This window comes from Methylobacterium variabile, from assembly GCF_001043975.1.
Lineage (GTDB): Bacteria > Pseudomonadota > Alphaproteobacteria > Rhizobiales > Beijerinckiaceae > Methylobacterium > Methylobacterium variabile.
In genome coordinates this window covers 1-49361 of the sequence record NZ_LABY01000123.1, presented here as the reverse complement: position 1 = coordinate 49361, position 49361 = coordinate 1, and the positions used below count along the sequence as shown (strand labels likewise).

35 protein-coding genes and 7 pseudogenes are annotated in these 49361 nt (G+C 60.5%); 14 read left to right on the top strand and 28 right to left on the bottom strand.

Annotated features, from left to right (window positions below):
• Nucleotides 1-1125 (bottom strand): IS66 family transposase (tnpC, locus tag VQ02_RS17955; protein ID WP_048445564.1); only part of this gene is annotated, 1125 nt, incomplete at its 3' end.
• Nucleotides 1126-1319: 194 nt separating this feature from the next.
• Here tnpC and VQ02_RS39265 point away from each other — a divergent pair.
• Nucleotides 1320-1418: pseudogene (locus VQ02_RS39265) on the top strand (IS481 family transposase); the annotation flags it as partial.
• Nucleotides 1419-1662: 244 nt separating this feature from the next.
• On the opposite strand, the gene VQ02_RS17950 reads toward VQ02_RS39265, so the two are convergent.
• The 8 genes from VQ02_RS17950 to VQ02_RS17915 all read right to left on the bottom strand — a co-directional run bounded on the left by VQ02_RS17950 (nt 1663) and on the right by VQ02_RS17915 (nt 8666).
• Nucleotides 1663-2574: a TIR domain-containing protein gene (locus VQ02_RS17950; RefSeq protein WP_048445563.1), complete on the bottom strand. Its 912-nt coding sequence runs from the start codon at nt 2572-2574 to the stop codon at nt 1663-1665.
• A 59-nt stretch (nt 2575-2633) separates the two neighbouring features.
• Complete coding sequence (locus tag VQ02_RS17945; RefSeq protein ID WP_053080424.1) at nt 2634-3425, bottom strand: E2 domain-containing protein; 792 nt, start codon at nt 3423-3425, stop codon at nt 2634-2636.
• Complete coding sequence (locus VQ02_RS17940; protein ID WP_048445562.1) at nt 3422-4975, bottom strand: adenylate/guanylate cyclase domain-containing protein; 1554 nt, start codon at nt 4973-4975, stop codon at nt 3422-3424. The genes VQ02_RS17945 and VQ02_RS17940 overlap by 4 nt, the downstream gene beginning before the upstream one ends.
• Nucleotides 4976-5112: 137 nt before the next feature.
• Entirely contained in the window at nt 5113-6489 is a 1377-nt protein-coding gene (locus tag VQ02_RS17935; protein ID WP_048445571.1) for a metallophosphoesterase family protein, read from the bottom strand.
• A 5-nt stretch (nt 6490-6494) separates the two neighbouring features.
• The gene (locus VQ02_RS17930; protein ID WP_048445561.1) at nt 6495-6779 is read right to left on the bottom strand and encodes a hypothetical protein; all 285 of its coding nucleotides are present in this window, start codon (nt 6777-6779) and stop codon (nt 6495-6497) included.
• A gap of 16 nt (nt 6780-6795) precedes the next feature.
• Nucleotides 6796-7782 carry a caspase family protein gene (locus VQ02_RS17925; protein WP_425339910.1) on the bottom strand — a complete coding sequence of 329 codons (987 nt, stop codon included), beginning with the start codon at nt 7780-7782 and terminating at the stop codon, nt 6796-6798.
• A gap of 4 nt (nt 7783-7786) precedes the next feature.
• On the bottom strand, nt 7787-8158 hold the full coding sequence (locus VQ02_RS17920) for a TIR domain-containing protein (RefSeq protein WP_048445560.1): 372 nt from the start codon (nt 8156-8158) through the stop codon (nt 7787-7789).
• A gap of 25 nt (nt 8159-8183) precedes the next feature.
• A complete protein-coding gene (locus tag VQ02_RS17915; protein WP_048445559.1) occupies nt 8184-8666 on the bottom strand; it encodes a toll/interleukin-1 receptor domain-containing protein in 483 nt (160 codons plus the stop codon).
• 184 nt (nt 8667-8850) lie between these two features.
• Here VQ02_RS17915 and VQ02_RS17910 point away from each other — a divergent pair, with 184 nt between their 5' ends.
• Nucleotides 8851-9474, top strand: coding sequence for a recombinase family protein (locus VQ02_RS17910; protein WP_083469290.1), 624 nt, complete (start codon nt 8851-8853; stop codon nt 9472-9474).
• A 158-nt stretch (nt 9475-9632) separates the two neighbouring features.
• Here the strand turns inward: VQ02_RS17910 and VQ02_RS17905 are convergent, their stop codons facing one another.
• The 3 genes and pseudogenes from VQ02_RS17905 to VQ02_RS39260 form a co-directional block, all read right to left on the bottom strand.
• The gene (locus VQ02_RS17905) at nt 9633-9914 is read right to left on the bottom strand and encodes a toxin-antitoxin system HicB family antitoxin (RefSeq protein ID WP_048445558.1); all 282 of its coding nucleotides are present in this window, start codon (nt 9912-9914) and stop codon (nt 9633-9635) included.
• Nucleotides 9911-10270: pseudogene (locus VQ02_RS17900) on the bottom strand (putative toxin-antitoxin system toxin component, PIN family); the annotation flags it as partial. The pseudogene VQ02_RS17900 and the gene VQ02_RS17905, both read right to left, overlap by 4 nt.
• Nucleotides 10271-10482: 212 nt before the next feature.
• Nucleotides 10483-10947: pseudogene (locus VQ02_RS39260) on the bottom strand (hypothetical protein).
• 282 nt (nt 10948-11229) lie between these two features.
• Between VQ02_RS39260 and VQ02_RS37245 the strand changes: the two are divergent.
• The 4 genes and pseudogenes from VQ02_RS37245 to mobF all read left to right on the top strand — a co-directional run bounded on the left by VQ02_RS37245 (nt 11230) and on the right by mobF (nt 15653).
• Complete coding sequence (locus VQ02_RS37245) at nt 11230-11457, top strand: hypothetical protein (protein ID WP_157080682.1); 228 nt, start codon at nt 11230-11232, stop codon at nt 11455-11457.
• A 556-nt stretch (nt 11458-12013) separates the two neighbouring features.
• Nucleotides 12014-12421 (top strand): annotated as a pseudogene (locus VQ02_RS40055) (type IV secretory system conjugative DNA transfer family protein); the annotation flags it as partial.
• Nucleotides 12422-12627: 206 nt separating this feature from the next.
• Nucleotides 12628-12759, top strand: coding sequence for a hypothetical protein (locus VQ02_RS39780; RefSeq protein WP_280818951.1), 132 nt, complete (start codon nt 12628-12630; stop codon nt 12757-12759).
• Nucleotides 12756-15653, top strand: coding sequence for a MobF family relaxase (gene mobF, locus VQ02_RS17880; RefSeq protein WP_053080423.1), 2898 nt, complete (start codon nt 12756-12758; stop codon nt 15651-15653). Before VQ02_RS39780 ends, mobF begins: the two co-directional genes overlap by 4 nt.
• A 58-nt stretch (nt 15654-15711) precedes the next feature.
• On the opposite strand, the gene VQ02_RS37240 is transcribed toward mobF, so the two are convergent.
• The 6 genes from VQ02_RS37240 to VQ02_RS17870 form a co-directional block, all read right to left on the bottom strand.
• Entirely contained in the window at nt 15712-16131 is a 420-nt protein-coding gene (locus VQ02_RS37240) for a hypothetical protein (protein WP_157080681.1), read from the bottom strand.
• Between the two features lie 246 nt (nt 16132-16377).
• Nucleotides 16378-18081, bottom strand: a complete 1704-nt coding sequence (locus VQ02_RS35785) for a TadE/TadG family type IV pilus assembly protein (RefSeq protein WP_083469289.1) — start codon at nt 18079-18081, stop codon at nt 16378-16380.
• Entirely contained in the window at nt 18065-18454 is a 390-nt protein-coding gene (locus tag VQ02_RS17875; protein ID WP_245239773.1) for a hypothetical protein, read from the bottom strand. The genes VQ02_RS35785 and VQ02_RS17875 overlap by 17 nt, the downstream gene beginning before the upstream one ends.
• Nucleotides 18454-18672 (bottom strand): TadE/TadG family type IV pilus assembly protein, encoded by a 219-nt coding sequence (locus tag VQ02_RS39250; RefSeq protein ID WP_245239772.1) that lies wholly within the window; start codon nt 18670-18672, stop codon nt 18454-18456. Before VQ02_RS39250 ends, VQ02_RS17875 begins: the two co-directional genes overlap by 1 nt.
• Complete coding sequence (locus VQ02_RS35780; RefSeq protein WP_232389506.1) at nt 18666-19412, bottom strand: TadE/TadG family type IV pilus assembly protein; 747 nt, start codon at nt 19410-19412, stop codon at nt 18666-18668. The genes VQ02_RS39250 and VQ02_RS35780 overlap by 7 nt, the downstream gene beginning before the upstream one ends.
• Before the next feature lie 442 nt (nt 19413-19854).
• Complete coding sequence (locus tag VQ02_RS17870; RefSeq protein ID WP_048445556.1) at nt 19855-22515, bottom strand: MHYT domain-containing protein; 2661 nt, start codon at nt 22513-22515, stop codon at nt 19855-19857.
• Between the two features lie 1567 nt (nt 22516-24082).
• Here VQ02_RS17870 and VQ02_RS17860 point away from each other — a divergent pair.
• A complete protein-coding gene (locus tag VQ02_RS17860) occupies nt 24083-25555 on the top strand; it encodes a methyl-accepting chemotaxis protein (protein WP_048445554.1) in 1473 nt (490 codons plus the stop codon).
• A gap of 169 nt (nt 25556-25724) precedes the next feature.
• Nucleotides 25725-26513 carry an EAL domain-containing protein gene (locus tag VQ02_RS17855; RefSeq protein WP_048445553.1) on the top strand — a complete coding sequence of 263 codons (789 nt, stop codon included), beginning with the start codon at nt 25725-25727 and terminating at the stop codon, nt 26511-26513.
• 32 nt (nt 26514-26545) lie between these two features.
• Here VQ02_RS17855 and VQ02_RS17850 read toward each other — a convergent pair whose 3' ends face one another.
• The gene (locus VQ02_RS17850; protein ID WP_048445552.1) at nt 26546-27019 is read right to left on the bottom strand and encodes a PAS domain-containing protein; all 474 of its coding nucleotides are present in this window, start codon (nt 27017-27019) and stop codon (nt 26546-26548) included.
• Between the two features lie 227 nt (nt 27020-27246).
• Between VQ02_RS17850 and VQ02_RS17845 the strand changes: the two genes are divergently transcribed.
• Nucleotides 27247-27699: a BLUF domain-containing protein gene (locus VQ02_RS17845; RefSeq protein ID WP_048445551.1), complete on the top strand. Its 453-nt coding sequence runs from the start codon at nt 27247-27249 to the stop codon at nt 27697-27699.
• Between the two features lie 185 nt (nt 27700-27884).
• Here VQ02_RS17845 and VQ02_RS17840 read toward each other — a convergent pair.
• Nucleotides 27885-28985 (bottom strand): annotated as a pseudogene (locus tag VQ02_RS17840) (IS3 family transposase).
• Between the two features lie 406 nt (nt 28986-29391).
• On the opposite strand from VQ02_RS17840, the gene VQ02_RS17830 reads away from it, so the two are divergent.
• Complete coding sequence (locus tag VQ02_RS17830) at nt 29392-31089, top strand: methyl-accepting chemotaxis protein (RefSeq protein WP_048445550.1); 1698 nt, start codon at nt 29392-29394, stop codon at nt 31087-31089.
• A gap of 10 nt (nt 31090-31099) precedes the next feature.
• A complete protein-coding gene (locus VQ02_RS37235; protein ID WP_157080679.1) occupies nt 31100-31423 on the top strand; it encodes a hypothetical protein in 324 nt (107 codons plus the stop codon).
• A gap of 582 nt (nt 31424-32005) precedes the next feature.
• On the opposite strand, the gene VQ02_RS35770 is transcribed toward VQ02_RS37235, so the two are convergent.
• Nucleotides 32006-32512, bottom strand: a complete 507-nt coding sequence (locus VQ02_RS35770; protein ID WP_083469291.1) for a Ros/MucR family transcriptional regulator — start codon at nt 32510-32512, stop codon at nt 32006-32008.
• 562 nt (nt 32513-33074) lie between these two features.
• Between VQ02_RS35770 and VQ02_RS39775 the strand changes: the two genes are divergently transcribed.
• A complete protein-coding gene (locus VQ02_RS39775; RefSeq protein ID WP_048445549.1) occupies nt 33075-34160 on the top strand; it encodes a methyl-accepting chemotaxis protein in 1086 nt (361 codons plus the stop codon).
• Nucleotides 34161-34254: 94 nt separating this feature from the next.
• Nucleotides 34255-35283 (top strand): GGDEF domain-containing protein, encoded by a 1029-nt coding sequence (locus VQ02_RS17820; protein WP_053080422.1) that lies wholly within the window; start codon nt 34255-34257, stop codon nt 35281-35283.
• Nucleotides 35284-36940: 1657 nt separating this feature from the next.
• Here VQ02_RS17820 and VQ02_RS37230 read toward each other — a convergent pair.
• The 5 genes and pseudogenes from VQ02_RS37230 to VQ02_RS35750 form a co-directional block, all read right to left on the bottom strand.
• On the bottom strand, nt 36941-37213 hold the full coding sequence (locus VQ02_RS37230) for a hypothetical protein (RefSeq protein ID WP_157080678.1): 273 nt from the start codon (nt 37211-37213) through the stop codon (nt 36941-36943).
• A gap of 300 nt (nt 37214-37513) precedes the next feature.
• Nucleotides 37514-37837 (bottom strand): annotated as a pseudogene (locus VQ02_RS39240) (transposase); the annotation flags it as partial.
• Between the two features lie 110 nt (nt 37838-37947).
• Complete coding sequence (locus VQ02_RS17815) at nt 37948-39543, bottom strand: methyl-accepting chemotaxis protein (protein WP_425339909.1); 1596 nt, start codon at nt 39541-39543, stop codon at nt 37948-37950.
• 278 nt (nt 39544-39821) lie between these two features.
• Nucleotides 39822-41558, bottom strand: coding sequence for a methyl-accepting chemotaxis protein (locus VQ02_RS39770; RefSeq protein WP_083469286.1), 1737 nt, complete (start codon nt 41556-41558; stop codon nt 39822-39824).
• Nucleotides 41559-42031: 473 nt separating this feature from the next.
• Nucleotides 42032-45352 carry a PAS domain S-box protein gene (locus VQ02_RS35750; RefSeq protein ID WP_165088711.1) on the bottom strand — a complete coding sequence of 1107 codons (3321 nt, stop codon included), beginning with the start codon at nt 45350-45352 and terminating at the stop codon, nt 42032-42034.
• Nucleotides 45353-46022: 670 nt separating this feature from the next.
• Between VQ02_RS35750 and aqpZ the strand changes: the two genes are divergently transcribed.
• The gene (aqpZ, locus tag VQ02_RS35745) at nt 46023-46757 is read left to right on the top strand and encodes an aquaporin Z (protein ID WP_083469284.1); all 735 of its coding nucleotides are present in this window, start codon (nt 46023-46025) and stop codon (nt 46755-46757) included.
• A 1155-nt stretch (nt 46758-47912) separates the two neighbouring features.
• Here the strand turns inward: aqpZ and istB are convergent.
• Entirely contained in the window at nt 47913-48644 is a 732-nt protein-coding gene (gene istB / locus VQ02_RS17800; RefSeq protein ID WP_048445546.1) for an IS21-like element helper ATPase IstB, read from the bottom strand.
• 5 nt (nt 48645-48649) lie between these two features.
• Nucleotides 48650-49361, bottom strand: a pseudogene (locus VQ02_RS17795) (Mu transposase domain-containing protein); the annotation flags it as partial.

Genomic DNA, 49361 nt, shown 5'->3' with positions numbered 1-49361 from the left:
GCGCCAGTCGCCGACTCTACTCACGTCCACCTGCCCCAGGAAGGCCAGGAAGGTCAGGAGTTGATCGTGCGCCCGGCCCATCCGGGCTTGGAGCGCCTGGGTCAGATCGCACGTCGCCGGGGCCTTCAGGATGGCATCGAGGTCCTGCTCCAACTCGCGCCGCTTGCGCGCCAGGGTCGAGGCGGCCAACTCGGTCAGCCCTCGGGCGAGCCCGAAGGCCTTGTCGAGCCACCACGTGAGCCGCAAGGCGATCAGATCGTCGCCCGCCTCGACCGCGTAGGCCACGTCGCGGGCGAGATGCGCCAGGCAAGTCTGCTGGTGCTCGCCGTGGCCCTGCTGGGCCGAGTACCGGTCGGAGATCCACACCAAAGGCCGGTGCCCGGCCATCACCTCGCCGACCACGGCAGCAGACCGGCTCGGGGCGGCGTGATGCACGACCGCGTCCTGGCAGCGGAACACCCAGTGGTAGCTGTTGGCGCCCTCGATCCGCACCCCGGTCTCGTCCGAGGCGACCACCGGAGCCTGGCGCAGACGCGCCAGCGCGGCGTCCCGGCCTTCGGCAAAACAGCCTTGGGCGCGCCGCAGCAGGTTCATCAGCCCGCCCCGGCTCAGCCGCAGCCCGAACAGGTCCGACAGGGCCGCCTGCAACCGGTCGTAGGACAGCGCCTGAAAGGTCTTCGGGTACGTCGCCACCGCGTGCAGCCGTGGCCCGAACGGCGTCGCGTCGGCTCCCGCCGGCCGCGGGGCGGCGACCCGGGTCCGGCAGGCCGGGCAGGTCACGCACAAGCGCCGGTGCTGCTCGACCACCGGGCGAACGAGCGGCAGGTCGATGCGCTCGTGCACGCTGACGGTCTCGGCCGGAAGATCGGCCGGCAGCAGCTCGCCGCACGATGAGCAGGCGGAGGGCCGATGCTCCACCACCTGATTCGGATCCGGCGTCAGCGCCCGCTTGTGGCCCTCATGTCCAGGCTTGGCCCCACCCGGGCGGGACTTCTCGCGACGCTCCTTGCGGTCGCTCGCCGGCAGCTTGGACGAGGTGCGCGACGTCTTCTCGGGCCGGTGCAGCTTCAGCACCAACTCGATCAGTTCCTCCTTGCTCAGGCGCTCGAGGTCACTGCGGCTCATCCCGACAGGGAACCAGCCAAACAGCCGTCCGGCAAGGGGACGGTCCGACGCCCCCTCTCGCGACCGAGCTGCGCCGTCCCGACACCCCACTGGGTAATTAACCCTCCCGCCCCCGCCATCCCAACACAGGACGGGCCGACAAACGCGCGTGCCAAAAAATATCCCCTGGGTAATTACCGGAAGTCGGTTGAGCGATGCAGCATAGTCAAAAAAGCATTAGGATCCTTGCTAAGCGCTATGGCAACAACCAGAAGACTGTCGCCATAGGGAAGAAGCGCTTTTCGACGGCCGATGGCATGCGGGAGCGAGCGTGCCCAGGTCAACTACGACAGCAATGACCAGCTTCATTCGGGCGCATCCCACCGACGTTGAAGCTAGCTGCATATTCACCCGTCGCGTGAAGACGCTATGCAGACTCACACACCATATGGCCATCTGCAAAGCCTGGACGGACGAGATATTCCAGTTCGCCCAAAACCCGTACCGCCCAACTACGGGACAATGCATCTGTAGATGCAATCAGTTTGCTTAGGTCGATTAAATATTTCGCCCAAGGCGCAAAATGTGGTCTCGTAATATGTTGCAGGCAGGTCCCATGAGGGCGCTAACGTCGCTGCCAGGCGTGAACTGATATTTAATCGTTGTGATCCCAGCCAAATCACTCGGCAGCTTAAGTTTCGAGCCCTTCGGCTCCATTAGGATGGCGCGCTGGCGTCCCAAGCTCCCCATGAAGAAGCCCAGTTCGAACACAACGTTGTCCCGGGGCGTTGGCCACTCTTCGTCGCGGACTTCTGTCTTGTCGTCGAGGTGAGCGACCGCTACCGCGAAATCAGATTGCATCAACTCCTCTTCCAGCGTCTCAAGCGTGTAGTTCGTCACCTTGAAGACACCGTTCGCCCAAACGACCGTCAGGAACGGGTCGTTCGCGAGCGCATTCTCGATGGCTCGTGCCACCGGAAGGGCCTCCGAGGATGAGAACAGGAATACACGCGGCTTTTCGTTTGCAGGTCGGATCAGCGCGTTTCGTTGCTCTAGGCGTCGCGCCAACTCCTGCGCCATGCGTCGCCAGACCTCGGGATACCGGTCGGCAACGACGGAGAATTCGGCCTCGCTGACCTTCAGGACGACGGCCTCGGTCGTCGCGGTCACGGTCGCTGCGCGCGCCTGGAATGGTGCGACGGCTGCCATCTCGCCAACCTGATCTCCTCGGCTACGCATGTTAACGCGATGGTCGTTCACGACGATCTCGAAATTGCCGACTATGATGAAGAACAGGTCGTTGTCGGTGCCTCCCTGCTCAATGATTGAGGTTCCGCGTTCGATGCGTACGAGCTCGCCCACGTCGACCAGGGCTTCGGCAAGGCCAGGCGTCCCGGTAACGAGCCTTTGGCGGCCCATCTCTTCCACGAGGCGCACCCGGCCCCGTTCGCCTTGAAACCGTTCGAGCATGGCACATCCTCCCGACTGTTACGCGCACCCACCCGATGCGCCTTTGCCGCGCCAGGGCCTCACGGCCTGGCGACGCCCAGCGGGCAACCGTCCATGGTCCCGCAACAATCCTTGCCTTCGAACGACTTCCAGAACGACCGCTCCGCGGTGGCCATGTCCTGCATCGCGCCGACGATCTCGACTAGGCGGCCGGCATGGTCGCGGCATCGCCGGAGGGTCAAGGGCCGCTCGTCCTGCCCGCAGGGGCAGGCTTGCCGAAGCGTCGCCGGGCGACGATGCATGACGAAGATGCGCGCCATCGTCCGGCCGTCAACCTGCAACCGAACCGCGCTCCCCTGCGACGAACACCCTTTTGACCGAACCGTGGCCACACGTCCTTGGAACAGCCGGTCGCGCAGCCGGGGCGAGACCGCCGCGGCCGCTTCGAGCGCCTTGCGCTGATGTACGGCAGCGCCGCCATGGGCCCATTCGCGACGGTCCGGCCATCGGCGCAGGCGCCGCGCACGCTCCTGCAGGCGTAGGAACTGCAACACGGCACCCCACCATGTCGCGCCTTCCGCGGTGGCTTCGAGTGCTAGGTTCTCATAGGGCTCCCAGTTCAGGCAGAACGACCCATCGGCATTGATGTGCCGCATCGGGCAGAACGCCGGGAGACGAGCCCCTAAGGTCGCCTCCCGAACATATGGCCGGCCGCCGCTCGCCTGGACCTCAAGTTCGTAGCCGTGGAGGCTCCCGTCCGTCATCAGGATGGGCACGGCCGCGCGTAGGAGACCATTGGTCGAGAGAAGCGGCGTGATCCCATATGCCGGGGCTGCCGACGCGAGGATCTCGACCGCCGCCGGCTGGATCATTCCCCGCCGACCTCGACGTAGGGTGTGACCACTTGATCGGCAGCCCTTTTGACCGCCGGCGCCGCGGCGGCGAACGCCTCGGCCTTGATGGCCTTGGCGGTCCGGTCGCCGTCGGCTGCAAGTCCCTCCACCGCCTCGTTGTAGTCGAGGCCGTCGAAGCGCCGGGACGGGCCGAACAGGTCCCTGACTGCTTGCGTCCCGGATTTGTATGCGACCTGCCCGATGGCCGTCTGCGTGCCCGTGCAACGCTTCTGTTCGGACTCCGAAGCCAGTACGCCGCGGCTCACCGAGCATCGCAAGCGGTCCCCGTGCGCGCCGAGCCGCGTCAGGGTCATCGGGCCGAACTCGATGCCTATCGCAAGCCCGAGCTTTTTCACGTCGACCCCCTCCTCGTCGAGCTTCTCCAAGGCGAGCTCGAAGCTGCTCCGAAGGGCACCGGCGCACAGTACGGCCGTGCTCACCGTCTCCTCGTCGTCGGTCGTCTGCGCCGTTCCCTCGCACAGCAAGCCGTGGATGCAGTCGCCGATGAAACGGACCCGCCGGCCCTCGAAGTCGACGCCCATCACGCGGTCGAGTTCGGCGCGGATGACGTGCAAGGCGCGTACGACATCCTCCGACGTCCTCGCTTCCAGGTGGCGGGCCACGTAGGCCGTGAAGCCATCGATATCCGCATAGACGGAGACGGCCTCCTGACGTCGGGAGTTGGATGGTGTCAGCGCGATAATGTCTATGGTGCGCAAAGGCGGCGTGTGGCGCGAAAACTCGTAGTTGGAGAGTGGGTTCTTAGCGAGGTCGGCGCGCCATTCTTCCGCGAGATCCTCTACGTCGAGGCCGAGCTTGGCGTCTGCCTGCGACAGGGCTACCTCGCTGGCGGTCATCTTGGTCTTGGACGGCTCCTTGACCTCGGTCAGGCCTATCGCGCGCCGGGCGTTGTTCGTCAGGAATATGCCGACCGCGGACCCCGCCGCTGAGAACTTCGCGGCATGGTTCGCTGGATCCCCCAGGAACAAGGGCTCGCGACCGCCGTTCCGGCCGTTGTTCACGACGAGGGCGAGACCGCTATCTATCCCGACTCTGACCCTGGCCGCGGGAACATACTCGTCGTCGTCGCCTGTGGCCGCGCAAACGTCGATGACGAGCTGGGCGATGGCGACCGCGCGATGGAGCCTCCGGGCTTCGGCGCCGCCGTCCTCCTCGTCGTCGCTGTCGTAGGGTTTGTGGACGACGGCGTGCAGCCGCTGGTTATGAAAATCGACGCGCAGCGCATCCGCCCTGTTGAGGATGCGGCGCACGCTTCGACCGTGCAGGTCGAGGAACCGAAGCGTTCGCTTGTGGCATGTCTCCCCTTCGCTCAACGTGCAGTTCAGCATGTCGTCGAGGTTAAGGATGTCCGCGTAGAGATGCACGGCCTTCATCCGATAGGCCTTCGCGGTGGGTATGTTGCCGAGCGACATCTCGCGCTTGAAGTCGACGATCTCGACCTTCTTCACGTCCTTGATCTTGGCGGCGATGTGTTCGGCCGCCCGGTCACGCTTCCAGCTATGTGCCATGTCAACTTCCGCCTGTCGACGGACCGGGCAAGGACCGGCCTGATTGTGAGTTTCGCGGTGGATCGAGGGATGCGGACGTCAGCGCTGCACCGGGCCGACGACATGGCGCCGCCACTCGATGGTCCCGCGCCCGAACGTCATGAGATCTCTTCGGAAAATATTTCCTCCGTGCCAGCATCGGTGACCTGCATGTATCGGGCCCGACATGAGCCAACCCCGACGTCGATGACGGCGTAGCCATGGGTGAAGACCCCGCCGCGCGTCTGAAGCCTCGTGCCCTCAATGATGGCGGGCGTCTGCTCCAGGTCGTCGAGAGGCTTGTAGATGTTGTCGAGGACAGACACCGGGACGGCGCCGTGGCCGATGCACCGACCAACTTTTATTCCCGAGAACGGCTCGTAGATCCCCAGCGAGTGCTCGTGGCCCCAGAACCAGGCCGCCACGCAGCCGTCTCTGTTCATGCGCTCAAAGGCACGCATCAGGTGGGGGTTGCTTGGGTTCCTCTTGCCTTGCGCCGGCTTGGCGCCGATGGCCGAGAACGCGGAGAACGGCTGGTGATGCGACAGGAGTATGGTCCGACCTCCGAACTCCTCGATCCGCTGGCAATGCCATTCCAGCTCGTCGTCTTCGAGGTGGGTCAGGGCATCGGCAACTGAGTGGGGATTGTTGTCGTGCAGGCCGGTATCCATGGCAAGGAACTGCCATCTCTCGTCCGCCGAGCGCAGGCAGAAGAAACTCGCGCGCTGCCGGAGGGAGCCCTCGTTCAGCTTCGGCAGCAGATCGTAATATCCGACCCCGCCGCAGTACATGTCGTGGTTTCCGGACAGCGTGTACACCAGGGTTGGTCGCTTGGTCCGCAACTCCCGCGTCACCGGGCGGAGGAAGTTGTCCTCGCACTCCTTCCTGGTCCCCGAGTAATAGATATCCCCGAGGTGGACCAGCACGTCCGGGTGCTCCCCTGCGATGGACCTCAAGACCTCTATGGCCGGCCGTGCGCCGGTGCCCCAATCGCTTACGAGCGCAAGGCGCGAACCGGCCTTGATCTCGTGCGTCTCCGGACCGGCCTGCGCGGGCCGGACGTACGGAATCGGCTTCCGCTTCCCGTCCGGACCGAAATACCCCGCGTAGGCACGCAGGGTCGTAACCCATTCCACGTCGCAGGTCCCAGTCCTGTATTCGTCCTCGACCTCGGCGAGCGCAGCCTGGTTGCCACTGGCGAGGGCCTTCACGTAGCGCAAGGCCAGTTCGACGCACACCTTGCCTATATCGACCGGTGACAGATCCCGCGCCGCCGGCGAGGAAGGCCGCACCCCGGACCCGATGCCCGCGTCGCGCCCGCACTCCCGTCTCGTGATTGCAGTCGCCTCATCGTTGAACGTCGCCGAGGCCGACCGTTCCAGCCGTCGTGCACCCGGTCCGGAGGCCTTGGCGTCAATGCGTTCAGCGACCTCCGCAACCGCCGATTGGAACAGGGACAGCACCGGATCGCGCACACTTTCGAAAGTTTCGGGCATCGACTTCACCCACTCCTCTCTTCGTCATCCTGGAACCAGCGCTTCAGCACCGGGAGATATCGCCGGACCTGCTCCCGGTCGCTCTCCTTCTCGTCCTCGGGTAGGTCCTCGTACTGCATGCCGAATTGGCGCTCCCATCGCTCGACCAACTCGGCGGACAGGACCAGCGACCCGTCCGGCCGGCGGACCGCCTTGGCATGGACGTAACGCTGCCAGTGGGACCACCGCTCGTGCTCGATGGCCGCCAGTTCCTCAATGAGCGCGTCGTCATCCCCACGGTCGCGAACCATTGCCTGCCATCCCCGGTCAGATCAGCTTCTCGGCCACCAGCCGCCTGTAGTGCTCGCCGAGCACGGTCAGCTCGCAGCTCTGGCTGTCCATTGCGGCATGCCACATGTGGGGGGCCCCGACCGGCCGGACCAAGTTCACTTTCACGTAGCTCTGGAGCACGGCGAAGATCTCCGTGTTCGCGGGGTTGGGCGCCACCCCCGTGTCCGGCCTTTCCCTTTCGGGCTCGAACGATGGATCGAGCTTGATCCTGTGACCCGGGGCTGGGAAGAGCGAAGCAAGCTTTTTAAGATCAGAGAGGGATATGGGGGGCTTGGCCCTGCGCAATGACACGAACGACTTCACGTTGGTCTTGAACACCGGTCGCTGCCCGCCCCATGGTCCGAGCGACTGGTCGATGTGGGCATAGACGCTGCCCGGCGTCACGTCCCCGACGAGGTTCGCGGCCGCCCCGTCGAGCGCGTGGACCAGCAGGTTGGTGAATACGCCGGGGGCGCCGTTACCGCCCTCGTACGCGTACTCCTTCTCGGTCGACGCGGTGAGGAGGGTCATCCCCTCGGCAATCTCGGCAACGCCGCTGCCGCCCGCCCGGTTCCCAGCTATGCCGCCGTAGCAGCTATCAAGGATGATGATCCTGTTCTTCGCCTTCGACTGCCTAGCGAACGTCATGATTTCGCTCAGCGGGAGGCCGTCGTTGCCGTCCTGGCTGTCGCTGGCACAGAGGAAGCCGCCCGTCTCGTCGACGAAACCGTGGCCTGCGAAGTAGAGCAGGGCCACGTCGGGATCGCCCGCGAAGACGGCCTCAACCTCCGTGCGCAGTTGCCGTCGGTCGAGCGGGTTGCCTCTGTCCGTCGCTGTCAGGAGCCTCGGCGTGGTGAAGTTCACCGACTGGTCGAAGTTGGTTTCGAGGACGCCGGCGACGGCGGTCGCATCGGCGACGCAGCCCTTCAGTGGCTTGAGGCGATCGTAGTGATCAATGCCGATGATCAAGGCCTTCCGCATCATGCCCTCACAGAGAGTCGATGAATGCGGCGATGTTGGCATCGCTCCAGACGACGGTCCTCACGCCAGCGATTTCGGTCCGGTCGCTGGCGTGGGCCCAGACGCCGATGATCTTCTTGCCTTCGTCCTTCGCGCAGGCGACCTCCCACCTCTGGCCGGTCGACTGCGGCGAGTTCCTGCTGACCAACACGATCAACCCATGGCAACGCCGTATCCGCGTGCGGACTTTGTCCTTCCAATCCGTTTCGTAGGCCTCCTTCACGGAAAGGTCGATAAACTTATATGGAGCCCGTGGATGCAGCGACTGACCTTTAAGAAAATCCCGCTGTCGTTCGTTCTCCATCGCGAATGCGACGAAGAAAATTTTCTTCGTTGACAAACTCTGCCTCCTGCCGCCCCGTTGTTTACCGCTGTCCAAGCGACGATTTTAGAGAGCTATGGAACGACCTGAAACCGCGCGACTGCGCCGTGCTCCCGTACCCTTGTTGCCGGTAAGTCTCGACGAGATGCTGCGCGCGCTTAGACTCCGTAATATATCTATCCAGGTCGGCCATGTTTTGAAGGTACGGCCATTTTTGAAGAAACTCAGGTACGGTCGCGCCGTCCGACACGAATGAGGCCAGGAAGCGCTCCTTCTCCGTGGCAACCCCGATTTCCCATGGCACCCACCACGACGCCCGAGTAATAGGACTGATAACGGCGAGCAACTGCGAGCATTCATCGAGGCGCATCCGTATATAATCAGCCAAATCTGGTCCGCTTTTACTTAACTGAGCATCGATGACGTCGATATACACGTCCAGGCCGCCCATCCGGAGACGGGCAGCTATGAGCGCGGCTCGCTCGGAGTCCTCTTGCTTATGTGAGACGAAGACCTTTGGCGTCATTCCTGGCCCCCTAGGAACATAATGGCAACATGGCAGAGCCAAGTCGAGCTGTCGAGTCAGGCGTCGCCTATCAGCATACCCTGTTGAGACAGATGCATGAGACAGCCTCGGCCGTCTCAACAGGGTTGCAAATCAGACCATGAGACAGGTAGAAGTGAGGCTCTAGATCCTGGCGAGACGAACAATGGGCAAAATCGGCTACGCGCGCGTCAGCACTACGGATCAGGACCTCTCCCTCCAGCTCGCCGCCCTCTCAGCCGCAGGATGCGGCGTCATCCGATCCGAGAAGATCACCGGATCCACCGTCACCGGACGCGCCGAGCTGCGTACCGTCCTCGACTTTATCGGCAACGGCGACACCCTCGTGGTCACCCGCATCGATCGCCTCGCCCGATCCCTCGGTGACCTCCAGGACATCGTCCGCGAGCTCAAGGCCAAGGGCGCCTCTCTCGTCGCCACCGAACAGCCGATCGATACTGGCACCGCCGCCGGCAAGGCCTTCCTCGACATGCTCGGGGTGTTCGCCGAGTTCGAGACCAACCTGCGGCGAGAGCGCCAGATGGAGGGGATCGCCAAGGCCAAAGCCGCCGGCATCTACAAGGGCGGCAAAACCCGGATCTCGGCTGACGAGGTGCGACGTCTGGCAGGGGAAGGTGTGGGTCCCTCAGCGATCGCCCGACAGCTGAGAATAGGCCGAGCCAGCGTCTATCGCCTGCTCGGCGCAAATAAGGTTGCGGCGACCCTGAATGGCTCATGCGATAGCCAAGGGAGAACCGAGGTCGATCTGGAAGAGGACCCTGACCTCTGAGGTGTCCCGGGATCCCAACCGTCCCTCCGTCCACCTCAGCGAGATCAGGGGCGAGAACGTGCTTCCGGCACTCGGCATGTCAGCATCCATGCCAACCAAGCACCTCGGCGTCACGCGCCAAGCCGCTCCGGCGATGCGCCTGTCGATCCCTTGGCCGCTCAGTGTCCGTCGATCGACCCGGGCTTCCATCCCTCCGGCAATTCATCACCGGGCTCCGGCGGGCAGTTGGGCACACGGGACAGGAAGGCGTCGAGCTCGTCGAGCGAATGGCCCTCTGCCCGCTGCTTGAAGAACTCGGCCGCCGTCTCGACGGCTCCGACTTTCTGGGCCACCGCCGTCGCAATCCACTGGTTCAGGCTCACGCCGTCCTCCTTGGCCAGTCGTGCCGCGGCCTGCTTGATCGAGGTGGGAAGCTTGAGCGGATAGGTAGCCTTGCTCATGATGCCAGCTCCTGCAGCAGCTCTGCCGGCCGCAGCACCCGCACACCGCAGCGCGGCGCAGCCGACACAAAATCACGAACGTTGTAGGTCACGAGCGCGTCAGCCCGGCCGTTGATGGCGGCCTCAAGCACCAGTTCGTCATCGGTGTCGCGCAGCTGCGGACGCCAGCGCAGGCGAACGTCCACCGGCTCGATCACCCCTGCGAGAGCGCCCAGGATCCGATCGACGTCGGCCAAACTCAGTCCTGACACCTCGCGCTGTCCCGGGCGCTTGAGTACCTCCTCGTACTCGAGGAGCAAACTCGTCGTGGCGAGTGGGACGACGCGCCGAAGGCGAACCGCTCGGAGGATCACGAAGCCCGCGCCCGCTTGGCTTCAAAACGCCGAGGCGATCACGGAGGTATCCAGTACGACCCGCAACATCTCACAATAATAACATCCCATGGGATATTAGGCGAGCCGTCCTCGTCGTAGAGGCGTGCGCGCGCTTGCTGGCATGGCCGGTAGGCAAGCCATCTTGAAGGTTGGTCGCGCCCTGACTCGGCCGCGGCGCCTGCGCCCTACCTTCGTCAATGACCCGGGGGCGTGGAAGAATGACGCCAGGCCACCGGGTACGGTCCCTGGAACAGGTCGCCCATAGCCTTTCGCTGGAACAGGGTGCGCCAGCGCCGGCGCTGATGCTCGTCGCGGTCGTGCAGCATATGGCAGCGCTGGCAGAACGCCGCCAGGTTGGTGTCCTGGTTGTTGGCGGTGTCGTGGTCGCGGTGGGCCGCCGCCAGCACCACCTTGGTGACCCGGACCCGAGCGAGCAGGTTTTCGTCGCGCAGCCGATGCCGGAGCCGACGACCCCGACCGTCGCGCCAACCCGAGATCTCGTCATCTCACCAGCGTCCATCGCCGAGATGAAAGACCCGCTGCAGGTGCGGGCGTGCGCATGCCTCGCATCGTCCTCGCGCCCGGCGGAAGCGGATTGCGTCGGAGAGCTGGGGCCAGTCGATGGGGTAGAAGAAGCGGTGCTCCGGCCGGATCGGCATTCATGCTCCCCGATCTACCGGTTTAACAAGGCCAAGGAGCCTATCACGCTCCAGGGTTAAGAGCTGCCTACTCACATCAGGCCTTCCGTTCGCTTCGACCGGAGATCCTCACCATTACCTTCACCTGGCGCCCGAGATCGATCGTGCCAAAACAGATTGATCTTCATGCTCGCATGTCGATCATCACGCAGACACGCATTCGATCAATTTTTACGTAAGCAGCTTGCGAAAATTGAATACCCACCATGAGACTGATCATGGGATCAGGAGATCGCGACGCGCATGACTCGATTTCCGCAAATCATAGAAAATAATATCGGCTATAGACTGCATGATGTTGATCAAAATACCGTTGCGAACACCTTGCAAGGGCGTGCTCAGCTGGTGGTCGACCTTCCACTTTCCACTGTCTTACCCTTTTTCCTGCGCGTGAGGAATGTCGATGCCGATAATATCATTGCCCGGCTGCCGGAAAAGGATCATCTGACCAAGATGGGCGCACAGCCGTGAGCCAAATCGGCAGCTTCTGGCGCGGCATCATCGTGTTCGTACTGACCATTGCATGCCTCGCCGTCTACTACCCGCTCGCCTTCGTCGTCCAACACGGGTTCGACCCGACCAGTTGGCACGACGCCCTGCTTCTTCCTCAGGGGTGGTTCGAGGACCTGCAGCACAAGGAGATCCTTCCCTGCATCGGCGTCTACGTCGACATGGTCTGTGGCGAGCACCGGGCCTTTGCCGATGGTGGCGTCGCTGCTATGGCGATCCTCGCACTCGGCGTGGTCGGCGGCGGCGGCTTCTTCGTTCTGAGTGCCCCGCGACCGGGATTGCGCGATCCCCGCACTGTCCTGGGCAGTGCCCGCTTCGCCAACGCCGCCGAGCGCGCCGCGATGGCTCGCGGCCTTGAGCTCGGCCTCGATCCGATCACCAGCCAACCTGTTCGGGTCCAGGTCGAAGGCAACCTCCTCTCCATCGCCCCGCCGCGCACCGGCAAGACCTCGGGCCTCATCATCCCCAACCTCGCCATGCCCCGGACCTCGGCGTCTGGGACGGGCCGGCCGTCGTCATCGACCCCAAGGGCGAGATCTATCGTGCCGTCGCCATCCGGCGCCGGCGCCTCGGCCGTACCGTGCGATGCCTCGATCCCTTCAACATCGTCGGGGGTAGCGACCGGTGGAACCCGCTCGCAACTCAACCCGCCAACGACCTGCTCTACCTCCAGCACCTCGCCCGCCTGCTGCTGCCAGGGTCCGCAGGCGCGAGCGAGAGCAGCCAGTTCTTCCGCAACCGCGCCGCCGTCCTCTTCCTCGGCGCCGTGCTCGCCGCCTTGCGCTCGGATCAGCGCACGCCGCTCGCTGCGGCCGGATACCTGAAGGACCTGCCCGCGCTCGCCGCCGCCCTGGGCAACGCCAACGATCTCGCGACGCGGGCCGTGCGGGCGTTCATCGCCAGCGAGGCCAAGAGCAAGGAGGATGTGATCTCGACCGCCGAGCAGGCCTTCGACTGGCTCCTCGACGAGCGCATGCAGCGCCTGACCGGCCAGCCACCCTCCCAGCCGCTCTCGCCGCCTCGCTCCGGAAGGAAGCCGCTCAGCGCGGCTGGACGCCCGAGAGCCTCGCCCGCGACTGCATCGACCAGTACCTTGAGGTTGCCCTGCGCCACCGCGTGGTGCTCGAGCGCATGGAGCAGGTCGACGCTGCCCTGCTGCAGCTCGCCCAGACCGTGGGTGAGATCGAGGCGGCGGCCGAGGCCGTCGAACCCGGTGCCCTGTGCCGCTACCGACCCGATCGCGATCCGGCCGGGACCCCGTGACTGCCTCGCTGCAGCGCCTGCGGCCCGGGCTCGAGGCGGCAGCCTATTATCTGACCCAGGCCCAGGACGAGGCCCGGCCAGACCGGCGCGAGGCCTACTACCAGGCCGAGGGCAGCGGGGTGTGGTGGTCGAGCGGCGGGAGCGTCGTGCGTCACGGTGCGGCGATCATCGGCGCCTCATTCCGCGACCTCTGCGCCGGTCTCGACCCGGGCACCGGCCGCCCTCTCGTGCGCGGGGCTGGCGTCGGTCACCATGCCGGAACCGATTGCACGATGACGTCCGGCAAATCCGTGAGCGCGCTTTGGGCGGCGGGAGATGCGGATCAGCGCGCCTTGATCGAGCAGGCGCACCGGGCAGCGGTTGATGCGGCCCTACGGTTCATCGAACGCGAGGGCCTGATCGTGGTGCGCACCGGCGCCGGCGGGCGCGAGCACCGCCGTCCCGCTGATTTGATCGCGGCGACTTTCGACCACTACACCACCCGCGAGGGCGATCCTAATCTACACACGCACTGCGTGTTGCTGAATGTCGCAGGCAATCCAGGGGAGAGCAGCGGCCGCTACAAGTCGTTGCGCCACCTCACGACCGACCCCGCCCGGCTGTTCGAGCAGCAGCGTGGCGTGGGCGCCGCCTACCGGGCGGCCCTGGCCGAGCAGCTGCATGCCCAGTTCGGGTGGCGCTTCCGTCCGGCCGGCAACGGACAGTGGGAGGTGGCGGGGGTCGCCGAGAGGGTGCTGGAGACGTTCTCGAAGCGCTCCGCCCAGATCCGGGAGCGGGTCGGCTCCGAGGCGACGAGCGCCCAGCGCGAGGTCGCGGCCCTGGCCACGCGGCGAGCCAAGGACCTCTTGCCGAGCGGTGTCGAGCTAGAGGCGCGTTGGCAACGCGAGCTGGTCGAGCTCGGAACGGATCTCTGGCGAAGTGCCCGTGAGGCAGCCCGGGATCCCGAACTCGCGCAGCAGATCGAGCCGAAGCACGATCTCGTGTTCGATCCGCCTGAGATCTCTGGCGCCACGCCAGTCGCCCGAGCTGCCTCGAGACTGCTGCGGCACGAGAACGTGATCACCCGGGCGGCATTGCTGCAGGCCAGCCTCGAGGAGGCAAGCCTGCACGGGCTCGGCATCGGAGCCGTCGAGGCTGAACTCGCGCGACTCGAGCTCGAAGGCACGCTGGTGCGCCTGTCCTCCGCGGCGCTCGAGCCGAGCCAAGGGGCGTGCTGGACCACGCCTGGCATCGCGGCCTGCGAGGCGGCCCTGCTGCGCGCTGCCGAGCGACCGCGGGAGAGAGTGTGGATCAGCCCTGAGACGGTCGCTGCGGCCCTCGAACAGGCTCCCCAGATCGCGCCCGAGCAGGCCGAGGCGGTGCGCCTGGCAGCTGGTATGGACGGGGTGTCGCTGATCGAAGCGGGCGCGGGTACGGGGAAGACCACCACGGCTCGCGTTCTGGTGGAGGCTGCCAGGATTGCTGGACTGAAGGTTGTTGGTTTGGCGCCGTCCTGGGTGGCGGCCGATGAGCTTTCGCGCAGCACCGGTATTCCCGCAAGAGCCATCGCGCGCTGGCGCTACGATCAGGCCCGCGGCCCGGCAGCCCTGGCGGACCGTGACGCGGCTCTCGGAGCCGACAGCCTGGTTCTGGTCGACGAGGCCGGGATGGTCGGCACGCGCGACCTCGAGGCCGTGCTGAGCGCGGCGCACGCTGCGAGCGCCAAGGTGGTATTGTTGGGCGATCGCCGCCAGCTTGCGTCGGTGGCCGGGGCGAGCGCGCTGCGGGCGGTGGCGGAGGTATGCGGTCGCCAAGCCATACTGGGGCAGGTGCGGCGCCAGCAGGTGCCGTGGCAGCGGGCAGCCTCGGAGCTAATGGCGCGGGGCGAGACCGAGGCGGGACTGCGCGCCTACGCGGGACGAGGCTGCGTCGAGCTGGTCTCTGGAGCTGAGGCGGCGCAGGCGCGGGTCATCGCGCTGTGGCGCGAGCTGCGCGGGCGGCACGGTGAGGACGTGCTGATCGTGACCCGCCGCAACCGTGATGCGGCGGCGCTAAACCGACTTGCGCGGGAGGTGCTGCGGGCCGAGAGGCGGCTCGGGCCCGATCTGGTCGAGGTGAGCGCGGTCGACCGCGAGGATCGGCGGGTGGTGCTGCCGCTGGCGGTAGGTGACCGGTTGCGGTTTGGCGAGACGCTGCCTGAGCTCGGGGTGCGCAATGGTAACCGGGCAGAGGTGCAGGAAGTGACGGTCGCGGCCGACGGCCAGGTGCGGCTGCGCCTGGAACTGGAGGACGGGCGGGTCCTGGAGGAGGCTTGGGAACGGCTGGCCCGCGCGCCACGGTTCGGTCCGCGCCGACCCCCGCGGATCACGCCTGCGCTGGCCGGCACGGCGCACGCGGCCCAAGGTCGGACCAGCGCCGCGGCGGTCCTGTACGTGGGCAGCTCCGCCGACGCACGTGAGACGTACGTAGGTCTGACTCGCCACCGGCAAGAGGCCCACGTGGTCGTGGAGCGGAATCGTCTCGACGCGCTGTGCCGACAGCGACAGGCGGATGCGCGACTCGCCCCAACGGAGTCGATGCTGCTTGAGCGGCTGTTCGCGGAGGCTGGACGCTACCGGGAGAAGGCGAACGTGTCCGACTACGTAGTCGACCGCCTCGCGTTCGTGCGAAGCGGGGTGGTCGATCTACGAGAGGCAGAGATTGGGCTCGGGATCGGACGAGCCGTTGCTGCGGCGCGCGCGCTGGCGCATGCCTTGCGCCGGATCGACCTGATGCCGCGGCGCGGAGAGCTGTTCCCTCAGCTTATGGCCTGGCGGCACAATCCCCAGAGAGTACAGCAAGGATTGGAGCGGGCACCCACGAGTCCTGCATTCGCTCTTGAGGCCCAAGCCAGGGATGTCACGCCTGAGCGTTAGCACGATCAATCCATATTTGAACGGCTTATATAATATTTATAGATTGATTGGGACTCGACTATACTATGACAGCATTTTTTATGGTTGTACGCTGCTTTTCATATTGAGATCGCCATTCAGAATTGAGCATATCGTTGAATACGCTATTGTGCTTCTGTAAAAGTCGAGCAAATTCAGCGGCATGATTGCACCCAAAAGTACTCTGTTCCACTGCAAGGCGGAAGCGGATATTTCGCTCTTCTATGTCAAGGCTATCTATGCGGTCAATGTTCTGTTGTGTGATTTGTTGCCTAAATGCATTGTATTTATTGCTATCGTTTTGACTTTTCTCATCATCATGGTTCGCGCCCACTTTGTATTCTGGAGCGTTATTATTTATTTTATCAAATTGTGTGCGAATAAAATGTGATACGCCTGCGGCCGCGAATTCTTTGAGACGGTTAAGTTCATTTTGTTCTGAGTTAACCTGCTTTGACATGATGGGTCTCACAAAAATTGGCCTACACAACGCCACAGTGGACGATATTATGTAATATATATTGCATAGATTGCATAAAATAATATGTTTGTTCTCAACGCTACGGATATAATCTGAAGTGGCTCCGTACATATCGTCGTCAAACAACAGGATCATGGAATTATCAAAGTCTCATTCTAGCATGATTATATTCGTATAAATTTGTAAAATCATGCTATAATTCTTAATACACAAATACGTATTTTATTATTTTGTCAGCCGCAACTTGCCGATATTTGCGGCTATCTGGTTGAACGCCGCGATGAGGCTGCCAGAGTCATTAGCCTGGAAATACTGGCTTGGAGATGATGCACAGTCCTTGAGTAGGTTTATGCCCTGCTGATCAATCGGATCCGACGAAACGCTGAATCCGATCGTATAGATCGTGATGTTGGCCGGACTTGCCTTGGCATTCGTACAACCTTGCCGCGTTAACTCGTCAAGGGCTTTACGCGCTTGAGTGCCGTTCGCTACGTTCTGGTAGCTTGACGGAAAATGAATGTCTGGATCACTGCCGTCGACGTTAATAAAATATCGATTTGACGAGAAAATCGATCTATTGTACGAAGAACTATTATCTAACCAAGTATTGGCGCCATCAGTCATTAAAACTATTATCTTACCGACTGTGTCGCTGCCGTACGATGTTCCGTCTGCAAAAACGCTTTTCGGAGAGATCGTGCGCCAGCCCCACATCAGCCCCTCATGAATGTTGGTAATGCCAGCGGCTACCATATTTTCTATTAGTGTATTAAGTACCACACTATCTCTCGTCAGGCGTTGTAGTGGCTGAGTCGTGCAGCCGAAATTTGGTCCGTTCTTTCCTAGCTCTGCTATCACAGCACCAACTTTAGGGTTGCGCACAGTGTTGTACTTGCAGGCGCGCCCCTCAGCGATCGCGAATGAAGTGTTGGAGGCTAGTTTCGGGCAGGATCCGCTCGTTGACCCGTCATCGTCATCGATATAGCTGTTAATGCTGTAGCTGCCGTTCCAATACGAGTTACCGACCAAGCCAGGACCACCTTCATCCGGTGCCAAGTACGGCATGTAGAGCGACGCATTGCCGTTAGTAGACATGTCGGTCACATTCTGAGGGTAAGGCAGCGACTCGAAGCAGCCGGCCCATTTCCAACTCGGCACAGCAGCCTGGAGCTTCGCATATACATCGAACCGGCTAGTGAACCCCGCTGCTGCCATACCGGAAAAATTTCCCCAGTGATAAGGTGATTGCCCCTGTGTATCAACCCAACTCGAGTAGCGGTACGTATTCGGATCGACCGCTACCGAAGCAGAAAAGGGAATGATAGCAATCTTTGTACCTGCGGCAAAACTAGGATTACTGAGCACATAGCTGACAAATTTCTTAGCAGCATTTTTAAGGGCAGTCAGCTTGGTAACACCGTCGTTACCAGCACTATTCATAGACCCAGTATTGTCAAGGACGATCGCAATTTCGAATGCCTTTGGGACGGGTGTGGCGCATTGCGCTTGCGCACTGAGGTTGAGTGAACGAGTGCCGGTAATTGTACCGAAAAATGCAGTCGAAATCTTGCGGGTTTTCAAAAAAATTTGACGCGGGTTGCTGGTAATCGTCAGAGGGTCGACGACGAGGCCGGCGGCGCCCATTTGGCCGGTCATCGCCGACACGGCGAGCGCGTTGAGTTCTGTGCTTGTCGCAGTCAGGGGCGTCTGGCACAACAGGATCGCGGCTGCGTCGGTCGCAGCCTGCAACTTGGTCTCAAGCCGCGTCGCCATACCGTAATCGAGGGCTGCGCCGGACATCATTAGCATCGGCAGAAGCAGGAAGGCAAACAAAATCGTGATGTTGCCATCCTGATGACCCAGGAAGCGATCCCAGAGGCGTGAACGCGGTCGCGGCGTCGTAGCTGAACAGTCAGGGTGCTGAACCATCGCAGGTCTTCTGGTTTGTGCCAGGTAGGACGATCTCGGCGAAGGTGTTGGTGCCATAGGTCTGACCGCCCCGTATCGGCCATGGGACGCTCGCCGACAATGTGATTTTGTCACTGACGCCATTAACGAATTTGACCAAAGCTCCGCCGAGTATCGGCTTGTAGCTTCCGCTGACCTCAACCAGGACGTAACGCATGCCCTGGGTGCGGTAGCCGTCTGGCACTATCAGGTCGGTAGCCGGGCCGACCGCCCGGGCGCTTGCGCTCGCCGAGGCTGTCGACGAGCAGACTTGCGGTACGAGGTTGAGCCGCGTGATATCGACGCCCATCGCGCTCACCGCGACCGTCACGCCAGAGGCATCGAACGGGCGCATCACCTGCGGGGCGATGGCGTGGCGGTAAGTGGGTTCTGAGCGTCACCCTGCGAAGCGAGGTCGGCAACAGTGCGGGCGAGCAGCGTGATCTTGCGCCACATGTCGGTGGCACGGGACAGCTCCAGCATGCCGGCAAGCATCATCAGCAGGACGGGCAGCAGCATGGCGAATTCGATCGCGGCAGTACCGCGTCGGTCTCTGAAGAAGGGCCTCAGCACGCAGCAGCTCCCGTCATCTGGTAAGGCTCGGTGCGGAAGACAGCTGTCGAGGTTAGTAGACTGAACCCGTTTTCGGCGCCGCTAGTGAACTGCCGGGTGTCGAGGCCGAGAAGGTTGAAGAAAGTTGGGAAGGGGACTGCGGCTGTGACCATCACGATCGTTCCCGGCTTAGCACAGGCGTAGTTCGTTCCAAAACTAGAGGTCCAGGTGCCGGAACTGGTATTGATTGGCTTCGGCGGGGTGGCTCCCGCGAAACTGTTGACGGTACTTACGTCGAATTTTACATTGCGGCAGTTGAACACCACCGGAGTCGTTGCTGTGGTAGGGCCGCACATCGTAGTCTTTAGAAGGCTAAGCAAGGTCGCGGCGTCAGTTTGACTGGCATTCGCGAGCTGAAACTGTCCAGTGAAGATCGTGCGCACGGTGTTCTGAAGGGCGCGTTCGAAATTTTGGGCGGCCCAGATCTGGAAAGCGACTTGTAAGATCGCTCCGACGAGACCAAGGAATGGCATCGCCACGATCGCGAATTCGACTGCCACGCTCCCCCGGCAATCGGTGATGAAGATGCCGCCAGCCGCGCATTCAGAGTGCTTTACACTCGATCGTGTGCGGCACTGATCCGGCTGTCGATCTACCGATAAACAAACAAAGTTGGCCGGTTGTTTAATGAATTTGCCGATCAAGAGAAGTCGTGAGAAGAACAAAGTCTGAAAAAATGCGGATTGTAAGCTCGGCATCATGATCTATCGCACATTAATTAAATTATCATTTTAAGATATGTTAATACGAAAAAATTTAAAGATAAGTAAACGATAAACTTTTTGCATGCCCACATCGAGCAAATTGTGGACAATCATAGCTTGCCAACAGCGGCGCAGCTTAGCGATGAATTTGGTGTACGTGTATGCGTTACCAGAGAATGTCGTGGTTCACCTCTTCTTGTGGCCTATAATTAGGATCATCACCTTCGATTGCTACGGCACGCTCGTGCAGTGATATGAGATGTTATACCCTCGCGCCTTGGCATTGACGGGTCGACGCCAAGGCGTCCGGCGCACCAGCGCCGACGCCCGTTCGGGCTTAGCCAGCTCCTTCGCCCGGACCATCGACCATCGTCGGTTCGCCCCGCTTTGCCGCCGTCGAGGGCCGGCATGTCGGCGATGCCTGTCGAGAGAGTGCCTCTCATCGTCGCGGCAGCTCGTCCTGCAGGACCACCTCCTCGGCATCCGCGTGGCGATTGTCGAGCTTGCGCAGCTCGGTGGCGATGTCCTGCAGGCTGGCCTCGCCCTTGCGCAGGACCCGGTCGGCCTCGGACAGGCGATCGCGTTCCGCCGCGGTGATGCTGCGGGCGCTGAGCACCACCACGGGGACATCGGCGCAGCCGGGCAGGCCCCGCAACCGGTCGAGGAACGAGAACCCGTCCATCACCGGCATGGTCAGGTCGAGGAGCACGAGCCGCGGCACGCCGCGTCGGACCTCGTCGAGTGCCTCGTGCCCGTCCCCGGCCTCGCGGACGGTCCAGCCGTTGCGCTCCAGAACCGTCCGGAGGCGGTGGCGCATGTCGGTGTCATCGTCGACCACGAGGACATCGCCGTCCGCGGTCCGGAACTGGTCCAGGATCGTTCGAATGCGCGTCCAGTCCACCGGCTTCGGCACGGCCTCGACCGCTCCGAGAGAGGCGCCGAGCGACGCGTCGGCGACGAAGCTGACCATGATCACCGGGATGCCGGCGGTCTCCGGCGTCGCCTTCAGGGCGGCGAGCACCGACCAGCCGTCCATCTCCGGCATCATCACGTCGAGGAGGATCGCCCGCGGCTGGAGCGACGTCGCGAGATCGAGGCCGGTACGCCCGTCCCCGGCGGTGCGGACGGCGAAACGCTGGCGTTCGAGGAACCGGGTCATCAGCTCGCGCTGGCTCGCTTCGTCGTCGATCACCAAAACGAGGTCGTTCGACGTCGCCTGGTTCTCAGGAGCTGCCAGCGCCGCTTCGCCGGCCCGCTCCGGAGCGACTGCCGGAACGCGAAGGGTAAAGCGCGTGCCCTCGCCCTCGACGCTCTCGACCGTGATGTCGCCGCCGAGCAGCTGGGCGAAGGCGCGGCTGAGCGCCAGCCCGAGGCCGGTCCCGCCGTAGTTGCGCGTCGTGCTCTCGTCGGCCTGGGTGAAGCGCTCGAACAGGCGGCCGACCTGCTCCGGGCTCATGCCGATGCCGGTATCCTGGACCGTGAACCAGAGCCATTCGCCATGCCCGTCGCTCTCGCGGCCGGCTCGGAGGGTGATGGTCCCTCTCTCGGTGAACTTCGTCGCGTTCGAGAGCAGGTTGAACAGGCACTGGCGTAGCTTCACCGCGTCCGTCCGCGCCCGCCCGGCATCGCCGACGACGTCGAGGACCAGGACGTTGCCCTTCTTCGCCACGAGGGCGTCGACGGTGCCCGCGGCATCGGTGACGAAGGCGGCGACGTCGATGTCCTCGGCGTAGAGTTCCATCTTCTCGGCCTCGACCTTCGACAGGTCGAGCACGTCGTTGATCAGGCCGAGCAGATGCTGGGCGTTCGACTTGATCTTGCCCAGGTCCTTCAAGAGGCTGTCCTGCCCGAGATCCTCGGCCTCTTCCTCCAGCATCTCCGAGTAGCCGATGACCGCCGAGAGCGGCGTGCGCAGCTCATGGCTCATGTTGGCGAGGAAGCGGCTCTTGGCGCGGCTGTGCTCCTCGGCGGCATCCCGCGCCTCCCTCAGGGCCGTCTCGTAGGCGTGGCGCCCGGTCACGTCCGTGTGCACGCCGACCCACTCCCGGACCGCCCCGTCGGCATCGCGCACGGGGACGGCGCGTACGGAATAGTGCCGCCATGACCCGTGCGGCGAGCGGACTCGGTGCTCGACGACGTAGGGCGTCCCGCTCCGGACCGCCTCGCCCCAGACGCGCCGCGTCTCGGCCAGGTCCTCCGGATGGATCGCGGCCGACCAGCCGCCGCCGCGGTACTCGTCGAAGGTCTGGCCGGAGACCGTCTCCCAGCCGGGCTGCTCCTCGACGAGGTTGCCGGCGGCGTCGGCCGTCCACATCACCCCGTCCACCGCCCGCACGGCTGCGCGGAAGCGCTCCTCGCTGACGTGCAGGCGCCGTTGCGCTCGGCGCTGGTCGAAGGAACTCGCCACCATGGCGAGGAACAGGACGACGAAGGTTACGCCGGCCACCGCCAGGGCCAGGTTCTGCTGGTTCACGCCGAGCGCGGCCGCGTGCGCGGAGTGAGCGCCCGCCTCCTCGGCGGTGAAGGTCGCCGCCGCCATGCCGGTGTAGTGCATCCCGGCAACCGCGAGCCCCATCACGCCCGCCGCGGCGAGCTTCTGCCACGGCGTATTGCGGCGAAACGTCAGCCACAGGGCGGCGGTCGCTGCCGTGACCGCGATGGCGACGGAGGCCGCGACGATGGCCGGATCGTAGGCGAGGTTGCCCGGCACCCGCATCGCGGCCATGCCGGTATAGTGCATCGCCGCCACCCCGAGGCCCATCAGCGGCCCTGCGACCAGCAGCGACGGGACGTCGGTGCCTCGGCGCGCGACCCAGGTGAGGGCGGCGGCCGTCGAGCCGATGGCGATGAACAGGGACAGGAGGGTCGGGCCGAGATCGTAGGCGGCGGGCATTCCCATCTCGAAGGCCAGCATGCCGATGAAGTGCATCGACCAGATGCCGCCGCCCATGGCGACCGCCGCACCCGCGCCCCAGACCCAGCGCGGCCCGGCGTCCCGACTCCGGACCCGGGCGCCGAGGTCGAGCGCGGCGTAGGACGCGAACACCGCGATGACGATGGAGAGTGCCACGAAGGCGGGGTCGTAGCCGGTATGGACCATGGAATTTCCGCTGGGGTACGACGAGGCCAGCCCACGGACATGCATCGGCGCTGGATCGGACGCCTCTTCGTGAACGCGATATCGGTGCGTCATGCTAACTGGGGCGCGGGTTCATGCCCTCAAGATGGCTCGGACGCAAATCCGCCCCAACGGGTGCCCGGACCATCAGCAGCGACGCTCACGTCGCGGACTTCCATACCGCGGGGTTTCGGCAGGCGGCCGAACACGCTGCCCGGCATCGTCTCCTCGCGAGAGCCTGATCGACTGGCCGGGCCGAATTCATACGAGATCCTGTACTTGAGCCGATCGATTGCTTCGCGATGCGGATTTCGGCTTCGCTCAGGCGTGTGGAGCCGTCGGCTCCACCGCGCGGGCTCGTGATACCGTTTCCGGCAAGTCCGTCCGAAGGCGCGGCGATATTACTGCGCGAGATCGCGGCGACGCTGGCGACGCATGGGCGGGATGAGGCAGCACAACGGCACGACCGACGCTTGACCATCCCCTACCAGAGTGACGAGCCGGCCGGCGCGGTGCAAGGTCGAGCATGACCCGGGCGCGCCTTTCCGGCAGTCCGGCTCTACTGTGCTGGTTTGCACAGGCATGCTCCGTACAGGAACACCGGCGTCAGACGAGGCGTTGAGCTGCCTCAAGCTCGATCACCCCTCGCAAGTCGCTACCTCCAGTCTACATCATGCCCAACGCCCGCACCATCGGGGCACTCGTCAGGAGTGGGATCGTCACGGACGCGCAGGTGGATGCAGCTGCCTTGGCCTACCTGGCCGGGCCAACTGCGGGTTCGTGCAAGATGGCGCCCGGGATCTTCCTCGACGTTGCCGCGGCCGTTGAGGAGAACCAATGGGCTAGGATTTTCGTCACAGTGCCAGGCTTCTCGTTCGAGCAGAGGCGGATGGCAGTCCGAACGGCCATCCTGCTGGCGCGGCCTGGGTAACTCTCGCAGGCCGTCACCTTGCAACCCGCACACCAGCCCCTCCGAGCAATTCAGTGCGTGAGATGTGGTTTGGTTTTTTCTTCTATTTGTCATTTATGTGTTCTATATTGAAACTCCAGTAGTCCCTAGTGGTCAGTCCAAATGTATCATAACCGAAGGAGGGCAGCACGAAAAAGTCTCTCTCGGCGGCCGCCGGCGAGGATAAAGGTGTGAACGAAGGAGATCTGTTGGCTGTCAACGGGAAGGCACCAGAGTGGTTCCTATTCAATTCAACCTGGTGCCCGTGTACCTATTTCAAGGTATAAGAGCAAACCCGAACTCTTCGCATCATGGATCCTGTGACTCCAATCGGTCGTGAAGGGGTTCCACGGATTCCGAGCTTGGCAGTTTAACCGTTAGTAGTTTTGTTCTATTTAAAACCCCTTTTGTTCCAAATCGAGATAAGTCGAACACTGCCACGTCCAGCGATTTGAAACACGACCAAGTCACATGATGTAACCTCAAAGACATAAGATTGTCCAGGGATGCCGCAGAGCAGATTTAACTGTTGTTTTAATCTCAGCCAATAAACATCCCGCTTCTCGCAGCGCTATTGTCGCTGCAGGCGAGGACGCGTCCATGTCACTGTTTCGGTCCGGGCTGCGCGCCCTCATCGACGCTATCAATCGCTCGCGGGCATGCCTCGAACTCAGCCTCGACGGCACCATCCAGAACGCCAACAGGAACTTTCTCGCGCTCGTCGGCTACAGCCTAGAGGAGCTGGTCGGCAAGTCGCACAGCATGCTAGTGCCCACTGCCGAGCGCGAGGGTACTAAGGCGGAGGCGTTCTGGGCCAGTCTGCGCGCAGGCGAGCCGCAGACTCGCGAGTTCAAGCGACTCGCTAAAGGCGGCCAGGAGATCTGGGTCCTCGCCTCTTACAATCCTGTGCTCGGGCGCAATGGCAAACCGATGCACATCGTTGTCTACGCATCTGACATCACAGCGCAGAAGACGCGCAGCATTGACACTGAGGGACAGGTTGCAGCTCTGCATCGCTCGCAAGCCGTGATTGCCTTCACTCCGGACGGCACCATCCTTGATGCCAACACCAATTTCCTCTCTGTTGTCGCCTATGAGCTGAATAAGATCCAGGGCCAGCACCACCGGATTTTCGTCGATCCAGTGGAGCGAGAGAGCGCAGCCTATCGCGAGTTTTGGGCCGCGCTTGGTCGCGGCGAGTATCAGGCCGGCGAGTACCGGCGCCTCGCTAAGGGCAACCGCGAGGTGTTCATCCAGGCCACCTACAACCCGATCCGTGACGATGACGGGCGCCTGGTCAAAGTGGTGAAGTTCGCCACCGACGTGACAGGGCAGGTGCATGAACGCCGGCGCCGCGCTGAGAAAGCTCACGCCATCAGCGAGGACCTGAACGCGATCAGCGAGGCTGTGCACGGTGTGACGACACAAACGGTGGCCGCTGCCCGCACAGTCCACCAGGTCTCTAGCGACATTCAGGCTGTGGCCTCGGGCGCGGAAGAGTTGTCCGCCTCCGTGTCCGAGATCAGCCATCAGGTGCAGCACGCCTCGCAGATCGCCGCGCAGGCCGTCACGCAGGCGCAGGAGACCGGCACGATCGTGTCGGGCCTGAGCCAGCAAGCCTCGCGCATCGGCGAGGTGGTTGCCTTGATCCAGGCTATCGCGAGCCAAACGAACTTGCTGGCGCTGAACGCCACCATTGAGGCGGCACGCGCGGGCGAGGCCGGGCGCGGCTTTGCGGTGGTGGCTCAGGAGGTCAAGCAGCTCGCCGAGCAGACCAGCAAGGCGACCGACCAAATCCGGCAGCAGATTGGCGCGACACAAGGGGCGACCCAGCAGGCAGTCGACGCAATCCGCGCGATCCAGGGCACGATCCGCACCCTCGATCAGGTCGCGACGGCGATTGCTGCGGCGGTCGAGGAGCAGGCGGCGGTCACGCACGAGATGTCAGCCTCGATGCAAACCGCCTCGCGCGGGGCCAACAGCCTGGCCGGGAGCATGGAGGCGATCGCCCAGGCAGCGGAGCAGGTTGACCGCTCCACGGCTAACGTGCGGGAGGCATCTGCAGCGGCCTGAAGGTTTGACAACGGCGTGCCACAACGGGATCCGCTGGCGTCGAGATCTCGGCGCTGGTTGCTCAATTCACGACGTCCGCGAGGCGCCGATCGCACACGCGGGCCTGAAACTTCGCAGAAGCTTTACTCCCGGCCAGTAGCGTTGCCGTGCAACGGCAGAGGCTACGACGATGAGCAAAACGGGATGTCAGGGCTGCAGGGATGGCGCGCCCCTACCGTTCGGCTTCACAATGGCTTTTCAGCCGATCATTGATGTCTCCCGCGACAGAGTCTGGGGCTATGAAGCCTTGGTTCGGGGAGAAGCAGGCGAGGGTGCGGGTTGGGTCCTCGGACAGGTCAACGAGAGCAACCGCTACAAGTTCGATCAGGCCTGTCGCGTGCGCGCGATCGAACTCGCCGGAGCCTTGTTCCCTGATACAGAGACCAGGTTATCTATCAACTTCATGCCCAATGCCGTCTACGAGCCGGCTGCCTGTATCCGCGCGACGCTGGAAGCGGCACGCCGCGTTGGTTTTTCTCACCAGCAAATCATGTTCGAGTTCACCGAGAACGAGCGCATGGCCGATGTGGGCCATGTGCAGCGGATCATCACAGAGTACCGCAAGCACGGGTTCTCGACCGCGCTAGATGACTTCGGTGCAGGCTACGCCGGATTAAACTTGCTTGCGAGCTTCCAGCCCGACCTGATCAAGCTGGACATGGAATTGATCCGTGGTGTTGCTCAGTCGCCGGCGCGTCAGATCATCATCGCCTGCGTGACCACCATGGCGAGGGAGCTGGGCGTGACGGTGCTGGCCGAGGGCGTCGAGACCGAGGCCGAACTGATGGCGCTGCGCGCGGCGGGCATCGACTTGTTTCAGGGCTACCTGTTCGCCAAGCCAGCACTCGCGGCTCTGCCCGCTGTTCGGTGTATGAGTGACAGCGTCTCCGTTACAGCCGTGGAGCCGCAGGCGGCTTGAAGCTGTCGCTCGCATCGAAAGGTACACGCCTCTCAAGCAAAGAGGGCGGGCGCACCACACATCCCGCCCACATCGAAGGTCTCAGGAACGATAGGGCGGTAGCGTCCATGTGGGTCGCGCGACGGCCTGCCTCGACGGCGCACCACCTCTCGCTCAAACGCGAGAAACGCTAGGGGCTTGCCACCTCCGTCGAGGATCGGCCGCACGTCGATCTCACACAGGTAGGCTTCACCCGAGCTGCGGTAGTTCTGCAGAACGCCATGAAACCGGCCTTCTGCGCGTAGTTTGCGTGCGATCATGCGGGTTTGCTGCATGCTGGTCCCCGGTCCCTGTAACAGCCTGGGCGAGGCTCCGAGCATCTCCGCAGCGGCGTAACCGCTCATGCGTGCGAACGCCGGATTGGTGTAAAGGATCGTTGGGCCAGGACGCTCCAGATCAATGTCGGTCATGACGATCGCCGTGCTGAGCGGCTCAGCGAACAGCCTGACGAGATCTACAATGGTCACAGCCCGGCGCCTCCTGTCGCACGAATTTAGGTAATTCAGAATTCGTTAAGTCTTTCTTTCCAGAACGAGTTCCGTCGCGCCTGACACCTAGGGTCTTATTCATATATTATTAGTAGGTTGTCGAGCATATTCCGACAGTCAAGTGTAAGGGACCACCACGTAAATGGCGTTGGCCACACTGTATCACTTGATAATCAGCCCGACATCAGTAGCAAGGCACCAAGTCGATGATCCACCAGCTCGTCTACTACAGCCGCAACACGGTGTCGGGTGGCGACCGCGCCATGCTGACGAACATGCGCGAGATCCTCTCCGTGTCTCAGCGCAACAACAGCCGCGATGGGATCACGGGCTTCCTGATCTTTGACAAAACCTGGTTCGTGCAGGTCCTGGAGGGCGAGCGCGCCAAGGTGATGGAGACTTACAACCGGATCGGTTGGGATAATCGGCACTCGGCAGCAACGATCATTAATGTACGTGACGTTCAGGGCAGGCTGTTTCCGAACTGGACCATGGGTGGGGCGATGCGCACGCCCGAGGTACAGGAAGTCTACCTGCAGCACGGGTTCGGCGGTCCGCTGGAGCCTAGCCGCCTCAAGTCTGAGCAGATCATTGGCCTCGCGCTGGATCTCCAAGAATTTGAGGTGAGCCGTCGTCAGGGACAAAAGCTCGCCAGTTGACGTAAGGTCTCCCATCGTGAATTCGCCGTAGCTCTGCCCTGCGGGGCGGGGCTTCGCGCGGTCCAGCAGCGGATGATGTTGCCGGGTAGAGCCGTGTCGAGCGCTGGTCAGCCTCCATCGGAGTGGTCCGCCCTGAAGTATGGCTTTGAGCCGACGTGGTCCTGCCCCGGTTTGTGGTCCACGGCCTATGCAAGTTCTCGGGCTGTGACAGCTTGGTTGGCAAAGGCTCGAGGCGTCAAGCCGCCCAGGGCCGTGTGGGGTCGGTCCTCGTTGTAGCGGCACCTCCATTCCTCAATGCGCGCGGGCATCGGCGAGCGACAAGAACCACGACGCATTCAGACATTCTGCCCGTAGGCGGCCGTTGAATGCCTCGATGTAGGCGTTGTCCGTCGGCTTGCCCGGACGGGAGAAGTCGATCTCGACCCCGTTCAGGTCAGCCCATTGGTCGAGCATCCGCCCGGCACATTCAAGCCCATTGTCCACCCGCAGGCTTTTGGATCTCCCGCGGAGCCGGATCAGCGCGTCGAGAACCTCCACGACCTGGAAGGCGCGGAAGGTGGCTCTCGGTGTCAGCGAGAGCGCCTGTCGCGTGTGGCAGTCCACCACGGTCAGGATCCGGAACGGACGTCCGTCGAAGAGGCCATCGGACACGAAGTCCATCGCCCAGACCTCGTTGGGGCCGCTGATGGCGGACCACCCTTGCCGGTAGCGCCAGGCCCGCTTGCGCTTGGGCAGCTTGGGCCGGATCGACAGCCCCTCGTCCCGGTAGAGCCGGTAGGTGCGCTTGTGGTTCACGATCCAACCCTCCCGCCGCAACAGGACGTGCAGTCGCCGGTAGCCGTAGCGGACCCGCGTAGCTGCCAACTCCTTCAGCCGCATGCGCAGCGCTACCTGTGGATCCGAGCGGGTCCTGTAGCGCTGGGACGAGCGGCCGAAGCCGGTAGCCTGGCAGGCCCTCCACTCGCTGATGCCGTAGGTCACCTGCAGATGACCGGCGACCTCGCGGCGAACGGCGGGCCTCACCACTTTCGCTTGAGCACGTCCTGCAGCATGGAACGATCCAACGTCAGGTCGGCGATCAACGGTTTGAGCTTACTGTTCTCGTTCTCTAATTGCTTAAGGCGTCGGATCTCCGACATGCCTATGCAGACGAACTGCTTCTTCCAGCGGTAAAAGGTCGGCTCGGACACGCCCATCTTCCGGCAGACCTCATCCACTGTTGCACCGTTCTCCGCCTACCTGAGGGCGAAGGCGATCCGTTCGTTCGTGAAGCGTTTGCGAGGCATGGCATCCACCCTCCTTCAGGGTTCAGAATGCCCGAAAATCTTGCGCTCGGCCCGGACCAGTTTCGTGGGTCAGGGTCAGTTCACGTGGCGGTGGGCATGTACTGGGACATGAAGGCGCGTCATGAACTTGGGCTGCGCGGCATCTGTGTGAACCGGCGGGGCGAGCCAGGGAACCCGGACTGGCCACCTTGCGCGGAAGTGCCGGACTTGGGTGGAGCCGCTACTTTGCTCCTGCCCGCCTGATCCTGACGCCGTATGGCAGGTCATCCGATGTGGGTCACCATTAGCTTCTGACCATAGCATCATGCATCATTTTGCCCTCGTTTAACGGTGAAATGCACGGTTACGGTAAGCAATCTTTCGTGTTTGCTGCCCAACTAATTAACCCTCACAAGAGGGTAATGAGATGCTGCGGCTTTCCAATCTCAAGATAGTCACAAAAATTCTAATTCCATTAGCGGTTGTGTCGGCAATTGCAACAGGATTGGTTTATTATGCTCATGCAACTTTCAGTGCCTTGAGCGATCGAACTCAAAATATTGTTGATGTCCAAGTTGCCAGACTCGAAAGCATGCTGACCGTTCACATCAACGTGAATGAGGCTCTGGTTCAAAATCGCAACATCATTATCGAGGCGCGCGAGGCCGAAATGGCGGCTTACAAAGCGCGCTACGATCAAGCGATAAAGAATACATATAACGCTATTGATAGAACTATCACCCTTGCAGGTACATCTGAGCGTCGCTCGACTCTCAATAATTTGCGAAAAGAAGTCGAAGCGTTTTACAAAATTTTAGACCGGTCGACCGAAGCAGGTCTTAAGAGTGAGCCTGCAACCGCGAGCGAGATCGCTCTTTTTGAGGGCGCTGCCGCTCGCGCGAAAGTTCAGCAATTTGTTCAATCTCGCCTTGATATTCTTACAAGAGAATTGACAGATGCGAAGCATGACGCACAGGAAAAAGCCGACGCCGCCACGATGCGACTGATCGTGTTGGCCATCGCGGGGTTGTTATTGACGTTCGTCATAGCCCTTTACATTACAGCCTTCGGCATCACTCGCCCACTCTCGAACTTGGTTGGTGTCCTACAAGGCATGGCCAAGGGCAACATCGAGGCTAAGATCCAGGAGTCGGCCCGGCGAGACGAGATCGGTCTCGTCGGCAAGGCGGTCGAGGGTATAAAGGCTCTCGTGGCGCAGAAGGCTGCCGAACAGGCCGAGATCAAGCGCATCGCCGATGAAGCGGCAACCATCGAGCGCCGACGTGCAACGGCCGAACTCGCCGACGTCTTCGAGCAGGCGATCGGCGGCATCGTTGGCATGGTCTCTGCCTCTGCGACCGAGTTGCAAGCCACGGCCTCCACTATGACCGCGACGGCCGCCGAGACGGCTTCGCAGTCCACGACCGTTGCAGCAGCGGCCGAGCAGGCAGCGTCTAATGTCAGCACCGTAGCGGCGGCATCCGAGGAGCTGGGTGCCTCCGTCCAGGAGATCGGGAGGCAGGTGCATGGCTCGGCTTCCCTCGCTCAGATCGCCGTCAGCGAGGCGGATCGCACTGCGCTTCTTGTCGAGGAACTCACCGCGGCCGTCACGAAGGTGGGCGACGTCGTCGGGTTGATCTCGACGATCGCGAGCCAGACGAATCTTCTAGCGCTCAACGCCACAATTGAGGCGGCTCGGGCAGGCGCTGCTGGCCGGGGCTTTGCGGTAGTAGCCGCCGAGGTCAAGGAACTCGCCGCGCAGACCTCCCGGGCAACGGACGAAATCGGAGGGCATATCGGACGTATCCAGGGTGTGACGGGTCAGGCGGTCTCAGCCATTGGCTCGATCACGGCGCGCATTCACGAGATCAACGTGGTGACCACGACCATCGCCTCGGCGGTCGAGGAGCAGAGTGCGGCGACGCAGGAAATCGTGCGCAACGTCGCCCAGGCGGCTACCGGGACCGCTGAGGTAACCTCGAACATCGTCGGCGTCGCCCAGGCGTCGGAAGATACCGGCGCTGCGGCCAGTCAGGTTCTCGCCTCCGCGTCCGAACTCTCCCGACAGTCCGAGCATCTCACGAATGAAGTTCATCGCTTCCTTCAATCTGTTCGCGTTGCATGAGAGTTCGAAAATGGCTGACATCTGTAGTTTTCCTGCAAAATGCATGAGTAGTCATCAATCAAATCGCCTAAGTTTTGAATTGTTCGAGGCGCATGCCGCAGGTGTTGATCATGGCTCTCGGACTGAACATATGCGAACGCTTAGCCAAGGGTTGGATCTGGCTTGCGACATTCTTCAGTCAGAGATGAAAAAATTAGAGGATATGTTGATCAACCTTGATCTTCCTTATGAGGGCACGGGAGCGCTGGCGCGAAGCGTTATAACAAATGCAGAAAACATGAAGAAAATCGTCTTTATGTTTACTGATTCAACAGCTCAACAATTATATCCGTAATTTTCTCGTAGATGTCATGTGTAACACACGCAATGATCTATGTCTGTCATACGGCTCGATGCAATTGCATTGTAACAAGTAGTCTGCCCAGTTACTTCAAAGTGCGGAAGGTAGTCTTAATAAACAGGTCGTTCCAGTCCACAGTCGCAGAAACGTTGGTTAGCGTTCCGCATTCACATTGGTCAGATCACGAGCACGAATTGGAGAAACATTGCTCTGAAGTTCGGAACCACAGCATCGAACGCAATGTTCCTCCATGCAGGTGGTAAGCTAGGGTCGCCCTGCGCCTCTAGCACCAGAGTGGGACCAGGAACGGGTTACGGATGGTAGAAAATTAGGTGAGCATGTCATGGCGAGCCGGGGTGTTCCCTCCGAAGAGACCCGGCTCGCCGGCCTTGCTGAAGATCCCGCCTACAGCTTGGCTGATGAGGCTTATCAACCAATTTGTGGTCAGGACAAAGGGGAAACTGTCGTCTTCCAGCCGGATGGTGACGCCAGCCGAACGACCAAAGGGCGGCAACCTAGTGTGACTGCCGGACCGATGTTCTCCCGCTAACAGTCTTCCAGCGTAGCCAGTCGCTGTCACTCCGCAGCGGCTTCGGCCTTCTTCGGCCGGCCACGGCGGGCAGATGCGGCAGGCCCACCCGCCTGCGCCTCAGCTTCCGCCCTTCGCGCGGCCGCGCGGTCACGCCGGATCTGGCCAAGGCCAGCGTTCTTGGCGAGTTCGGAACGCTTGGCGGCGTAGTTAGCTGCCACCATTGGGTAATCCCGTGGCAAGCCCCACTTCTGGCGATAATCGTCGACGGTCATTCCGCGGCTAGTCAGATGCCTCCTCAGCGATTTGTACTGGCGACCGTCCTCAAGGCTGATCAGGTAGTCCGGAGTCACCGTCTTACGGATTGGGACCGGAGGCGTGGGTTTCTCGACCTCAGGCGTTATTGGCGGAGATAGCTTGACTAACGCTGCATATACTGCGGAAATAAGGCTTGCAAGCTCGGACGCTGGAACATTATTATTAGCTACGTGTGCACCGACGATGTCGACGGCGAGACCGATAAAATCGGTATCGTGCTGTGTGATGTCATTCATAGCTAGGATCCAACTATTAATTTTCAACGGGACCAAGATAGCGCTCTGTAGGATGAGCCAGTCAAGCCTCATTACGATGAGGAAGATTTTACATGTTCCGTAGCTAATTTACCACAGGTCGAGACATCGTGGTTTCTGACGATGTAAGCGTCACGCGTGCTAGGAACCCAAAAAGGGCAAGCTGCTGGGGGCTTCACGCACAATCGCGGGATTTGCCGAGAAGCGGCCTTGGGCTCAAAGAATAGAGGCAGTGCTTCGCGCGGATTTCTGTGCAGCACGGCACCGACAATCTGGATCTTCTCAGCATGTTGAGGAGGATAGAGATTATGAGCCGGCGTTCGCAGGATCAGCGGCAATGAATTTGTTGAAGCTGTTGCAACCAAAAATTTATTTGAGTTCTTCAAAATCAATTTAAAATGTAAAAATAGAGATAGGTTATATGCATATCGATCTAATCCGATTTGAAAAAAGCATATTATCTATTCATTTAGAGTAATAATTCATCTTCATGTTAGTAAATTTATGTGTTCACTTTGAGTCGCTTCGAAGGCCAGATTGAACCATGCCTCCAACATCAAAAACCGCTGTCCAAGATGTATCCTGGCGCCCGACTTTAGTCGATGTGGCCAACGAGACGGATGCAGTCCGCCGGATCACGGCCGAAAAGACCCGGGCGATCCAGAGCATTACCACACAGGTCAAAATGCTCGCCCTGAACGCACTCATCGAGGCGGCTCGGGCTGGCGAGCAGGGACGCGGCTTTTCCGTCGTCGCTCAGGAGGTTCGCGCGGTTGGCGCCCAGGTAGAGGCCATTGCCACTGCCCTTCAGGCCGAGCTCGCGGGGCGCATCACTGGCCTGCAGGAGATGATGCGCCGCCTCAGCGAGACGGCACAGGGTGAACGGCTGGTTGACCTCGCCCTGAATGCGATCGAATTGATCGACCGCAACCTATACGAGCGCACTTGCGATGTACGCTGGTGGGCGACCGATCCCGCCATCGTCGCCTGCGCGGTCGAACCCACGCCGGAGCGCATTGCCTACGCTACCGAGCGCCTGAGCGTTATCCTATCGGCCTACACTGTCTATCTCGACCTCTGGCTCTGCGACGTGTCCGGCCGCGTCGTGGCGAATGGGCGCCCCGACCGTTTCCCTCAGGTTGTCGGCGCGAGCGTGGCGACTGAGACATGGTTCCGCCGCGCCTTGGCACTGCCGAGCGGCGACGAGTACGCGGCAGACGAGGTGACAACACGCCCTCTCCTCGGCGACGCGCAGGCGGCGACCTACTGCGCCAGCGTGAGAGAGGCAGGCCGAGCTGACGGGAGACCGCTTGGAGTGCTGGCAATTCACTTCGACTGGGAGCCGCAGGCGCGAGCCATCGTTACGGGCGTGCGGGTCGCGCCTGAGGATCGGGATCGCACCCGCGTGATGCTGGTCGACGCGGCCGGTCGCGTGCTCGCCTCGTCGGACGGGCGAGGAGCACTGAGCGAGACGCTGCACCTCGACCAAGACTCGCGTGCGGGTGGTTTCGCGACAGATCTCCGCACCGGTACGGTCACTGCCTTCCACCGCACCCCGGGCTACGAGACTTACGTCGGGCTCGGCTGGTCCGGCGTGATCGTGCAGACCTCGGCCGGCATGGCCGACTGAACCACCTGTGCCCGTGCGGCACACTTCCCTATTCGGTTGAGCACGCTGCCTTTCTCACCTGCCGATCAAACTCTCCAGTCCGGGTTGTCAGCCTATGCCGCCCCACTCCGCCTCGCCATCCACTTCTGCCAACACCATCGGCAGGCTGGAAGCTTTGGTCACCTCAACGCTGGAGACGATCCGGACCCACAGTCTCCCTCCAACCCCGCACACTTTTCAACGCCTCTTCCAGCACTTCAGCGCCCCGCAAGCTGATGTCGCGCTGGGCGAGCTGCTAGCGCACCTCACATCCAACAACGGGATGGTCGCCGAGACCCTTGCCGCGGATGTGGATATAATGGTGGAAGAGGGAGCCCTTGCCCTGCAGGAGGAGGCCGGCCAGCTCGTTACGGCGTTAGCCGGTACGGAGGCTGTTCTGGCTCGCTACGGCGCCGTGCTCGATGGATGCACGAGAACACTCGCTCCAACGAACTCAGAGAGCTTGCTGGTGCAGTCTATCGCCCTGCTGGCGCAGGAGACAGCACGGATGAGCGCTCGTAACACCTTCCTCGCGGAGGAGCTGCGCGCGTCGACTGCACGCGTGGGTCAGCTGCAGCAGAGCTTGGCAGTTGTGCGGCAGGAGGCGTCAGTCGATGCGCTGACGGGGATCGCCAACCGCCGAGCGTTTGATGCACGGCTGCGCCGCCAGCTCGGGCAAGCGAAGAGGAATGAGGCGGCACCGTTCTGCTTGGTGCTGCTGGATGTCGATCACTTCAAGCGCTTCAACGATACGCACGGGCACCGCACGGGTGACCGCGTGCTGCGCCTAGTCGCACAGATGCTGACCGCGAACGTGAAGGGCAAGGACTTCGTGGCGCGCTACGGCGGGGAGGAGTTTGCCATACTGTTGGGGGACGTTGACGAGGAGACAGCGGCTGCAATCGCGCGCCAGATTTGCGCCCGTTTAGCTGCCAAGAGGATCGTGAAGCGCGAGACGGGAGAGGAGATCGGAGCGATCACCCTGTCAGGTGGCATCGCACAGGTTCGGCTGAACGATACGCAGGGTAGTTTAATCGAACGCGCGGATCTAGCCCTCTATGCAGCAAAGCATGAGGGGAGAAATCGAGTTTGCATGAATTATTAGCCTGCGATGCGAGCGAGCACATAAAATATCTGCTTGTCCGACTTTCATAATTGAAGTATAAATAACTATCTGACGGATTATATTTAGAATAAATGATTGCTTGCAATAGTTTTATTCTGACAAACTCTACACTGTCTTACTGTTTATTTTCACAATAAGGAGTGTCTTAGCTCTTCAAACAGCCAGCCTCTCCGGATCTGCCGCGAACCTAACACCCGACGAATGGTAAGAGCATCTTTACCCAACATTAACCATGATGATCGTCTAATATGGCAATGCCGACTCATTCGACGCAGCTTCCTCCGCTTGATCCACTCGCGGATGCACGAGCTCTCCAGGCCAGCATCGTGGCCCTGCGACTTCTTCTGGCAGCGCAGAGCCGCCAGTTTGAGATAATTGAACGTCGCTTCGTCCCAGCTGGTACTCCGGCCGAGATGGGAACTCGTCGCTTGCGCGTACTCAAAACCAAAGGCTTCTAATCCCTGTCGGTTAGACGCCTATATTGCCGTTGTCCGCAATCTTCAAGCAATCGATCATCGCAGACAGCTCCGGGTCGTTCTGTCAACCTGCCCTCCACTTGCTATTCGTACGAGACAGATGAGTCTGCAGTCAGCTTCGGTGTGACCATGACACATCGCTCGCCAGCCGCAGTATGTGAGTGGTATTGACGACAGGCGTCCTGCCTTGCGCAGCGCTACAGCACCATCGTCATCGATCTAATGCAGCGGCGCACCAGTGCTGTGCTGTCCAGTCGCGAGCACGGCACTGTCAACAAGTGGCTGTCGGCGGCATCCTGAGAGCGCCATCGTCGCACCTGATCACAGGGGCATCTCGCCTGAGCTGCGAAGCGGCGGCTCGCAAGCCTGCTTGGTCAATCAAGGTTGCCAAATCGGGTTCGCTCTGACCGGAAGCCCGTGCGCTCAACTCGGCAAACTTGACGAGGGTGCGCTGGACATCGTCATAGATCGGCGGCGCTGTTGGTGGTGTGATCACCACTGACATGACGGGTAGCCGACCAGCGAGCGTGAGGTCTCGGCCATCGTGCTGCCTCCGGCGAATCAAGACGAAGTGACTTTCTACCTGAACCAGCAATCGGTGTAACGCATACCATTGGTTGCAATTGCCAAGCTCGTCTGCGAGGTATGCTCTCGCGTGTATCGCATATTGATCGACCGCGATCCAAAGACTATACAAATGATGAGATGCCTTTAATCGCATTAATTATCGGGTGTTTTTTAATGATTTTAGAACGAAAAATACATATAAACATGTTATTTTTGATTGAAATAATATAGTACAAGCGATTTCAAGAATTGTTATATGCTCTAGCCGCTGTTCTATAGTTATAGAACGATTGCAACATGCTGAGCGCGAGAGATTTCATCCAAAGTTAGCTTATTATAAAAACGCCCGGCGCGAACATATCGCCCGGGCGTTAAGTGACGCATACAAAACAACAGGAAATTCTTACAAAAGACTCATAGCCGAGCGAGGCAAGCGCCTGGCAGGAATGAGTGCCTCTCTAACGAGCCATCCGGCATTAAGGTTCCAAAAATTTCGGAAAAATAATCTGCAGTTAACAACAAACAGTTTTGTTTCATATTATGATCAAATTATCTAATTAGTTTCTTTAAATTTTCAATTAATAATATACAGGCTAATCTAAATTACGGTCATATCCGTATAATTTATCGTATTTACTACTCACAACTGCAAGCTTTTCTCTTAGCTGAACAGCTTTTGAGCGGTGCAAATTAGATAAAACACGGAGCATATCGGCGTCACGAGAGTTTCCAGAGTAGTCTGACACGAGAGCGACCTCTTCAATTTCTAAGGCAAGCTCTTCATCAGCGATGATACCGCTCACTATAACACGCATCATCTCGAGCATCTCGTACCGCATGAATGTTTTACTGGCAGTAAAAATCATTCTCAATCTCATATAATACAATATAATAGGAGTCATCTTTGTTGGGGTTATGAGGCGTAATCACTAGCGCGCAGACTCCTTCAAAAAGTGCATCGAGCATAGCAAATTCCTGCATGATTGCAGGCGATGGGCGAGTGATCATGTGGCACATTCGCTCGGGCCAGTTCACTAGGCTCAATCACCAACAATAATGTGTGAGCGAGTCGCCTGACGAGGATCATGGAGGCAGCGAGAACGAAAGCCGGGTGCGGAGAACGCAGTCGCCTCGTGGTCGTGGGCGAGCTAATGGAAGCGGTTGATCCGGCCGATGGCGTGCTCGCGATCAGCCATCGTCAGGGCGTGAGCCAGCCGCTCGCATACCCTCTGCCTTCGAGAGGCGCAGGAACCAACACTGCACTGTGCATCATGGTGGAAACTCGTGCGGCAGGTGACGCGACGCGCAGCCGGCGCGCAGAACGTAGAGGATTCCGTCCGACGCCGCGCGCAACGGCCAGCGCCAAGGGCGCCTTGTCCGGGACGGGGCGAGCAGCAGCGGCGCGAGCACAGCCCACTCGGCGTCGCTCAGAAAGATTTCATAAGGCCAGTACCGTGCTCAAGGTCAGCGTGGGCGATCGGTGTCCATATTGGGTCTATCGGGTGATCGTTATACACTTTCCTAACACACGCGAAGCCTGCCACTCACCAAATCTTCAAGCTAAATTTCCTTTATGGATTGGGGTGTCACGACCAGACAGCTAGGCTGTACGAACTGACTGAAGGAAGCGATGAACTTCACTCGTTAAGTGCTCAGATTGTCGTGAAAGCTGCGATACGGATAGGAGCATCTGACTGGCCGCACCTCCAGTGTTTCCTGATGCCTGAGCAACGCCAGCTATGTTGTTGGTTACCTCTGTCGTGCCAGCCGCGGCTTGAGCGACGTTGCGTACGATTTCACGGGTTGCTGCGCCTTGCTGTTCCACTGCCGCAGCAATGGAGGAGGAGATCGCGTCGAGGTCGCTGATCCGCTTGGTGATGCCTCCGATGGCAGACACCGCCTGCACGGTGAAAGTTTGGATTTCGCTGACCTGGGCCCTAATTTCGCTCGTTGCCTTGGCCGTCTGCCCGGCTAGCGCCTTGACCTCTGCGGCGACGACCGCGAACCCCTTGCCCGACTCGCCGGCGCGCGCCGCCTCTATCGTGGCGTTCAAGGCCAGCAGGTTCGTCTGGTCTGCGATATTGGCAATAGCCTGCACGATGTTGTCGACACGGCCTGCTGCCTCGCTCAAGGCCTGCACCAAGCCGGCCGTGGCGTCCGCTTCCGTGGCTGCTGCGCTAGCAGCCTTAGCGGCTCCGGACACTTGGCGCCCAATCTCCTCGACCGAAGTGCCAAGCTCCTCGGTTGCAGCAGCAACTGTCGACACGTTCGAGGCCGCCTGCTCGGCGGCGGCAGCCACGGCAATTGCTTGGGTCGCCGTCTCTGTGGCCGTCTCAGCCATGCCCTCGGATGTTGCCTTGAGCTGCGTGGCAGCCCCAGTGACACCTGAAACGATACTGCCGACCGCAGCCTCGAAGCTGTCCGCCATGTCATGCAGGGCGGCCCGGCGCTGACTCTCGGCATCGATGCGAACCTGAACGGTCTCAGCCTCAAGCGACCGTGTACGGACCATCCCGGCGCGAAAGACCTCAACGGCCCGAGCCATGGCACCGACTTCGTCGCGGCGTGCGGTGCCCGGTACCTTGGCCTCGATATCGCCATTGGCCATGCGATGCATGGTAGCCTCTAAGCCTCGCAGAGGCACCATGGCACGCCGCAGTGCAATCAGCAGTACGACCGTTCCAATCAGGCAGAGAAGCGCTCCGATCCCAGCGGCGCGGAGCATGGTCTCGTGAAGAGCCGCCAGGTAGTCGTCTTTGATGACGCCGACGTACAGAATGCCGAGCACCTCGCCCTGCGCGTCCAGGATAGGCTCGTAGGCTGCGAGGTAGGCCTTACCAAGAATGTCGACCTCGCCGCGGTAAGCTTCACGGCGACCCAGGACAGCGTCGCGAGCAGGGCCTGGAGCGAGCTTGGTGCCGACAGCGCGACGGCCATCAGCGTTCACGACCGTCGTGGCGATGCGCGTGTCACCTAAGAAGATAGTCGCCGTCCCGCCGACGATGTCCTTGACGCGGTCTAGTGCGGGTTCGGCTTCATTAATAACATGCGACCCGACACTTAGGCGCCCGTTCACGTTCTTGAAGGTCGTGCCGCCGCCTTCGTCGGCGAGTGTGACACGCAGAAGTTTCATGTTTCGATTGAGGGCAGCGTCGCCCCTACGCACCATCTCGGACCTCATGTCGAGAACGGTCAACGTGAGTGCACCAGCGCAAGCTAGCACGAGGAGCGCTGTGCCGATGAGACTGATCCGGGCGCTGAGCGTCAGGGCACAGTAATGACGAAGGTAAGCGATCATTTTCCCTCTGTGAGCCGAATGGCTCTTTTTGACATAAGCACATTTGTCTGTTGCGGATATATAATTTTTTGCAAGGTTATGTTTTAGTTTTTTATAAAATCTTAAATATTTCATCATAATTTACGTTGATGAAGATTTATCAAGGCACAATTAGTTAAAAATGTAAAATATTTTTATTACATCCTATATGCCATCCGAAAGCCGCCCCAATGGCGATTTTTAACGTAGATTGGTGCATCAACCTCTTGCATCATGACACTTAGGTTCTCACCCATATCACGAGCATAAGATTGAATGAGAAATAGTTCTGTGTTGCGCGCTGCCATCAGCCCGGCGCGGTCATCGAAGATCCGTCGATTACGGCTATTAGAGGTATTCCACGCTAGATCACCTGTCCGCTGTGGATGAGAGTACTTGCGATTATGAACTGGAAGATAAGCATTGCGATCCACAGATGCGCAGAAAATCAAGCAAGAATCTGATCCTAGTAGGCGCTCTTGGATAGGTGTTAAAATATTCTCTAAAACCGATGTTGATTGTGTCAAATACTGCTGTGGGTTAGTTCCCAGCACTGGCTGATAGGTTGTATCGAACAGCGCTGCCTCGCTCAGTTCGCCACTCGCGATGACTGACTCGAAGGCAGATCCAATTTCTGTTGCAGCGGATTGCGCTCTGGCAATCCGCACTGCGTTCTGCGCGTTCACGGAGTTCGTGAGGTGTTGGAGCGCTGACGCGTATCCTTCTGGTGTTCTTAAAACCTGAAGGTGCATACCTAATGCGCTAATACCAGCCACACGAACTAAGATACATCCGAATTCTTCTATAATAATTTCTAGAGTTGAATTAATGCTTAGATGTATGTCATTAGGTGAAGACACAAGGAAGCCACCTAGACTAATATCGATAGTGCGTGTTTTATAGCTATATCCAGGCAGCAGCAACGTCGCTTCAAGTGCAACTGGTAGGCGCGGGTACTTACGGCGATTGCCCAGTGGGTTCGCGCGCAGGACAACGAGCGTGCGTCCTTGTAGACGATCAACGGTGTTTGAGGAGGCCGCCGTCGCGAGGCTGATGGATGTGGCAGCTTCTGCCTGCTCCTGGATTGCTGCGGCACTTCCGACAACCTGGCCCACGAACCCGGCAACGGCTTCAGCCGAGCGGGTCAGCTCGGCCGTCGAGGCATTCTGCTCCTCAATAGCCGCCACGACCTCAACGAACTTCGGCCCGACCTGCGCTACGAGGCCGGCAGCCTCTATGACCGTCTGAGCAGAGTGAGTGGCGTCCTGCTGAAGGCGCGCGATGCTACCACGGATCTGATCCGTCGCTCTGGCAGTTTGGCTGGCTAACTCCTTGACCTCCTGCGCCACAACGGCGAAGCCTCGACCCTGTTGACCTGCGCGACTAGCTTCGATCATGGCATTGAGTGCCAGAAGGTTTGTCTGCTTGGCAATGCCAGCTACTACATCGACCACGGTGCCGATTTGGCTGGAGGACGTGCGCAGGTGGTCGATTTGCGACTGAGCAGCACCGACTACTGCCGTAACCTGTTCCAGAAGGCCAGCGGCAGTGTGGATTTGTGTACTGATGTTTTGAGAAGCTTGAGTGAGTTCTTTGGCCGCCTGAGCTAGAAGCACCGCAGTTCCGTCAACTGCCTTTGTCTCACCTACAAGCGCGGCCGTACGTCCACTGATTTCTGAGAGAGCATCGCCAGCTCGACGAACGGAGCAACTGACTTGGTTTGAAGCCTGCTGAACAGTACTAATGAGATTACAAAGATCTTGTTCGATTTGTAAAATAACTGGCTCGGCCAGCTCGTGAATTGCTAATTTACTTTCTTGCTGACTTTGCTGGATAGGGACGACATGCTCTTCCACGAGCGTTGGCTTGGGCGCGCGACGCAGACGTGCAAGCATCAGACTGTTCCTTGGCACGTACACTGCGTGCCGATCCAAACAAAGATGGACTTTAAGGTAGTGAATCACAAGTTTTTTAATGAGCAGTTAAAATTATAACAACTAAAAATAAATTTTCCAATGATTGCGCTATCCAAGGTTGAAAAATATTTGTGTTGTTGCTTTTACTGATGAAGCGAAAATGAAAAATGACATAAGTCGTTTCATTAGATTTAAGCGCAAAGTACAATTTCAATCATAAATTTTTATCATCATCAGAAATATAACGGCTTGGTTGATATATTTTATATATTAAAAATCTAAAATATCTTGTAATATTGCCCTAGCGCGCATAATTAATGATAACAAGTATTCATATAATATCGCTGATATCAACAAAGATATAAATTAAAGAAATTGTGGTATAATAATTGAAAATTAAAACACAAATATATAATGATTACTGTAATACACATCGCGATATGCATTGTCGTCTAGGATATGAGAGTAGAAATACTAAACCTGAGCCCTTCCGAAAGATAATCGACGCGTATATCAGCGTTCAGTTCGCGGGCTAAAGCCTCCTGGATCATTTTCGAGCCGAAGCCCCTCCGCGTAGGCGGCGTGACTGGTGGACCGCCCTGCTCCACCCAAGTGAGACTCAGCCGCTTGTGCCCGTTCTCGCCTCGTAGTCGCCAAGAGACAGCCACTCGTCCCTGGGGTAGAGACAATGCCCCGTACTTCGCCGCGTTGGTCGTAAGTTCATGCACGACCATGCTGACTGACACCGCTAGGCGCGCTGAGAGAGCCACCTCGGGGCCATCGAGCTTGACTCTCTCACCCCTCTCATCATCGTAGATGTCGAGTTCGCTACAAAGGAGCGCGCGCAAGTCGGCGCCGGCCCAGCTGCTTTGAGTCAGAAGGTCGTTCGTCTTGGCCAAGCCTGTGAGGCGATTTAATACGCGCGTCTTATAATCCACCACGCTGTCGGCTGAGCGGGCGCTCAACGTCACCACCGCCTGAACTGTTGCGAGCGTGTTCTTCACACGATGGTTCAACTCGCCCATCATCAACCGCAGACGCTCCTCGGCCTGCTTCATGCTCGTGATCTCACGCGAGATGGACAGGAGCCGCGCCGGCTTACCATTTGGTCCGAGCACCGGTGTGACGGACACGTCCCACCACTTGGGCGTACCCTTCATCGTAGGGCAGAAGGCAGTAAATCGGCCAGCACGTCCTTGTGCGGCGGCCTGTATTGCGCGCACCACCTCAGGGCGGGTCTCCTCGGGCCAGAGCTCCGCCCATACGCCATATTGGATACAGGTGAAGTCATCGACCTCCATGGCGCAACGGCCGGGCCCGTTGAGGAACTGCAGCCGGCCCTCAAGGTCCAGGACCTTGATGCAGTCTGGGCTGCTCTCGACCACGCTGCGCGCGAAGACCTCGCTTTCGCGCAGCTGCAGTTCGGCGCGAGCCCGCTCGACCGCGCTCCATAAGCGCTCGCAGGCATCCTCTACGAGCACCGTCTCCTCTTGGCCCCAAATGCGCGGTTCGGGCTCGTGGATGAACAGGATCGCACGTAAGCGCCCGTCCTTGACCAGCGGCACGTCCAAGATGCTGCGTGTCGCGATAGCCTCGTAGGCGGTAACGACCTCAGGCGCACTGGTCCGACGATCCTGTCGGATGTCGGTAATCGAAACGGTCTTGCCCTGCTTCAGCTCAATAATGAAAGCCGATCCAAAATCGTCCATCCGCCAGGTTCCTACGACCGAAGGAACCCGTCCGTCGTTCCAGTCGCGGTGAACTGTAACGTTCTGTTGGGCCTCATCGATCTCGCCGAAGCCGACCTGAGCGACCCTAAGCGTCTCAGCGATGAGGCGGGTCGCACACTCCATCATGGCTTGCGGGTCCGAGAGGCCACGCAGGCCTTCGTTGAGGGCGAGCAGGAACTCTTGCCGACCCGCTGCCGCCTTGCGCCTGCTGATATCCTTGACGCTGGACAGGAAGTGGACTGCACGGCCCCGCTCATCGCGTACAAGTCCAACTGAGAGGTGTGTCCAGATCGCCTTTCCATCCTTGCGAATGTAGCGCTTCTCCATGCTGTAGAATGGGATGCGCCCACGCAGTAACGCCCGAACCTGAGCTTCGTCGGGTCCAACATCGTCCGGGTGGGTGATATCTTGAAAGGTCTTGCCGATCAGTTCCTCATGCGAATATCCGAGAATTTGACAGAGTAGGTCGTTTGCTTGCGTGACATGGCAGTCGAGCGATACGTCGGCGATGCCGATAGGTGCGCGCTCGAACAAGGTGCGAAACCGCGTTTCGCTGGCACGCAGGGATTCTTCGGCTTCCTTGCGACGGGTGACGTCGGTGTGGGTACCCACGGACCGGAGCGGCTGACCGTTTGAGTCTCGGCTGACGATCTTGCCGCGAGTCAGGATCCAGACCCAGCGTCCCTCTTTATGCCAGAGTCGGTGCTCGGCCTCGTAGGAAGGACTCAGGCCGCTGCGATGCCGCTCAAGAGCGTCTAACACCCCCTGCTTGTCTTCAGGGTGGACGAGCTTCTCCCAGGACGAGAACAGATGGGGCAACTCACCAGGCTGGTAGCCAAGCATGGTCTGCCACCGCTCGCTGTACCAAACCTCCCCCGTACTGACGTTCCAGTCCCAGAGCCCGTCGTTCGCACCTTCAAGGGCGAAAGCGTAGCGCTCCCTATCACCTTTGAGGAATGCTTCGCGCTCGCGCAAGCCAATGGAGGCGGCGGCGAGAGCCTCGCCGACCCGATGCAACTCGCGGAATGGGCTGGTTCGCCACTGTACGGGTTCACCGCGTCCTAAGGAACTCGCTGCCGCTGCTAAGCGACCGAGCGGACGGACGAGGTATGACCCGGCGGCGAATGCGGCAGCAGCCAGGATCAAAGAGAGGCCTACACCCCACAGCAGCATCTCACGACGGAGGTCTGCCGTTGGCTTGAGAGCCGAAGCAGCATCCTGTCGAACGAGGACTGCCCAGCCAAGTCCAGGGTAATCCTTGAAGCCCTGCGTGGCCGCCGCGCTGACGAGCGCAGGCTGACCGTTCGGTGTCGACAAAATCTGCCAGCCTTCGCGAAGCAGATGATCGAGACCGGATCCTTTCGGGAGAGCACCTAGCGGGGCGGTTGAGGGTCCGAGTAGGACAGAGCCGTCACGCGCGAGGATAAACACCTCCGCACCCGGCAGGCGTGCATCAAGGGTGCTGCGCAAACTGCGCTCAAGGTCCCGCGCCCATGACCAAGCACAGTGTGCGGCTAGAACCCCGGCTACCTGCCCATCGGCGTTCCGCACGGGCGCGGCCAAGTCGATGAACCGCAACGGTTCATCCGATGCTGTCCTCAGGGCGTGTGCCAGAAGCTCGGCCTCATGCACATCGCCGGCATACATGCCAGCCTGCCCGGCGGCGAACCAGGGGCGCGCGGAGACATCTTGACCAACAAGCAGGTTTCCTGTTGCCGCTTGGACGATGCCAGCCACGTTGGCGTAGCCGACCCAAGCAAGATCCGACTGATTGGCCTTGAGGCGCTCCACTACAGCCCGGCGGTCGTCATCGGACCCTGACACGATCCGCGATGCATCGAGCGTTGCCGTCGTCTGGATATCGCGCCAACGGTCGTAGACGCTGCGGTCGAGGGAGCCGGCAACGAGGGCGGCGTGCTTGGCGAGGTTGAGCCCGATCTGTCGCTCAAGGCGTGCGCCCGCCTCCGAGGTCACGACCAGCGTTGTGGCAACCGTGGCGACGAGCCCAAAGGCGAGAAGGGCTAGAACGGCGGTGAGCCGCACGGAGAGCGCCAGGCGCGTCTTACAATAGGTAAACTCATTGGGTCGCAGGGAAGCGGGCGACGTACGGATTGGCATTGCGACTCCGCTATCCTCACTATCCTGGGATCCGAGCGGCCTTCCTGGCGCTTATCGTAGGGCATAGCAAGGGGGAGTGTTCGCCATGGATGATCAACCAGTTATCGTAGCAGTCTCTCAACTGCATGGAGTCAAAATGATAGATGGCGGGCGAACCATCGCCGTGATGCTCCAAAGCACAGACGGTCGAGACCTAGCTGTGCTCGTATCTGCCGCGGTGGCTGAGGACCTACGTGTGAAGCTCATCACCGGCCTGGACGAAGCAGTGCGCGTCCTAGCCTCACAAGGTAATTATTTACGTTCGTGATGATGTATATTATTCTTTGGATATAAAATAGCAATATGATACCATATGTAATACAAAAACATATTATATTTTTAGTTGTATATCATTGTGGTCAGACGCTCTGTGATTAGCCAGTGTGTGGAGCGATCGTCGCGTGGGACAAAGAGTGGGGGACTTGTTCAACCGACTTTCACTGAATTAAAGCTGACCCCGGTCAATCAGACTTGGTTCAGACTGCGTTCCCCATGTCTCAAGCTTGACGGTCACAGACGTGCTCCGTCACAACCTTGCAGCCCGATGGAGATAGAAATGGAGTTCGACACCACACGGCGCGTTATCGCCGAGCTTTTCGGTACGTTCTGGCTGACGTTTGGCGGCTGCGGGGCAGCCGTGCTCGCCGCTGCATACCCGCAGCTAGGTATTGGTTTTCTGGGCGTTTCCTTCGCCTTTGGTCTTACGGTGCTGACCATGGCCTACGCAGTCGGGCACATCTCCGGCGGCCATTTCAACCCCGCTGTGACCCTCGGCTTATGGGCAGCCGGACGTTGCGCCAATAAGCACGTCGTTCCCTACATCATCGCCCAGGTGATCGGCGCGGTTGTGGGTGCGGCTGTTTTATACTTTATTGCTTCCGGCAAAATCGGCTGGACGCCGGGAGGATTTGCCTCAAACGGCTATGGTGAGCTGAGTCCAGGCAAGTATAACTTGGCGGCCTGCAGTGCAATCGAATCAATTCTAACCTTCTTTTTCCTGTTTATCATCATCGGTACAACGTCCAAGGGCGCAGCCACCGGCTTTGCCGGCATCCCGATCGGCTTTGCGCTGGTACTAATTCACTTGATTTCAATTCCTGTGACCAACACGTCGGTCAACCCAGCTCGTAGCACAGGGGCTGCGGTATTCGCGGGCGGAGAGTACGTGGCACAGCTCTGGTTATTCTGGGTGGCGCCGATTGCTGGTGCGATGATTGCGGGTGCTCTTGCAAAGTGGCTGCACGAGCCTACGAGCCACAATACAGTCGTAGTTGAAAAGCAGGCCGCATAGGCTCTGGTATTACATCCTACTACTTTGGTCGCCGTTCAGTGAACGGCGGCCAAGGAGTAGCGAACGCATTTCCCATAAATTATGTCAAGCAGCATACAAATAAATATTAAATCATTAGAATATTTTTCTAATTATAAAACAATATTTTAGTTATATTATTAAGACACGATCGAATACATTTTGATTATCATCAATGATTAAATCATCGTATATGTCTTTCGTCACACTTAAATTAGGCGAGCTCGATCTGACTTAGCCTTTGAACCGGCTATGACAACTGATTCAATGAGGCTTATTGGCTAGTATCACCTATAATCATGGGCATTTGCGTCCGAGCTAAACGCACCACATGTTTGGAGAGATCGAAGCAACGTAAAGTTGCTAATGCAGATCGGTTAGGCCCGACAACTCCTGCGAATTTGACGGCCAGGGTTAATATGTGCCTTTTTGTAGGCTTCCGCGACCCGTGCGTGTTGCCCGAGTTGCTCAACCCGGAGATCCTGCCGCCGCAGTGAGACCCTGAAAAAGCGAGACCCCCGCCAAGGCGCCAACCTTAGCAGGGGTCTAGAGCCTTGAGGGGCCGATCCAGTCCGATGCAAGGCTGATCGTCCCCGAAATCGCCACTTCTGTCAATCGGAAACCCATTTTCCGACGACGGCGGAGCTTTATCCGGGATCTGAGCGCGCGAGAGCGTGACCCAGCTCGATCTGCCGCGGCCTGACCCCTGAGGCCGACCAATGACCTATGCCGAGATAAAAGAAGCGATCGCGCGGGTTCACCCCGCGTCGCTGCACGGCCTCTCCTGTCAGCTCTGGGGGCTGATGGGCGCTTGGGCGCTGACCGAGGACCAGGTCGGCGAGCTATCTGAGGCGATCGAGGCGCGCCGCCCGGCTAGCCGGGCGTCTCCCGTCGCCGCGTCCCCGGACTCCCCCGCTGTGCCGCTCGCCGCCGTCATGGAGCAGGCCTCAATCTTCCTGCCCCGGACCCGCCCTCGCATTAGCTGTCAAACGGCATCGGAACGGGACCCCTGATCGGCGTCCAATCGGGACCCTTTGTTGCGCGTGGCGCGACGCCCCTGATCAGCCCGGCGAAGCGGGTCGGGGTGGCGCAGCCGGGCTGAGCAGGGGTCCAGGATGAGCTGCGCGCAGACCGCCCTCACGCCCGGTTCTTGAAGCGCCAGCTCTCGTTGCCGGTCTCGACGATCTCGCAGTGGTGGGTCAGTCGATCGAGCAGTGCCGTCGTCATCTTGGCGTCGCCGGCAAACACGCTTGGCCACTCCCCGAACGCCAGGTTGGTCGTCACCACGATCGAGGTGGTCTCGTAGAGCCGGCTGATCAGGTGGAACAGCAGCTGACCGCCCGACTGCGCGAACGGCAGGTAGCCGAGCTCGTCCAGCACCACCAGGTCGAGCCGGGCGAGGTGGTCGGCGATGCGGCCCTGCCGGCCGGCTCGCGCCTCGGCCTCGAGCCGGTTGACGAGGTCGACCACATTGTAGAACCGGGCCCGCGCCCCGTCCCGGATGCACGACCGGGCGACCGCGATGGCCAGATGCGTCTTGCCCGTGCCGGTGCCGCCGACCAGCACGACGTTGCGCTGGTGGGCCAGGAACTCGCCGCCGCAGAGGTCGCGCACCAGACCCTCGTTGATCGGCGTCCCGCCAAAGGCGAACTCGGCGAGGTCCTTAGCCAGGGGCAGCTTGGCGATCGTCATCTGGTAGCGGATCGAGCGCGCCTGCTTCTCGCTGATCTCGGCCTGCAACAGGTCGCCGACGATCTGCTGCGGTTCGTGGCTGCGCTTGAGGGCGACCTTGATGATCTCGTCGTAGGCCGCCTTCATCCCGAACAGCTTCAGCTCGCCCATGGTGGCGAGGATCTGCTGACGTTCCATCATGGGGCTCTCCTCAGGCTGTCGTAGCGGGCACAGTCAGCGACCGGCTCGTGGCGCAGCCGCAGGTTCTCGGGCGTCAGCAGCGGGACGGGCGCGGGCGGCTCCCGCTGGCGGGCCAGGATGTTGAGCACCACGTCGGCCGAGTGCACGCCCTCGCGCAGTGCCTCGGCGCAGGCCGCCTCGACCGCGGAGAGGCCGTCGCCGAGCACGGCGGTGAGGATCTCGACCATCTGGCGGTCGCCGTCGGCGCTGCCGGCGAGCTTGCGGCGGATCCGTTCGAGGGCGGCGGGCAGGACCCAGTCCTTGAACGGTGCGCCGTTGCGCAGCGCGCCAGGCTTGCGGGCGAGCACGGGGACGTAGTGCCAGGGGTCGAACACCGTCTGGCCGCGGCCGAAGGCCCGCGGGTGCTCGGCGACGACGCGTCCATCCTGGCGGATCTCGATGCGCTCGGCATAGGCGCGCACCTCGACCGGGCGACCGATGGCCGAGGCCATGACCGAGTACTTGTTGTTGTCGAAGCGCACCAGGCAGGTCGAGGACACGGCCGCCGGCACGGCGTGGAAGCCGTCGAAGCGTCCGGCGTAGGGGACCAGGGCTCCCCGTTCGGCTTCAAAGGCCTGCCAGATCGTCAGGTCGCGCTGCTCGGGATGCGGGTGGGCCTTGGCGTAGGCGACGACCCCGTCGAGCAGCAGGGCATTGAGCTCGTCGTAGCTTCTC

Excerpts from the sequence above, each read along its gene's own strand:
- VQ02_RS17950 (WP_048445563.1), bottom strand. The coding sequence starts at position 2,574 with ATGCTCGAACGGTTTCAAGGCGAACGGGGCCGGGTGCGCCTCGTGGAA.
- VQ02_RS17945 (WP_053080424.1), bottom strand. The coding sequence starts at position 3,425 with ATGATCCAGCCGGCGGCGGTCGAGATCCTCGCGTCGGCAGCCCCGGCA.
- VQ02_RS17940 (WP_048445562.1), bottom strand. The coding sequence starts at position 4,975 with ATGGCACATAGCTGGAAGCGTGACCGGGCGGCCGAACACATCGCCGCC.
- VQ02_RS17935 (WP_048445571.1), bottom strand. The coding sequence starts at position 6,489 with ATGCCCGAAACTTTCGAAAGTGTGCGCGATCCGGTGCTGTCCCTGTTC.
- VQ02_RS17930 (WP_048445561.1), bottom strand. The coding sequence starts at position 6,779 with ATGGTTCGCGACCGTGGGGATGACGACGCGCTCATTGAGGAACTGGCG.
- VQ02_RS17925 (WP_425339910.1), bottom strand. The coding sequence starts at position 7,782 with ATGATGCGGAAGGCCTTGATCATCGGCATTGATCACTACGATCGCCTC.
- VQ02_RS17915 (WP_048445559.1), bottom strand. The coding sequence starts at position 8,666 with ATGACGCCAAAGGTCTTCGTCTCACATAAGCAAGAGGACTCCGAGCGA.
- VQ02_RS17910 (WP_083469290.1), top strand. The coding sequence starts at position 8,851 with ATGGGCAAAATCGGCTACGCGCGCGTCAGCACTACGGATCAGGACCTC.
- VQ02_RS17905 (WP_048445558.1), bottom strand. The coding sequence starts at position 9,914 with ATGAGCAAGGCTACCTATCCGCTCAAGCTTCCCACCTCGATCAAGCAG.
- VQ02_RS37245 (WP_157080682.1), top strand. The coding sequence starts at position 11,230 with ATGACTCGATTTCCGCAAATCATAGAAAATAATATCGGCTATAGACTG.
- VQ02_RS39780 (WP_280818951.1), top strand. The coding sequence starts at position 12,628 with ATGGAGCAGGTCGACGCTGCCCTGCTGCAGCTCGCCCAGACCGTGGGT.
- VQ02_RS37240 (WP_157080681.1), bottom strand. The coding sequence starts at position 16,131 with ATGTCAAAGCAGGTTAACTCAGAACAAAATGAACTTAACCGTCTCAAA.
- VQ02_RS35785 (WP_083469289.1), bottom strand. The coding sequence starts at position 18,081 with ATGGTTCAGCACCCTGACTGTTCAGCTACGACGCCGCGACCGCGTTCA.
- VQ02_RS17875 (WP_245239773.1), bottom strand. The coding sequence starts at position 18,454 with ATGCGCCCGTTCGATGCCTCTGGCGTGACGGTCGCGGTGAGCGCGATG.
- VQ02_RS35780 (WP_232389506.1), bottom strand. The coding sequence starts at position 19,412 with ATGATGCCGAGCTTACAATCCGCATTTTTTCAGACTTTGTTCTTCTCA.
- VQ02_RS17870 (WP_048445556.1), bottom strand. The coding sequence starts at position 22,515 with ATGGTCCATACCGGCTACGACCCCGCCTTCGTGGCACTCTCCATCGTC.
- VQ02_RS17860 (WP_048445554.1), top strand. The coding sequence starts at position 24,083 with ATGTCACTGTTTCGGTCCGGGCTGCGCGCCCTCATCGACGCTATCAAT.
- VQ02_RS17855 (WP_048445553.1), top strand. The coding sequence starts at position 25,725 with ATGAGCAAAACGGGATGTCAGGGCTGCAGGGATGGCGCGCCCCTACCG.
- VQ02_RS17845 (WP_048445551.1), top strand. The coding sequence starts at position 27,247 with ATGATCCACCAGCTCGTCTACTACAGCCGCAACACGGTGTCGGGTGGC.
- VQ02_RS17830 (WP_048445550.1), top strand. The coding sequence starts at position 29,392 with ATGCTGCGGCTTTCCAATCTCAAGATAGTCACAAAAATTCTAATTCCA.
- VQ02_RS37235 (WP_157080679.1), top strand. The coding sequence starts at position 31,100 with ATGGCTGACATCTGTAGTTTTCCTGCAAAATGCATGAGTAGTCATCAA.
- VQ02_RS35770 (WP_083469291.1), bottom strand. The coding sequence starts at position 32,512 with ATGAATGACATCACACAGCACGATACCGATTTTATCGGTCTCGCCGTC.
- VQ02_RS39775 (WP_048445549.1), top strand. The coding sequence starts at position 33,075 with ATGCCTCCAACATCAAAAACCGCTGTCCAAGATGTATCCTGGCGCCCG.
- VQ02_RS17820 (WP_053080422.1), top strand. The coding sequence starts at position 34,255 with ATGCCGCCCCACTCCGCCTCGCCATCCACTTCTGCCAACACCATCGGC.
- VQ02_RS37230 (WP_157080678.1), bottom strand. The coding sequence starts at position 37,213 with ATGATTTTTACTGCCAGTAAAACATTCATGCGGTACGAGATGCTCGAG.
- VQ02_RS39770 (WP_083469286.1), bottom strand. The coding sequence starts at position 41,558 with ATGCTTGCACGTCTGCGTCGCGCGCCCAAGCCAACGCTCGTGGAAGAG.
- aqpZ (WP_083469284.1), top strand. The coding sequence starts at position 46,023 with ATGGAGTTCGACACCACACGGCGCGTTATCGCCGAGCTTTTCGGTACG.
- istB (WP_048445546.1), bottom strand. The coding sequence starts at position 48,644 with ATGGAACGTCAGCAGATCCTCGCCACCATGGGCGAGCTGAAGCTGTTC.